Consider the following 55,426-nt stretch of genomic DNA (forward strand, 5'->3'; position numbering starts at 1 on the left):
CGGTGCCCTCGGTGCTGGTCGCGCCGCCCTTCGCCTCGGCGGCGGAGGCGCGGCGCAGGGTGGCGGATCCGGTGGCCACTCCCCAGCCGGCGTCTCCGCCGTCGAAGGCCTCGACCACCGAGGTCGCGTCGGGGTCGTCGGCCGCGGCCAGGGTCAGCAGGAACGGGACGCCGGTCGTCGTCGCGGCGCCGAGGGAGCCGTCGGCCGAGTCGTCCTGGCGGAGCACCGCGCGCACGTCGCCGGTCATCGCGGCTCCGGAGTCGTCGCGTCCGTCCCAGTCGACGGCGACGGGGCCCGCCGCGGCGGCCGTGCCGGTGAGGGTGCGCGAGAGGCCGGCGGCGTCCGCGAGCCGCAGCTCCCAGTCGCCGGCCGCGCCGGCGTCGAACGAGAGCGCGGCGCTCTGCCCGGCGGCGAGATAGGTCGACGCGGCGACGGGGAGGGTCCAGCCGGTGGTGTCCGCGCGCAGGTCGTCGAGGGCGAAGGTGCCCGCGGGCGGCTGCTCGCCGTTGCGGACCACGAGGACGCCGGCGACGGTGAGCGGCGCGTCCATGACTCCGTTGCCGTTGCCGTCGCCGCCGTCGCGGGCCGCCGGCTCCGCGGTCAGGTCCACGGTGAGCGTCTGCCACTGGGTCGAGCGCATCGCGTCGACGCGGTGGACGAAGGTCTCGCCGCTCGTGTCGCGGATCCGCAGGTAGACCGTGTTGTACGAGCCGTCGCCGCGGAGGTCGACGGTCAGGGCCGAGGTGGGCGCGGGGAGCACGGGCGCCTCCAGCGGCTCGAAGCCGAGCTCGGCGAGCCCTCCGGTCACGTCGTACGAGACCTCGAGCGACGAGTCGCCCTCCGTGCTGTCGTCCGAGACGGCCGTGGAGGCCGTGCCGGTCACGGCCGTGAGCGCGGGCGAGCCGCTCTCGAAGCCCGTGACGGGAGTGGTGCCGGGAGCCGCGGCCAGCGCGGTGCTCGGCACCGTGAGCAGGCCCGCGACGAGAGCGGCGGTGACGAGGAGGACGGTTCGGGCACGGGACATGGGGCACTCCGCTGGGCGTCGGATCGAGGATCGAACGCTCGCCTGGGGGTGGTGGCGAGCCGGTCGCATCGACGACCTGCGCGTCACGCTAGGACCGGCTGAGGGGCTCCGAGGGGGCGCGGAGGAAAGCTCGATTCAGCCGCACTCGAAGAGGGGTGGCGGGCCGGGGCGGATCCCCTCGGGCGATATCACGAGGGCCGATCCGCGCGCCAGCCCTCGCAGAGAGGGCAGGCGGGGTGCTGAGGGGAACGCTATCGGGTGCGGCGCCGGAACGCACGCATTCCTTCGTGCGAGTGCTCTCAGGTCCAGTCGAGGGCGGAGCGCTCGGCCCAGTAGCCGGCCGGATCCACGGCGAGCGCCGGGAGGTCCGCGAGCTCCAGGGGCCGCGCGCGCAGGTTGGCCCGCAGCTGCTCCGGAGTCGCCGCGCCGCTCAGCACGACGTCGGCCCAGGGCTGCGCGAGGGCGGCCCCCAGGGCGACGGCGTCCGGCGCGGCACCGGCGTGCTCGATCGGGTGCGCGACGAGTCTCCCGTTGGCGAGGGCCTCCTTGACCACCACCAGCCAGCCGTCGTCGTGCGCCGCGGCGAGCGCCGGGCCCGCGGACTGCTCGAGCGGGTTCCAGGTGCTCTGGACCGCGCTGAACGGCGACTCCGGGATCGCGCGGGCGAGCTCGATCACGCGCGCCTGCTCGGGGCCGCTCGTCGAGAGGCCGACGCGCACTCCGGAGCCCGCGAGGCCGCGCAGGCGGTCCAGCAGCGGGCGGTCGGTGAGGGCCGGGCTCTCGGAAGTGATCGAGTGGACGAGGTAGGAGTCGGGCGCCGAGCCGAGCGCGTCGAGCGTGAGCGGCCACTGCCGGTCGAGCATCGCGACCGAGTGCTCCTTGCGCTCGTGGACCGGCGCGTCCATCGCCCACCCGCCGACGTACTCGTAGCCCCACTTCGACTCGATCGTGAGCTCCGCCCGCCGCTCCGGATGCCGGGCGAGCCAGCCGCCGAGGAACTCCTCCGCCCGTCCGTAGGAGCGCGCGGCGTCGAGGAAGCGGACGCCGGCGTCCCACGCCGCGTCGAGCAGCAGGTGCGTGCGCTCGCGCAGCGCGTCGACGCTCCGCTCGGCGGCGGGGCCGAGGTCGTCGTCGCGCCCGGCCGTGATGTACGCCGGCCGGCCCACGGCCGCCAGCCCGATCCCGAAGCGCTGCATCCCGCCCACGGTACGCCCGTCCCGGAGCCGCGGCAGCCGCTAGCGTCGAGCGGTGACCTCCGCCCTCGACCGCAGCATCCTCCGGCTCGCCGTCCCGGCGCTGGGCTCGCTGGTCGCCGAACCGCTGTTCCTGCTCACCGACTCCGCCCTGGTGGGCCACCTCGGCGCCGTCCCGCTCGCCGGGCTCGCGCTGGGCGGCACGGTGCTGCAGACCATCGTCGGCCTGATGGTCTTCCTCGCGTACAGCACCACTCCGCGGGTCGGCCGGGCCCTCGGCGAGGGCGACGAGCGGAGGGCCGTGGCGGCCGGGATCGACGGCGGCTGGCTGGCCCTGCTCCTGGGCGCGGGCATCGCGGTGGCGGGCGCGCTGGCCGCTCCGGCCGTCGTGGCGCTCTTCGGCGCGGAGCCGGCGGTGGCCGAGGCGGGCGTGCGGTACCTGGCGGTGAGCATGGCCGGGATCCCCGCCATGCTCGGCGTCTTCGCGCTCACCGGGCTCCTCCGCGGCTTCCAGGACACCCGCACTCCGCTGGTGATCGCAGCCGGCGGATCCGCCCTCAACGCCGCTCTCAACGCCGTGCTGATCTACCCGGCCGGCCTGGGGATAACCGGCTCCGCGCTGGGGACGGTGATCGCGCAGTGGGCCATGCTCGCGGCCTACGCGGGAGTCGCGCTGCGGCTCGCCCGGCGGGTCGGCGCACCGCTGCGCCCGCACCTCGCAGGCCTGGCCTCCTCCGCGGGATCCGGCGGCTGGATGCTGCTGCGCACCGCGAGCCTCCGCGCGGCGATCCTGCTCGCGGTCGCGACCGCCACCTCGCTCGGGGCGGAGGAGCTGGGCGCCTTCCAGGTGGCGATGACGCTGTTCTCGACGGTCGCCTTCGCCCTCGACGCGGTGGCGATCGCCGCGCAGGCGCTGCTCGGCCGCCTCCTCGGCGCGGGCGACGCCGCGCAGGCGCGTGCGGTCACGAAACGCTGCGTGACCTGGGGAATCGGCGCCGGCGTGGTGCTCGGAGCCCTGGTCACCGGCCTGAGTGGTGTCCTGCCGTACGTCTTCTCCAGCGACCAGGAGGTGCTGCGGCTGCTGCCCGCGGCGATCGCGGTCGTGGGCCTCACCGCCCCGCTGGGCGGCTACGTCTTCGTGCTCGACGGCGTGCTGATCGGTGCCGGCGACGGCCGCTACCTGGCGTTCAGCGGCCTGTCGAACCTCGCCGTCTTCGTCCCGCTCGCCCTGCTCGCGCCCGCCGCGCCCGCCGAATGGCGCCTCCTCGCGCTCTGGCTCGCCTTCGCCGTGGGCTTCCTCGGCGCCCGCGCGATCACCCTCGGCCTCCGGGTCCGCAGCGACGTCTGGCTCCGCTGACCCTGCCCTCCCCCCTGTGGAGAAGCCTGTGGACAACTCCGCTCAGCGCGGCGGAGCGCTCGTGTTCCCGCGGTGGAAGACGGCGTGGAAGCAGACCGCCTCCGCCTCCTCGTCGGCGAGGAGAGCGACCGCCGCCCGACCCGCCGCGCGGCCCTTCTCGACCGCCGGCTGCGCCATCGTCGTCAGGTCGTACTCGGCCGCCAGCCCGGGCACCTGGACGCCGTCGAAGCCGACCACCGAGAGGTCCTCGGGCACGCGCAGCCCGCGCTCCTCGGCCGCGAGGATCACGCCCGCGGCGAGCAGGTCGCTCTGCGCGACGACCGCGGTCGGCCGCTCCGCTCCCTCGAGCAGAGTGCGCCCCGCGGCGACCCCCTCGTCGACCGAGCTGGCGGCGGCCGCGACGACCGACGCCTCCGGGAAGACGTCCTGCACGCCCAGAAGGCGGTCGACCGGAGTGATGCTGGGGCTCGCGCGCCAGCCGGCCGGGATCGCGCCGCGGCGGCGGTCCTTCGCGAACGGGAGCGAGACCACCGCGACCCGCTCGTGGCCGAGGTCGCGGAGGTGCTCGGCCAGAGTGCGGCTGGCCTCGCGGTTGTCGAGCGAGATCACGGCGCCGCCCAGCTCCGAGAGGCCCTCGACCACGACGACCGGCACTCCCCGGCGGCGGAGCACGGCGACGGAGTCGTCGACCGACGGGCTGCAGCCGACCAGGATCATCGCGTCGACCGGGGCGGTCGCCAGCAGGCCCGCGCCGTCGCCCGTCTCGGTGAGCAGCAGGATCCCGGCGTCGACCCCGCCGAGCACGTCGGCGATCCCGTCGAGCATGGCGATCTTGATCGGGTCGCGGAACGCGTGCAGCATCCGCTCGTCCACGACGACCCCGACGATCCCCGAGCGGCCGCGGCGGAGCGAGCGCGCCCGCGGGTCGGGGCCGGCGTAGTCGAGCTCGGACGCCGCGCGCAGCACCCGCTCCTTCGTGGCCTCCGAGACGGGGCCGGAGCCACTGAAGACCAGCGAGGCGGTGGAGGGCGACACTCCGGCCCGGCTCGCGACGCGGGCGAGCGTCGGCCGGGGGCTCTTGCGGGGTTCCACGTTCCTCCTCGTGGGGGCGGCGCGCTCGTCGTCGGTTGACCGTCCCCGGGGTTCCGGATAGCTTAGACCGGCTCGCTTCGAATCGATTCGACCGTGCCTCTCGATCCGGTGTCCGGATCCCGCCCGCACCAGGAGAACCGCCATGACCTCGACGTCCGCGCTCACGCGCCCGCAGCTGGTCGCCTGGCGCAACGCCGTCTTCACGATCTTCGTCCTCAGCGGGATCTCGATCGCCACCTGGGTCTCGCGCACCCCCGCCATCCGCGACGAGCTCCAGCTCTCGACCGCCGGAGTGGGCCTGCTGATCCTCTCGATGTCGATCGGCGCGATCGTCGGACTCGCGTTCTCGACGCCGGTCATGGGCGCGATCGGCGCCCGGCGCGGCATGGCGCTCGGCCTCACCGTCTCGGCGGCGGGCCTCGCGGTGCTGGGCGTCTCGGCCGACGTCATCGGCGTCCTCCCCGCCGCCTTCGCCGGCATGGCGATGCTCGGCTTCGGCAACGGAGCGGTCGACGTGATGATGAACGTCGAGGGAGCGGCCAACGAGAAGGCCTTCGGCAAGACGCTCCTGCCGCTGTTCCACGCCTTCTTCAGCCTCGGCACCGTGGCCGGCGCGCTGATCGGCGCGGGCGCCTCCGCCCTCGCCGTCCCCGTCGCCGTCCACCTCGGCGCGATCGCCGTGGTGATCGCCGTGACCGCGGTGATCGCGATCCGCTTCGTCCCGGTCCGCGAGGAGCTCGACACCTCCGGCGCGGCGACCACGGTGAAGCCGCCGGTCCGCGAGCGCGTCGCCGCCTCCCTCGGCGTCTGGCGCGACGGCCGCCTCGTCCTCATCGGCCTGATCATGCTGGGCATGGCCTTCGCCGAGGGCTCCGCGAACGACTGGCTGACTCTCGCGATGGTCGACGGCCACGGCACCGACAAGACCACCGCCGCCGTCGTGTTCGGCGTGTTCGTCGCCGCCATGACCGTCGGACGCGTGATCGGCGGGCCCGTGCTCGACCGCTTCGGCCGCGTCCCGGTGCTGCGCGCCTCCGCCGGGCTGGCGATCGTCGGCATCCTGCTGTTCATCCTCGCCCCGGTCGACGCGCTCGTCGTCGTCGGCGCGGTCGCCTGGGGCCTGGGCTGCTCGCTCGGCTTCCCGGTGGGCATGTCTGCCGCGGCGGAGGGACCGCACTCGGCCGCCCGCGTCAGCGCGGTGGCGATGCTCGGCTACGTCGCGTTCCTGGTCGGACCGCCGGCGATCGGCTTCCTCGGCGAGCACTACGGCCTGCTGAACGCCCTCTTCCTGGTGCTGGCCCTGGTGGTCGTGGCCGGGCTCGCCTCCCCCGCCGCCCGCAGCCGGCGGAGCTGACCGCCGCGCTCCACCCGCCTCCGCAAGCCCCCGTGGGGCCGAGGCGCCCCGGCGCGCCTCCCCCTAGGCTTCCCAGCACGACGGCGGAGGGGGAGCGGATGCGGTATCGAGCGCGCGACGGCGCCCTGCTCCACGTCGACGAGCACGGAGCCGGTCAGGGGCGGCCCCTGGTGGTCGTTCCCGGCGAGCCGGAGCGCCACCCCTCCTACCTCGGCTCGTTCGCCTCGATCGCCTGCACGCGCCGCGTCCTCGTGCTGCACCCGCGCGGAGTGGGCGGCTCCGCGGAGCTGCCTCCCGCTCCCCCGGCCACGACGGCCGCCGACGTGGAGGACCTGCGCCGCCACCTCGGCGTCGACGAGCTCGATCTGGCCGCGCACGACTCCGGATGCCGCGCCGTTCTGCTCGCCGCTGTGGACGCGCCCGAGCGCGTCGCCCACCTGCTCCTGATCGCCCCGGGCACCGCCTGGCTCGGGATCGACGACCGGGCTCCCGGCCCCCGCGCGGAGCACACGGCTCCCGCGGGCTCCCACGGCACCGCGGCGATCCGCGATGCTCTGCAGCGCCTCGACTGCCCCGCGGTCGTCCTCGGCGGTGAGGACGACCCGGTGACCGGCGTCGCCGCCCTCGAGGCGCTCACCGCGCTCCTGCCGCAGGCGAGCCTGGCCGTCATCGAGTCGAGCGGCCACCACCCGTGGGCGGAGGCGCCGGCCGAGTTCGCCGTCGCGCTGCGCGCCGCGCTCTCGGTGCCGCCGCCCGCTCCTCCGCTCGGCCGCCGGCCTCCCGTCGCCGCGCGCTGAGCCGGGAGCCCGCCGGAGCCGCGCCGTCTATCCTCGACGGGTGCGTCTCGTCATCGCGCGCTGCTCCGTCGACTACACCGGCCGTCTCAGCGCCCACCTCCCGCTCGCCACCCGCCTCCTGCTCGTCAAGGCCGACGGGAGCGTCCTCATCCACTCCGACGGCGGCTCCTACAAGCCGCTGAACTGGATGAGCCCGCCCTGCACGCTGATCACGGGCGAGCCCGACGAGGAGGCGCGTGCCGCGGGAGTCGCACAGCAGTGGACCGTCGCGCACCGCAAGACCGGCGACGCTCTCGTCGTCTCGATCCACGAGGTGCTGCACGATTCGGCGCACGAGCTCGGCGTCGATCCGGGACTCGTGAAGGACGGAGTGGAGTCGCATCTCCAGCGCCTTCTCGCCGAGCAGATCGGCCTCCTCGGAGAGGGGCACACTCTCGTGCGGCGCGAGTACATGACCGCGATCGGCCCGGTCGACATCCTCGCCCGCGATTCCTCGGGAGCCGCCGTCGCCGTCGAGATCAAGCGCCGCGGCGAGATCGACGGAGTGGAGCAGCTCACCCGCTATCTCGAGCTGATGAATCGCGATCCGCATCTCTTCCCGGTGACGGGAGTCTTCGCGGCTCAGGAGATCAAGCCGCAGGCGCGGACCCTCGCCGAGGACCGCGGAATCCGCTGCGTCGTGCTCGACTACGAGGCCATGCGCGGCACCGACGACTCGCACACGCGCCTGTTCTGACGGGCTCGGCGACAGGCACGGCGAAGGCCCCCGCGATCGGATCACGGGGGCCTTCCGCTCACCGGGCGCGAGGCCCGGGAGCGCGGCGTCTCACCGGGCCGGGGCCCGGCGGCCGCTACTTGTGGGCGGCCTGGTAGGCGGCCTGGACCTCGGAGGGGATGCGTCCGCGGTCGGAGACGGGGTGGCCGTTGGCGTTCGCCCACTCGCGGATGGCCTTGAGCTGCTTGGGGTCGCTCTTGGAGGCGGTGGCGACGCTCGTGGCGGCCGCGGGGCGCGAGCCGACGCGGCGGGCGCTCGAGACGAACTTCTCGAGGGCCGAGTGGAGCTCGGCGATGTTGTCGGGGCCGAGATCGATCTCGTAGTTGGCGCCCTCGATGCTGAAGCGGACGGTACCGCCGTCACCGGAATCGATAGGGGTTCCGTCGATATCGTCGACAAGCGTGATCTTCTGAGCCACTTTTCCTCCTGGAGTTCGTGGGACCGGACTGTCTCGACCCGGACCGGGAGAGACATTACCCCTTTTCACAATCGTGTGCGCCATGAATGGCGCCATTCGTCGCTTTCTCGCGCCATGTCGAGGGGACATGTTCAGGATAAGCGGAGGCAATCACGACGGAATCGAGCTCTTCGCCATCAGCCGTCGAATAGAGGACACGGTGTCCGTACGCGGCCGTAACGATTCCGGACACCGATCGCGCGCATTCCCGGGAACCGGTCCCGGCGATTCCGATCACGCCCCGGTCTTCGTTAGCGTGGAGTCATGGCACGACGAGGCGGACCCCCTGCACGCCCGGCGCGACCCGGTCCGTACCGCAATGCCCGGGCCCGGGACGCACTGGAGGCGCTCGTCGCCGCTCCCACCGCCGAGGCCGTCGACCGGCTGCTCGAGGCCTGCCTCGACGGCTCCCTCGTGGTCGACGTCACGGGATCCCGGCCCGGAGGCGTGCCGCACGTCCGCACCGTCGCGACGACCACCGGCGAGCAGGTCCTGCCGCTGTTCACCTCCACGGACGAGGTGCGCACCGCGGTCCCCCGGCAGCAGCATCCGCGGGTGCAGATGCTGGTCCTCCCCGGGCGCGAGGCCTTCGCGCTGATCCGCACCGCCGACTTCGTCGCCGTGCAGCTCGACCCCGGCTCGATCGCCCAGGTCGTCACCCGTTCGTTCGTCGAACGGGCTCTGGACGCCGAACGGCCGTAGAGTGTGGCCCCCGGCGGGGCAGCGCCGGCGTCACCCCGTCCTCCGAGGTCAGGAGCCCGCCATGTCCGACACGACCCTCGCCGCCACCGGCCTCGACGCGCGCGCCGGCACCTGGTCCTGCATCCTGTTCGACCTCGACGGCACGATCACCGACTCGGCCCCCGGGATCACCGGGACGCTCGTCGAGACCTTCGTCGAGCTGGGCCGCCCCGTGCCCGCTCCGGCCGAGCTGCTGGCCTACGTCGGCCCTCCGCTGCTCGAGGCGTTCCGCGAGCTCGGCGGGATGACCGTCGAGGAGGCGCAGGCCGCGCTCGTGGTCTACCGCCGCCGCTACAACGCGGGCGGGCTCTTCGACTCCTCGGTCTACCCGGGGCTGCCCGAGGTGCTGGCGCGCATCGCCGAGGCCGGCGTGCCGCTCTCGCTCGCGACCTCCAAGCCGGAGTCGGCCGCCACGCGCATCCTCGAGCACTACGGGCTGGCGCAGTACTTCACCGTGATCTGCGGCGCCTCCGAGGACGAGGTCCGCAGCGCCAAGGCCGACGTCGTGGAGGAGGCGCTGCGCCGGCTCCGCGAGCTCGGCGTCGACCTCTCGGCGCCGGTGATGGTCGGCGACCGCGAGCACGACGTGCAGGGCGCCGCCGCCCACGGCGTGCCGACGATCATGGTCGAGTGGGGCTACGGATCGCCGCTCGAGGCGGTCGGGACGATCGCGCTGGTGTCCGGTGCCGAGGAGCTCGCGGACCTCCTGCTCCCGTGACCTGCGTACGATGAGGGCATGACTGGTCTGGGCGTCGTCCTCTCGTTCGTGCTGTTCCTCGGCGGGATCCTCGTTCTCGGCAACTCGTTCCTGCTGCCCGACATCGCCGGATTCCTCTTCGTCGGCGGCATCCTGATGATCTCGGGATCGCTCGCGGTCGCGTTCCACGTCCTGCCGAAGTCGCAGTAGCCGGGTCGCGACCGGCCGGGCGGCCGCCCCGCGGCCCGCCGCTCCACTCAGCCCAGCGTGCTCGAGTCGAGGTTGACGACGGCGTCGATGTACACGGCCTCGCCGGCCCCGGCGATCCTCGGGTTCATCCGGAGCAGCTGCTGCACCGGGATCCCGAAGCGCTGCGCGATGTCGAAGAACGTGTCGCCCTGCACCACGGTGTAGCTCACGATGTCGCCCTCGCCGTCGCGGGTCGGCTCGCCGTTCGCCCCGGGGACCGCGCCGTTGTCGACGGCGAAGGCCGTCTCGGGGATGTCCGGTGTCGCGTTCGGCGTGAAGGTGACCGTCGCCTCGGGGACCGGCGCGAAGACCGTGGCCGTCGACTGCGGGAGCGCCGCCGTGACGGTCGGGTCCGGCACCGGGGTCGGCGTCGCCGTGGCGAACACGGTGACCGTGACCGTGGGAGCCGGAGCGGGCGCCGAGCACCCCGCGAGCGCGAGCACCCCGGCCAGTGCCGTCGCTCCGATGACCGTCCTGCGCATGTCCCCCGCCCTCCGCGCGCCCCGCGGCGCCTGCTCCACCCTAGGAGACGCACGCGGCTGCGGCCGCGTCAGGACGGGGGCTCGGTGAGCAGGCGCAGCCCGCCGCCGCTGTTCGCCGCGTCCATCAGGAGCTCGACCCAGGTCGGGTTGATCGTGGGCTGGCGGCTCCCCGCGAAGTGGAACTGCAGGGCGATGTTGGGGTTCATCCAGAAGGAGTGGCGGCCGCGCGCCCCCTCGGGCATGGAGTCGAGGGTGAGGCTGAAGCGCTCGTCGCGGCGGAATTTCGCGTAGATCACGATCTGGAGGTGGGCCAGGGTCCGGTCCTCGATCTCGATGACGGCGGGAGGAGTGCCGTAGAGGAATTGACCCATGCCGCCAGACTATAGGCCCCTCGGCTTATTACTAGTCCGTCTAGCTATTTCGCTGCGGAGGGTTCCGCTCGGCCCGCGTCATCCGTATCGTGCCCGTCGCCGTGCTCCGCGTCGATCTCGTCGACGGCCGCGCTCATCCGGCGGAGGAAGTTGACGACGACCTCGGCCTCGGGGGCGTCCAGGTCCTCGGCGATCGCGAGCATCCGGCGGTGCATCTCCTGGAGCGTCGCGCGCACCTCGTCGTCGCTGTCGACCGTCGCCTCCACGACGATCCCGCGTCGGTCGGTCGGGTTGGGCTTGCGCACGAGGTGGCCGCTGCGGACCAGGCGGTCGATGAGGACCGTGGTCGACGCGGAGGAGATGGAGAGGTGCGACGCCAGGTCCTTGCCGGTCACCAGCTCGCCCTTGCGCTGCTGGCGGAGCAGGTACTGGATGGCGATCAGGTCCGTCTCGCCCATCGCCATCCGCTCGCGCGTGCGGCGGCGCATCGAGACCTCGGAGACGCGGTACGTGCGCATGGCGCTCAGCACCTCGACAGCGCGGCGGGTGGACGACTCGTCCGGGTACCAGTACCCGGCGCCGCTCCGCAGGCTCGTGTCGCTCATCAGAACATTCTAGACCGGCTGATCACCAGACCGTCTAGCGAGTCGCCCGCGCCTACGCTGGACCGGTGACCGCCACCCTCGTCGCCAAGGGCCTCTCCGGAGGCTATGCGCACCGCACCCTGTTCGACGGACTCGACCTGACGGTCGCCCCCGGGGACGTGGTGGGCGTCGTGGGGGCGAACGGAGCCGGCAAGTCGACACTCCTGCGCATCCTCGCCGGCGAGACGGCCCCGCTCGAGGGCTCCGTCGTGCTCTCGCCGGGCGACGCGTTCGTCGGCTGGCTGCCGCAGGAGCACGAGCGCCGCGAGGGCGAGACCGTCGCCGGGTACATCGCACGCCGCACCGGCTGCGCCGAGGCCTCCGCCGAGCTCGACGCCGCCGCCTCCGCGCTGGCCGACCCCGATCCCGACGGCTCGATCGCCGACCGCTACGCCCTCGCGCTCGACCGCTGGCTCGCGAGCGGAGCAGCCGATCTCGACGAGCGCACCCCGGTCGTCCTGGCCGACCTGGGCCTGTCGCTCGGCGCCGCGGCGGCCTCCTCGACGATGACCTCCCTCTCCGGCGGGCAGGCGGCGCGGGTGGGCCTCGCGGCGCTGCTGCTCTCGCGCTTCGACGTAGTGCTGCTCGACGAGCCGACCAACGACCTCGACCTCGACGGCCTGGAGCGCCTGGAGGCCTTCGTCCGCGGACTCCGCGGCGGCGCGGTGCTCGTCAGCCACGACCGCGAGTTCCTCGCCCGCAGCGTCATCCGCGTGCTCGAGCTCGACCTCGCGCAGGGCACCAACCGGGTCTACGGAGGCGGCTACGACGCCTTCCTGGAGGAGCGCGAGACCGCGCGCCGCCAGCGCCGCGAGAAGTACGAGGACTTCGCCGAGCAGAAGGCCGACCTGGTCTCCCGCGCCCGCACCCAGCGGGAGTGGTCGAGCCAGGGCGTGCGCAACGCGATGAAGAAGGCCCCCGACAACGACAAGATCCGCCGCAAGGCCTCGGCGGAGTCGAGCGAGAAGCAGGCGCAGAAGGTGCGCCAGATGGAGAGCCGGATCGCGAGGCTCGAGGAGGTCGAGGAGCCGCGCAAGGAGTGGCAGCTCGCCTTCACGATCGGCAGCGCCCCGCGCTCGAGCTCGGTCGTCTCGACGCTGAACGGCGCGGTCGCCCGCCGTGGCTCCTTCACGCTCGGGCCGGTGTCGCTCCAGGTCGACGCGGGCGACCGGATCGGCATCACCGGGCCCAACGGCGCCGGCAAGTCGACGCTGCTGTCGCTCCTCCTCGGCCGCGCAGAGCCGGAGGAGGGCGGCGCCTCACTCGGCGCGAGCGTCGCGATCGGCGAGATCGACCAGGCCCGCGGGATGCTCGCCGCCGAGGTGCCGCTCGCGGACGCGTTCGAGGCGCTGGTGCCCGAGTGGCCGACGGCCGAGGTGCGCACGCTCCTGGCGAAGTTCGCGCTGAAGGCCGACCACGTCGGCCGCCGCGTCGGCGAGCTCTCGCCGGGCGAGCGGACGCGGGCCGCCCTGGCGCTCCTGCAGGCCCGCGGCACGAACCTGCTGGTGCTGGACGAGCCGACGAACCACCTCGACCTCGTCGCCATCGAGCAGCTGGAGGAGGCGCTCGAGGCGTACGAGGGCACGCTGCTGCTGGTCACCCACGACCGGCGGATGCTCGAGACGGTGCAGCTGACGCGGCACTGGCACGTCGAGGCGGGCGTCGTCACCGAGGCGTGACGCCCGCCGCGGCGTCAGTCGCCGGAGGCGCGGGCCGCCTCGTCCTCGCGCCAGCCGGCCTCCTTCTGCACGTACTCGTTGTCGGCGAAGTCCGCGAAGTCGCTCTCGTCGGTGATCCGGCGCACTTCGAGACGGTTGCCGGGCACCAGGGGGCAGCGCAGCGCCCACTCGCGGGCCTGCTCCTTGGAGTCGACCCCGATGATCCAGAAGCCGTTGAAGAGCGACTCGGTCGGGCCGTAGGCGCCGTCGACGACGGTCGGCGGCTCGGAGGAGAAGTCGACCACGAAGCCGGAGGAGGCGATGTCGTCGGCCAGGCCGTCGCCCGAGAGCAGCACGCCCGCCTCGATCATGGCCTCGTTGTACTGACCCATCCGGGTGATGATCTCGTCGAACGGGATCGCGGCGTAGGCCTCCTTCGCCGCATCGGTCGCGCGCATGATCAGCATGTACTTCATCGGGTCTCCCTGGGGGTCGGTGCGCGGGGGCGCTGGGCCCACTCTGGCCCATCCGGGGCACCGGCGGAACGGCGGATCCCGAGCGTCTCCGCCGCGGGGGCGAGCGCGGAGCGGCGGACCTTGCCCGCGTCGCTCCGGACGGGCTCGTGCACGATCCGGAGAGCCCGGAGGCGCCGCTCGGCGCCCAGCTCGGCGTTCGCCCGAGCGAGCAGGCCGGCCGGGTCCGCGTCCGCCTCGCCCACGTCGACGACCGCCTCCACCGCCTGCCCCAGCTCCGCGTCCGGCACGCCGAAGGCGACCGCCCCGCGGACTCCGGGCAGTGCCTCCAGCACCCGCTCGACCTCCGCCGGCCAGACGCTCACTCCGCCCCGGAGGATCAGGTCGTCGGCGCGGTCGACCACCCAGAGCCACCCGTCCCCGTCGACGCGGCCGACGTCGCCGAGGGTGTCCCAGCCCTCCTCCGTCCGCCGCGAGCCGGCGCCGAGGTAGCGGTAGGCGGGGGCCTCCCCGCGGTGCAGCCAGATGCGGCCGAGCTCGCCGGTCGGAGCCTCCGTGCCGTCCTCCCGCAGAATGCGGAGCGTCGTCCCGCCGATCGGCCGCCCGACACTGCCCGGACGCTCCAGCCACTCCCGCCCCGTGATCATCGTCAGCCCGTTCGACTCGCTGCCCGCGTAGACCTCGACCACCCGCTCCGGCCCGAGCCAGCCGATCAGCGCCCGCTTGTCGGCGGGCGCGCAGGGCGCTCCGAGGTGCAGCACCGTCGCGAGTGAGGACACGTCCGTCCTCGACCGCTCGGGCGCGGCCAGCAGGCGGCGGATCGTGGTCGGGACGAGCAGGGTCCAGGTCACGCGGTGCTCCTCGATCGCCGCGAGGACCCGGGCGGCGTCGAATCGCGGCAGCAGCACCAGGCGCTGCCCGGTCATCAGCCCGCGGAAGGCGTAGGTGAAGGTCGCCGAGTGCATCAGCGGACCGCTCACCAGCTGCACGCCCTCGCGCGGCAGGAACGGCGCGACCGGCGCCTCCGGGTCCAGCAGCGCCGGGCCCGCGGCGAGCACCACCTTCGGCCGCCCGGTGCTGCCGGAGGAGGTGGGCGCCTTCCAGGACGAGGCCCACCGGTCCTCGAGCGGGCCGGCCGGCACCTCCGGCCCGGGCCGCCAGTCGCCCGCGCGCCACGGGACGGCGGCGGAGCAGGAGGGTGCGCCGATGACGAGTGCCGGCCGCGCGATCCGCTCCACCTCGGCGCGCTCCGCCGCCGACAGCCCGGTCGAGACCGGCTGCGGCACGGCGCCCGCCTTCCAGATCGCCGCGCAGACGACGAGCGCGTCCAGCGAGTTCGGGAGCGAGACGGTGACGAGGTCGTCGGTCCGGACGCCGAGCTCGCGGTAGGCGCGGGCGAGGCGGGCGCTCTCGCGGTCCAGCTCCCCCGCCGTCAGCGCGCCCTCGTCCGCCACGGCGACGATCCGGTCGGGATCGCCGTCGGCGAGGCCGGTGACGATGCGCGAGATCGACCGGCGGGTCACCGGCGGCGTCCGATCGTGTCCACGCTGCAGGACGGAGTCATCCGGGGGCGCCCGCTCTCGCGGATCCCGGCCCGTCCGGAGGAGTTCCTCCCGAGTCCTGGACCGAGCCGTCGAGCACGCGCTCGTAGAACCGCAGGTGCGCGGCCGCGACGTCGTCCCAGGAGTGCGAGGCGGCCAGGGCCCGGCCGTCCGGCGAGGGCAGCGTCAGGGCCTCCTCCAGTGCGTCGGCGAAGGAAGCGGGGTCCCGCCCGTAGCGGACCGCGTCCCCGAACACCTCGCGGATCACCGGCAGCTCCCGCGCCACGACCGGCACCCCCGCGGCGAGCGCCTCCATCGCCGCCAGCCCGAACCCCTCCTTCACCGAGACGAAGCCCAGCGCGGAGGCGCCGGCGACGAGCGGAGCGAGCCTCTCCTCCGCAACGGTGCCGAGGATCACCGGGGCGACCCCGAGCTCGAGAGCCCTCCGGTCGAAGGCGGCCCGGTACTCGCGGTAGTCGAACAGGGTCTCGCCGCCGCCGAGCACCAGCGCGACGTCGTGGCCGCGCTCGCGCAGCAGAGCCCACGCCTCGAGCAGCTCGATGCTGCCCTTCCGCGGCTCGATGCCGCCGAGGGCGAGGAGGTACGGGCCGAGCTCGGCGCGCCAGGCCCCGGTGAGCGGATCGTCGACGGCGGCCGCGAACCGCGCCGCGTCGACACCGTTCGGGATCACGTCGGGCAGCAGCCCCCAGCCCGCGCGCACCTCCTCGGCGACCGCGGCGGACACGCACAGCCGGGCCCGGGGGAGCCGGACGGCGCGATCGTGGCAGGCCCGCAGCTCCGGGGTGGTGAAGTCGTCCAGGTGGTGGATCGTGCGGATCGGCGCGAGTCCAGCGGCGAGTGCCGCATTGGCCGAGATGCAGTCCTGCGCGTGGACGACCGCGGCGTCCTCACCCCGCAGGGCCTCGGCCATCGCCGCGATGGACCGCACGATGCGGGCGCCGACCGGCTCGCCCTCGCGGTGCGGGAAGGGCACCACCCGCACGCTCACGGACGGATCGACGGGGCGGAAGAAGGAGGCGTCGCCGCCTCGGGCGAGGGTGTGCACCGTGACGTCGTGTCCGGCGCGCGCGAGCGCCTCAGCGAGGGCGAGGGTGTGCACCACCCCGCCGCGCGGCCGGGTGGAGTAGGTCAGCAGGCGGATCCGCATCTCAGCTCCGGTAGGCGTGCTCCGCGCGGTCGCGGAGGTGGTGCATCGTGCGGCGGGCGCGGGCGACGGAGCCGGCGACGTCGGCGGAGGCGAGCGCGAGCCCGCCCTTCGCCCAGGTCTTCGCGACGATCTCTCCCGCCGGGTCCACGACCTTCGCCTGCCCGAGGAACCGCAGGCCGCCGAGCACGCCGGTCTGGTTCGAGGAGACGAGGTAGACCTGGTTCTCGGCGGCGCGGGCGCAGTCGTAGAGATCGAACAGGTGGGCCTGGCGGTCGTTGCGGATCCGGTCGGAGCGGTCGGTCACGCTCGCGGGCCACGCGCTGAGGCAGGCCAGCACCTCCGCGCCGTCCAGGGCCAGCGAGCGCGAGGACTCCGGGAAGGTCTTGTCGAAGTCGATCAGCATCCCCATCCTCCCGATCGGCGAGTCGAAGGCGGCGAAGCCGCTGCCCGGCAGGTACGCCTCGGACTCGCCCAGCGGCAGGTGGACCTTGCGGTGCGTGCCGATCACGCGCCCGCCGTGCACGCAGACCGCTGTGTCGTAGCGGAGCTCGCGCCCGCCCTCGAGCGCCCGCTCCGCGATCCCGAAGCACACGGTGAGATCGCCCGCCAGCTCGGCCACGCGGGCGACCTCCGGCCCGTCGAGCTCGAGGCTCGGCGGCAGGTCCGGCCCGGGGTGCTGGAGGTCGAGCAGGTAGCCGCCGAGGGTCGCGTCCGGGAGCACCAGCAAATCGACCGAGCGCTCGCGCGCGTGGGCGATGATGCCGGCGAGCTTGGCGAGGGTGCGGTCGATGTCGCGACCGAAGTGCGCTGCGACCGCACCCATCACCGTCTCCGTCATGCGAGGAGGCTATCCGGCGAGATCCGGCTCGCGCTCCCGCGTGAAGCGCCCCGCCTCGCGCACGCGCCGGACCTCCTCCGCCAGGTGCCCCGCGTCGCGGGCGATCGCCTCGAAGCGGCCGGACCCCCAGGTGTGCAGCCACGGCAGCCCGAGGAACGACAGGCCCGGCACGCTCGTCACTCCGCGCTGGTGGGTGGGGTGGCCGGCGCCGTCGAACACGCCGATCTCGACCCAGCGGTAGTCGGAGCGGAACCCGACCGCCCAGACGACGCTGCCGATGTCCGCGAGGTCGAGCCCGGTCGCCTCGGACTCCGGCCGCCAGACCGGACGGTAGCGGGCCTCCTCGGGAGCGTCGATGCCGTGCGCCGCGATGTAGCGGTCGATGTCGTCCTTGATCGACTCCGCGACCGAGTCCGCGTAGTCGAGCGACGCCTCCGCCGTGGGGGCGAAGCGCAGCCGCGACCCCTCCACCTCGGCCAGCCGGCCGTAGAGGTGCATCCCGTCGCGGGCGAAGGTGCGCAGGTCGATGTCCCGCCCGCCCCCGCGCCCCGTCACGTAGTGGTTGGTCGACTCCCGCTTGGTGAGCCCGCCGACCTGCGCGTGGACGGGCACGTCGTACACGCCCATGTCCTGGAGCCAGGCGACGCAGTCGCGGCCCCGGTAGAAGCGCGCCACCCGCGGCGCGCTGCCGAGGGCGAGGTGGACGTCGCGCCCGGCGAGGAAGAGGTCCTCGGCGATCTGCGCGCCCGACTGCCCGGAGCCGACGACGAGCACGCCGCCGGGCGGGAGCGCCTGCGGCGAGCGGTAGTCGGCGGAGTGGAGCTGCAGCACGTCCGCCGGCAGCCGCGCGGCGACGGCGGGGAGGACCGGGCGGTGGTAGCCGCCGGTCGCCACGACGACCTGGTCGGCCGTGATCGAGCCCGCGCTCGTGACCAGCTCGAACCCTCCCCCGGCGCGCTCGCGGAGTCGGCTCACCTCCACGCCCTCCACCACGGGGGCGTCGAAGCTCTGCGCGTAGCGGCGGACCCACGCGTGCACCTCGTCGCGCGTCATGAAGCCGTCCGGGTCCGGCCCGTCGTAGGCGTACCCGGGGAGGCGGCACTGCCAGTTCGGCGTGACGAGGGTGAAGGCGTCCCAGCGGCGGTCGACCCAGTCGTGGCCGATGCTCGCGCGCTCGAGCACCAGGTGCTCGATGCCGTCGTCGACCAGGTGCCGGCTGATCGAGAGCCCGGCCTGCCCGCCTCCGACCACCGCGACCTCGACGTGGCGCCCGGGCTCGATCACGGCGCTCACGGCCGCACCCGCTGCCCGGCCGGGGCCGGCGGCTCCATCGCGAGCACCCTGACCGTGCCGCCCTCGAAGCGCTGCGCCGTGCGGAGGATGTCGGACTCCTGCTGCATCGCGGAGGTGCAGGCGAACCCGAACCGCTCCCGCACCCGGTCCGACGCGATGCGCAGCGCCTCGCTCGAACGGGCGACGAAGTCCTCGATCGAGTAGGCGGTCCCGGTCCCGAGGAACTCGTGCACGACCAGGCTCGGCGAGTAGCAGCGCTCCTCCGAGCCGTCCGGCCAGCGGACGTGGAAGGTCATCTCAGGCATGGACGAGTCCTCCGTTCCAGACGCGGTCGATGTCGTAGGCGTCGGGCCGACGGTCGCGCAGGTGGAACATCCCGCCGCGCATCGCCTCGAACGTGCCGCGCACGTCGATGTCGGCGACGGCCGTGCCTGCTCCGAGCAGCGTCGTCGCGAGCACGTTGCCGCCGGGATCGACGACCTTCGCGTTCCCGACGTAGCGGAGCGAGCCGAAGGTCCCCGACTGGTTCGAGGCGAGCCAGAACACCTGGTTGTCGAGGGCGCGGGCGATGTCGAACTGGTTGAACCGGTAGGTCCAGCGGTCCTCCTGCAGGTTCTCGGCCGTCGCCGTCCGAGCGGCCGGCCACGCCGAGAGCGAGGCGATGATCTCGGCGCCGTCCAGCGCCATCGACCGGGCCGCCTCGGGGAACGCCTTGTCGTAGCAGATCTGCAGGCCCACCCGGCCGACCGGCGTCTCGAAGGTGCCGTAGCCCGGGCCCGGCGAGTACGAGAGGTGCTCGCCCAGCGGCTGGTGCACCTTGCGGTAGCTGCCGTACACCTGCCCGCCGTCCAGCAGCGCGGCCGCGTTGTAGCGGGTCTGGCCGTCGTCGTCGAGCTCGCAGAAGCCGATCGCCACCATCAGGTCGCCGACGATCTCCTGCACCCGCCGCAGCTCCGGCCCGTCCAGGCGCACCGCCGGCGGGAGGGAGCGGCGGGTGGTGGCGACCGTGTCGCCGTGGTTGCCGAGTGAGGAGAGGTAGCCGCCGATCGCGGCCTCGGGGAGCACGAGGAAGCGCACTCCCCTCTCGCGGGCCTCCTCCGCCAGAGAGGCGATGAGGGCGTAGTTCTGCTCCAGGTCGCGGGTGAAGTTCGCCGCGACCGATCCGACGAGGGTCATCGCGATCGCCTACAGGTTGTAGGTGGAGTTGATGATCGCGCCCTTGCGGGCGTAGTGGATGAGCGCGTCCTGCACGTCGAGCGGGTGGCAGGGGATGCAGCCCTCGATCAGGTCCTCCTCGCGGAGGCCGTGCAGCGCCATGCCGAACCGGCAGACGAAGACGCGGTTGCCCTCCTGGATGAAGGTCTCGATCGCGTTGTTGAGGTTCTGCTCGCCGGGGAATCCGGAGTCGCCGACCGTCGGGAAGCCGCGGGTGGCCATCGCGTTGATGGTGCCGGGCCCGTAGAAGTAGAGCGCGGACTCGTAGCCCTTGCGCGCCGCGCGGGTGGCCTGGAGCACCGCGACGAAGCTGACCGAGGACTCGTGGGCGATGCCGTGCACGAGGGTCAGGTACGACTCCCCCGGCTCGGCCTGGTAGTCGGGGAAGACCTTGGTGGAGCCGTAGAGGTTGCTGCCCTTCGGGAGCGCCGGGTGGGCGATCTCGGAGCGCGACTTCTCGATGTTGGCGCTGACCTGGTCTTCGATCTCCTGGGAGACGGACATGGTTCCTCCTGGTGTCGGTCCGCCGAAGCGGCGTGCGAGTGCATGGCTCCGGCGGGATGCGCTGAGACGACGCGGGAAGACGTCCGCCGGGGTGGAGCAGTGGTGCGGAGTGGAACGCGTCCAGTCAACGGCCGGGATGTTTCGGAGTGGTTTCCACCGGAAGAAGCTCCCGTGACGGCGCATCCGTAACGAGACCGCGTTCCTCCCGTCACGAGGGCGAAACACGATGCGCCTTGACTGGGGAGCGAGACGACCGCACCGACATCCCGGCCGCCGCTGTGCGCGGCCCGTCCGGCCCGCACCGCGGTGCCACGAAGGAGTCCTCGTGACCGATCTCCGCAGTCCCTCCCCCGCGTCCTCGCCACCGGCGACGGGCGGGGCGCACTCCGGCCCGCACTCGACCGGGATCCGCCGCACCGGCCCCTCCGCCCTCCGCACCCGCGTCGACATCGCCCTGCAGGGCATCCGCGTCGAGGCACCGGTGCACCGCGAGGCCGGCGCCGGCCCGAGCGACGACGGGCACGTGATGCTCGGCGGCCTGGGCGCCGCGATCCCGGTGAACCCCGACAGCCCCTACGTGGTGAGCGGGAACCGCCTCCTGCTCGAGGGCGCCGACATCGGCCTGGACGTGACTCCCGTCCGCCGCCCGCGCTTCTACGATCTCGACACCGCCGACGGCGTCTCCTACGAGAAGATCGCCCGGCTGCACGGCCGCGACATCCTCGCGACCACTGTCGTGCAGACCTGCATGCGCTACGACGAGGCGGAGCGCTGCCGCTTCTGCGCGATCGAGGCCTCGCTCGAGGCCGGCGCGACCATCGCGGTCAAGACCCCGGCCCAGCTCGCCGAGGTCGCGGAGGCGGCGGTCCGCCTCGACGGCGTGCGCCAGATGGTGATGACCACCGGCACTTCCAAGGGCCGCGACCGCGGAGCGGCCCACCTCGCGCGCTGCGTCCGCGCGGTGCTCGCGGCGGTCCCCGGGCTGCCGATCCAGGTGCAGTGCGAGCCGCCGTCCGACGTCTCGGCGCTGCAGGCGCTGAAGGACGCGGGCGCCGTCTCGATCGGCATCCACGTGGAGTCGATGGACGACGCGGTGCGGCAGCGCTGGACCCCGGGCAAGGCGCGGGTGAGCCTGGACGAGTACCGCTGGGCGTGGCGCGAGGCGGTGCGGATCTTCGGCCGCAACCAGGTCTCGACCTACCTCCTGGTGGGCCTGGGCGAGGACCCGGACGAGCTGGTCGCGAGCGCCCGCGAGCTGATCGGGATGGGGGTCTACCCCTTCGTGGTGCCCTTCCGTCCGCTGCGCGGGACCCTCGCGACCGAGGTCGACCACGTGCTCCCGCCGGCCGGGTCGCTCCTGGAGCGGGTCAGCGCCGAGGTCGCCGCGCTCCTGATCGAGGCCGGGATGCTGAGCAGCGGTCAGAGCGCGGGCTGCGCGGCGTGCGGGGCGTGCGGCGTCCTGAAGACGGCCGGCGCCTGATGGTGGAGCTCTCGATCCTCGAGGGCGTGCGCGTCGCCCCTCCGTTCACGGTGGTGCGCGCGGAGGAGCGCGAGCTCGCCGCGCACCGGGCCCTGCGGCGCGAGGTCTTCGTCGCCGAGCAGGGGATGTTCGCGGGCGACGACCACGACGACTCCGACGACGATCCGCGCTCGGTGGCGCTCGTCGCGGTGGCTCCGGACGGCGCGGTGGTCGGCGGGGTCCGTCTCGCGCCGGTCGGCGGCGGACGCGACCTGGGCTGGTGGACCGGCAGCCGCCTGGTGGTGGCGCGCGAGGCGCGGGGCGGCTCCGGGATCGGCGCCGCCCTCGTGCGCGCGGCCTGCGCAGAGGCGGAGGCGCGCGGGGTGCTCCGCTTCGAGGCCTCGGTGCAGCTGCGCAACGAGGTGCTGTTCCGGCGGCTCGGCTGGCGGAGGATCGGCACGAGCACCGTCGCCGGAATCGAGCACGCCCGGATGCGCTGGCCGATCGACCGGCTCGACCGGGCGGCGACCGCGGCCAAGGCGGCCCTCGGCGCCCTGCTGGCTCCGCTGGCGGCCGACGGCGGCCTCGGCGGGGCGGGCTTCGTCGGCGACGACGGAGCACCGGTGCCGGGCAGCGACCTGGTCGCCGTCTGCGACGCGATCGTCCCGTCCATGGTGGAGCGGCACCCGGAGTGGGCGGGGTGGTGCTCCGTGCTGGTCAACGTCAACGATCTGACCGCGATGGGCGCGACCGGGATCGGGCTGATGGACGCGATCGGCGCTCGCGACGCCGCCGCCGCCGCGCGCATCGTCAGCGGTCTGCGGGCCGCGTCCGCCGCCTGGGGCGTCCCCGTGCTCGGCGGGCACACCCAGCTCGGAGTGCCGGCGGCACTGAGCGTGACCGGTCTCGGCCGTGCCGCGCAGCCGGTGCCGGGCGCCGCCGCTCCGGGCGACGAGCTCTCGCTGACGGCCGACCTCGGCGGCGGCTGGCGGCCCGGCTTCGCGGGCGCCCAGTGGGACTCGACCTCGTCGCGGCGCGCGGAGGAGCTCCGGGCGATGGCCGCCTCCGTCGGACTCGCGCGGCCGAGGGCTGCGAAGGACGTGAGCATGGCCGGGCTGGTGGGGACGGTCGGCATGCTCGCCGAAGCCAGCGGAGGAGGAGCGGTGCTCGACCTCGCGGCGGTCCCCGTCCCCGAGGCGGCCGGCACCGCCGACTGGCTCGGCTGCTTCCCCGGCTTCGCGATGATCACCGCCGACCGGCGGGGGGAGTCGCGGATGGGCACGCCCTGGACCGCGACGGCCGTGGTGGGCGGCGTCGTCACGGAGCCGGGCGTGCGGCTGCGCTGGCCGGACGGCGAGGAGACGACGGCGATCGCCGGTGCGGTGACGGGGCTCGGCGCAGCGGGCTGACGGGGCGGGTCGGGCCGAGCCGGTCGCGTCGGGTCGGCGGTGCATCCTCCTCGCGGCGGCCCTGCGCCGCAACCCCCGCGCCGAGCCTCCGCGATCGGCGGAGACTGGCGACGGCCCGCCGCTCGACGGGCGCTCATCGACGGAAGGAACGACCCCATGGTGGATCTCGGAGGACTCGCGGACAAGGCGAAGAACGCCGCGAACAGCGACAAGGGCGAGGAGCTGACCGACAAGGGACTCGACAAGGCGGGCGACGCCGCCGACTCCGCGACCGGCGGGAAGTTCGCCGGCCAGGTCGACAAGGCCCAGGAGGCCGGCGACCAGCACGTCGGCAACGACTGACCCCGCGGGGCGGCCCTCCCACGCTGTCGCGGAGGGCCGCCCGTCCGTCAGTCCCGGTCGCCGAGCCCGCGCAGCAGCGCCCGCACCACGGTGACGGAGCGGTCGGCCGCGTCGTCGACGTGCGCCTCGAACTCGCCGGGGGCGCAGAGGTCCGAGATCCCGCGGACCGAGACGAACGGCAGCCCGTGCACGTGCGCCGTCTGCGCGAGTGCGACCGACTCCATGTCGGTGGCGAGCGCGCCGGGGAAGTCGCTCCGCACGCGGTCCACGTGGGCGCTGGAGACGAAGACGTCGCTCGAGACGATCAGGCCGCGGCGCACCGGCGGCCCCTCGGGCAGGTCGAGCTCCGCGGCGAGCGCCGCGTCGTCCCCGGAGTAGCGGGCGGGCATTCCCGGGACCTGCCCGAGCGCGTAGCCGAACGCCCGCGCATCGGCGTCGGTCTGCACGTGCTCGGCGCCGATCACGACCTCGCCCACGCGGACGTCGGCGCCCAGGCCGCCGGCGGTCCCCGCGCTCACCACGAGCGGCCGCTCGCCGGCCTCCCGCAGGATCGCCGCGGTGAGACCGCCGGACGCGTTGACGAGACCGATGCCGGTGCGGACGAGCAGCACCGCCCGGGAGTCGAGCTCGAGCTCCCACTGCAGCGCGTTGCCGACGGCGCGGGGCTCGGAGGCGCTGGTCGCGGCGGCGAGGAACGGCACGGCCTCCTCGTCCATCGCGACCAGGACGATCGCCGTGCTCACGCGGTGACCGTCTCCCACTCCGAGCGGTGCGCGAGGAACGTGCGCGCCGCCTCCTGCGCCCCCTCGAGGGAGTGGTTGGCGCCCCAGCCGCACTGGGTCTCGTTGGCCGCCGGGACCTCGTCGGCCTCGGTGATGTCCTGGAGCGTCGCCTCGACGAGGCCGAGCACCTCGGAGAGCTCGGGCTCGCCCGAGAGGAGCAGGTAGAAGCCGGTCTGGCAGCCCATCGGCGAGAAGTCGATCACGCGGTCGGAGTGGTTGCGGGACTTCTCGGCGAACAGGTGCTCGAGCGAGTGCACGGTGGGCATCTCGAGGTGCCCGCGGTTGGGCTGCGTGAAGCGCACGTCGTACTTGACGAGGTGGTCGCCTCCGGGCAGCGTCTTCGCGTCGGCGAGGCGCACGTACGGCGCGGCGACGGTGCGGTGGTCGAGGTTGAACGACTCGACGTTCATGCGCGGCTGATCCACGGTGGTCTCCTTCGCTGGGGGTCCCTCCATTGTCCTCCGCTGCGCGGAGCGGAGGCGGACCCGGCGGATCCCGCTACTTCTTCTCGCGCGGAGCGTTCGGGTGAGAGGGCGGGTAGTAGACCCCTGAGGGCGAGGTCGGAGGGACGGCCGGGGCGGAGCGCCCCCAGACGGGCCGACGGCCCCTGGCGACCGATCCGAACTTCCAGACGATCTTCTCGGTCACGTCGCGCTCCTCCTGTCGGTTCCCGCCTCGGGGGCGGTGCGCCACTCCACGAGGGAGTGGTCCGGCAGCGAGATCCAGACTCCAGCCGTGTCCTCGATCCGCTCCCCGAGAGTCCCATCCTCGCGGACGGTGAACTGCTCTTCGATGTACATGTCGCGAGATCGCGTCGAGGTCGACACGAAGCTGTCGGACGAGAACCAGCCCCCGACCCGGCGCCCATCCGGCAGCTCAGCGCACACCCAGCTGTCCACTCGCCCCGCCGCCACCTTGTCCCCTGCGGTCGGCACGCTCTCGTAGGCCGTCGCCCGCCCCGCCGGGACCCGCACCCAGCCGAGCCCCCGCCTCCGGAGCACCGGCCACGGCGGCCGCCACCACCGCAGCCGCACGTGCAGCGCCGAGCCGAGCGACGCCGGCACCAGCACTCCGAGCACGAGGATCCACCAGCCCACGGCCCTCGGCTCCTGCAGCACCGCCGCACGGGGATCGGCCGCCAGGCGCATCAGCTCCTCGCCCGCCACGACGAGGTACGCCGCGTCGAGCGCGATGCTCACCAGGACCGCCTCGAACAGGCGCGCGGAGACCGTGTGGTCCGTCCAGCGGAACCCCGCCGCCCAGACCCGCACGGAGGCGTAGAGCACCCCGGGCAGCACCAGCGCGACGAGCGCCATCACTCCGAGCACGCTGTCCGGGACGACCATCGCCACCACCTCCTCCGTCGACGGGTCGAGCCTGTCGTCGCGCCCGGCGCGGCGGGGAACCGGACCCCGGATCGGTGGAGGACGGGCCGCTCCGACGCCTGGGGAGGAGCCTCGGCCGCTCCGATGCCTGGGAAGGAGCCTCGGCCGCGCCCATGCCTGGGGAGGAGCCTCGGCCGCTCCTCAGAACAGGTCCGCGAAGCCCATCGCGACGAGGTTCGCGTGCGAGGTCCGCAGGCAGTCGAGCGCGCTCCGCCCGTAGCGCTCGTCCTGCTCGACGAGGAGGTGCTCGACGCCGAGCGCGAGGCTCGTCCCGATGATCCCGGGGAAGTCGAGGTTGCCCTCCCCCACCTCGGCGAACTGCACGTTCGAGGTGAAGGCGTGCACGGACCACCCGCCGGACACGTCGGCGGGCGGCCCGACCCGGTAGTCCTTCAGGTGCACCAGGGCGATGCGCTCCCCGTACCGGCGCAGCGTCGTCACGGGATCGAGCCCGCCCCGCTGCACCCAGTGCACGTCGAGCTCGAGCCCCAGCAGCGGAGCCCGCTCGGCGACGACGTCGAGCAGGAGCCGGCCGCCGTGCCGCGCGAACTCCAGGTGGTGATTGTGGAGCAGCAGCCGCAGCCCGTCGTCGCGGAGCCTCGCCGCGGCGGCCTGGCAGCGGTCGGCGAAGTCGAGCAGAGCGGTCGGCGAGGCCGCCGCGGAGGCGGGCAGCATGCCGATCCGGACCGTGTGCGCGCCGAGCGCGCGGGCGTCGGCGACGATCCCGGCGAGCCCGCCCTCGAGCGCCGCACCCGGGGAGTCCCCCGGAGCCAGGCCCGCCGAGATCGCCGCGATCTCCACGCCGAGCTCGTCCCGCGCCCGCTGCAGCTCGGCCACCGTCGCCGCCGTCAGCGGGATCTGCGAGATCTCCACCGACCGGTAGCCGATCGCGCGGACCTCCCGGAGCGTCGCGAAGGCGCCCGCCGAGGCGAACGCCTCCTTCAGCATCATCGCCTGCACGCCGATCCTGGTCATGGCAGTCCTCCCCGTCGCGGTGGGGCCGACGTCGACGCGGCCCGGAACGCCACCGACGGTAGAGGCGCGCCTCCGATCTTGTCAATCGGTTGCCAATACACGTATGGTCGTGGCACGGCGGCGCTCCTGTCCGCCGGTTCCCGACGACGAGAACGAGGCACGCACCGTGACCACCGCATCCGCGACCACCGCATCCGCGACCCCCGCACCCTGGACCCTCTCCGGCTTCGGCGACGAGATCGACCCGGACCCGGACGTCCAGGTCGCCGTCCTCCGAGCACTCGGCGCGCACAGCATCGAGGTGCGCAGCGCCTGGGGCGTGAACGTCGTCGACCTCGACGACGAGCGCCTCGCCCGCCTCGCCGCGGTGCTCGAGCGCGGCGGCCAGTCCGTCTCGGCCGTCGCCTCGCCCATCGGCAAGGTCGACGTCGCCCTCGACCCCGAGCTCGAGGTGGCGCGCCTCGACCGCGTCATCCGCGTCGCACACGCCCTCGGCACGCCGAGCATCCGCGTCTTCTCGTTCTACCGGGGCGAGGGAGTCCCGGTCGACAGCATCCGCGACGACGTCCTGCTGCGCATGCGCAGGCTCGCCGACCGTGCCGAGCGCGAGGGCGTGGTGCTCCTGCACGAGAACGAGAAGGAGATCTACGGCGACGTCCCCGAGCGGATCCTCGACCTGGTCGAGTCCGTCGGCTCGCCCGCCCTGCGCCTCGCCTGGGACAACGCGAACTTCGTGCAGTGCGGGGTGCGCCCCTTCGACGACGGGTGGGCGGCGCTGCGGCCCTACGTCGACTACCTGCAGGTGAAGGACGCGGCGGCCGCCACCGGCACCGTGGTGCCCGCCGGCGAGGGCGACGGACAGCTGCGCGAGACCCTCACCGCCCTGCGCGACGACGGCTGGACGGGCGTCGCCTCGCTGGAGCCGCACCTCGCGATCACGGACGCCCTCGGCGGATTCTCCGGCCCCGAGGCGTTCGGAGTGGCCGCTCGGGCCTTCCGGGCGCTCGCCTCCTCGCTCGGGATCGACCTGCGATGACCGTCCGCGCGGCGGTGATCGGCTGCGGCGACATCTCCTCCGTCCACCTCGCGGCGATCGGCACGGCGCCCGGCGCGGAGCTGGTGGCGGTCTGCGACACCGACCCGGGCCGGCTCGCCGCGGCCGCCGAGAGGCACGCGGTGCCGGGCTTCCCCGAGGCGGTCCGGATGCTCGACTCCGTCCGCCCCGACGTCGTGCACGTCTGCACTCCGCACAGCACGCACGCCGCGCTGGCGGTCGCGGCCCTCGAGCGCGGCGTCGCGGTGCTCCTCGAGAAGCCGCTCGCCTCCTCCGTCGCGGAGGGGGAGCAGGTGATCGCCGCGGCCGAGCGGGGCGGGGCGCGCATCGGCGTCTGCTTCCAGAACCGCTACAACCCGCCCGCGCAGCGCCTCCGCGAGCTGCTGGCGTCCGGCTCCCTGGGCGCGGTGACGGGTGCGGTCGCGACCGTGCTCTGGCACCGCACCCCCGGCTACTACCTCGACCGCCCCTGGCGCGGGACGTGGGCCGAAGGCGGCGGCGGGATGCTGATGAATCAGGCGATCCACACCGTCGACCTCCTGCAGTGGCTCGTCGGCGAGGTGGTCGCGGTGAGCGGCTCCGCCTCCACGCGCCTGCTGCCGATCGAGGTCGAGGACACCGCCGACCTGGTGCTCACCCACGCCTCCGGTGCGCGCAGCGTCCTCTACGCGACCGTGGCCAACGCGTGGGACGAGCCGGTCGAGCTCCGCCTGCGCACCGAGCGCGCCACCGTCTCGCTGCGCGGTGCCCTCACCGTCCGGCACGACGACGGATCCGTCGAGGTCGTCCCGGACACGGAGCGCCGATCCGGCGGGCGCTCGTACTGGGGCGCCTCGCACGAGCTGCTCGTGCACGACTTCTACGCCCGCCTCGGCGAGGACGAGCCCTTCTGGATCTCGCCCCGCGAGGCGGCGAGGTCGCTCGCGATCGTCCAGGCCGCCTACGCTCCGAGCGCACCCGGGCGGACACCCCACTCCACCTCGAACGAAGGACTGCTCCCATGACCACCGTCCGCCTCGGCATCATCGGATTCGGCGCCCAGGGCTCCTCCTACGCCCGCTTCCTCGCCGACGGCCGGGTGCGCGACGTCGTCGTCACCGCCGTCGCCGACGTCGACCCCGCCCGGGAGGCGGCGGCCGCCGCGCTCGCGCCCGGAGCGTCCTTCCACGCCGACCACCGCTCCCTCCTCGCGAGCGGAGAGGTCGACGCCGTCGTCGTCTGCACTCCGCACTACCTCCACCCCGGGATCGGCATCGATGCGCTCGAGCACGGGCTGCACGTGCTGGTCGACAAGCCGGCGGGCGTCTACGCCGCGCAGGTGGCGGAGCTGAACGAGGCCGCCGCCGCCCGCCCCGGGCAGCGCTTCGCGATCATGTTCAACCAGCGGGCGAACCCGCTGTACCGCCGGCTCAAGGAGATCATCGACGAGGGCGGGATCGGCCGGATCCTGCGCTCGAACTGGATCATCACGACCTGGTGGCGACCCCAGGCCTACTACGACCAGAGCGACTGGCGCGCGACCTGGGGAGGCGAGGGCGGAGGCGTCCTGGTCAACCAGGCGCCCCACCAGCTCGACCTGTGGCAGTGGCTGTGCGGAGCGCCGGAGTCGGTGGTCGCGAAGGCCGGCTACGGGCGGTGCCGCGACATCGCGGTGGAGGACGAGGTGACGGTGCTCGCCGACTTCGGCGGGGGCACGACCGGAGTGCTGGTCACCACGACGCACGACCCGATCGGCACCGACCGCCTCGAGATCGTCGGCGACCGCGGCCGGATCGTCGTCGACGACTCCCGGGTCGCGACGATCACCCGTCTGAGCGCCCCTGAGCGCGAGCTCAGCGCCGCCCTCAGCGCCGAGGACGTGGGCCTCCTGCTCACCGGCCGCTACGACACCGCGGATCTCTCCACCACGGAGCGGATCGAGTCGGGCTCCGTCTGGGGCGAGCAGCACGCGGCCGTCCTGCAGGACTTCGCGGACAGCATCGTGCACGGCACGCCGCTGCTCGCGCCCGGGGCGGAGGGGATCCTCGGGGTCCGGCTCGCCAACGCGATCCACTACTCGAGCTGGACGGGACGCGAGGTGCCGCTCGACCTCGACGAGGGCGTGTTCCTGGCGGCGCTCAACGAGCGCATCCGCGAGGAGGGGGCGTTCCCGGAGCGGGGCTGACGCGGCGGAGCTGCGCGGAACCGCGCTGGACGGGACCGGAGCGGCGGGCGGCCGGCCGGACACGACGGCCTCCCGGAGCGCGGCCCCTCCCCTCCGGCCCGACCCGGACGAGAGGGACGGCCCGGGCGGGCTTCTCGCCCCTGTGGCACCATGGGCGGCGGACGGCGCCCCGTCCGCCGCCGTGCCCCTCGAGAGAAGACCGCGATCGTGCCCAGCGAAGACGCGCCCACCGGCCCCTCCGCCCCGAGACGCCGCGGCCGCTCCGCGACGACGATCTACGACGTCGCCCGGCTCGCCGGCGTCGCCCCCTCCACCGTCTCCCGCGGGCTGAGCACGCCCGGACGGCTGAACGCCGCGACCGAGCAGCGGATCCGCGCCGCCGCGAAGGAGCTCGGCTACCGGCTCAACCCGATGGCGCGCGCGCTGCCGACGGGCCGTACCTCGACCCTCGGGCTGCTGGTGGCCGACATCACCAACCCGGCCTTCTTCCCCGCCGTGCGCGGAGCGGAGCGGGCGGCGTCGCTCCGCGGCTTCACGATGATCCTCGCCGAGTCGCAGGAGTCCGGGGAGCGCGAGGCCGAGGCGGCCGACCGCATCGCCGCCTCCACCGACGGGCTCGTCCTCGTCAGCACCCGCCTCAGCGACGAGGAGATCATCGCGCTGGCCGGGCGCATCCCCGTCGTCGTCCTCAACAGAGTGGTCCCCGGCGTCGCGGGGATCGTGCCCGACCTCGGTCCCGGGATCGACGCCGCGCTCGACCACCTCGCTGCCCTCGGCCACCGCTCCCTCGCCTTCATCGCCGGTCCGCCCGACTCGTGGATGAGCGCCGCACGGTGGGACCTCCTCCTCGAGCGCGCCCCGCAGCGGGGCATGACGGTCGTCGAGATCGGGCCGGGCGTCTCGACCCTCGACGGCGGGAGGGGCGTCCTCGCCCGGGTGACGGCCTCCGGCGTCGGCGCGGTGATCGCCTACAACGACCTGGTGGCGATCGGCCTGATGCGCGCAGCTCAGGAGTCGGGCGTCGCGATCCCGGAGCAGCTCAGCATCATCGGCTTCGACGACATCTTCGGGAGCGACTTCACCTCGCCGCCGCTGTCGACCATCAGCGCGCCGCTGGGCCGGATGGGCGAGCGGGCGGTCCGCCGGGTGCTCGGCGACGAGGAGCCTCCGGAACGGACCGACGACCTGCCGACGGAGTTCGTGCCGCGGGCCTCGACGGGGCCGCGCCGCGACGCCTGACCCCGGTCCACGCCCCGCGCGCCACGCTCTGCGACAGCCTTGGCAATCGGTTGACACCGTCGGCCACCCATACTTGGATGGCCCCGTGCCGACGAAGCTGCTGAACGATCCCGACCGACTCCTGCCGATCGACCCGACGACCCGGGCGATCGCCCGCGACCTCCACGCGAGCGTCGCCGACCTGCCGATCCTCTCCCCGCACGGGCACGTGGATCCGCGCCTCCTGCTCGAGGACCGCCCCTTCGCCGACGCGGCCGAGCTCTTCCTCCGGTACGACCACTACGTCACCCGGCTGCTCCACTCCGCCGGGATCGACCTCGGCGACCTCGGCATCCCGGGAGGCGAGCGCCTCGCCGGGCCGGAGGAGGTGTGGCGCACGTTCTGCGCGCACTGGCGGATCTTCGCGGGCACCGCGTCGGGCTACTGGCTCCAGTCGATCCTCGCCGAGCAGTTCGGCGTCACCGAGCAGCCCGACGCCGCGAACGCCGACGCCCTCTTCGCGACGATCGGGGCCCGGCTGGCGTCCGACGCCTTCCGCCCGCGGGCGCTCTTCGAGCGGTTCGGGATCGAGGTCCTGGCGACGACCGACGACCCGCTGGACGACCTGGCCGTCCACCGGGCGCTGGCCGAGGATCCGGCGTTCCCGGGCCGCGTGCTGCCGACCTTCCGCCCCGACGCCTACCTCGATCCCTCCACCCCCGGCTGGCCCGAGCGCGTCGCCGCCCTGGCCGCCGCCACCGGCACGAAGGAGTCGAGCCTCCCCGGATTCCTCGAGGCCCTCCGCGCCCGGCGCCGGCACTTCCTCGACCACGGCGCCGTCTCCGCCGACCACGGCGTGCTGGAGCCGCTGACCGTCGACCTCGACCCCGTCGAGGCGCAGTCCCTCTTCGCCCGCGCCCGCGCCGGCACGATCGACGCCGAGGGCAGCCGCGTCCTGGCCGCCCACCTGCTGCTGCAGTCCGCCCGCATGAGCGTCGACGACGGCCTGGTGATGACCGTCCACGCCGGCGTGCTGCGCAACCACGACCGGCCGACCTTCGAGCGCTTCGGTCCGGACACCGGCCACGACATCCCCGTCGCGACCCGGTTCGCCGAGCCCCTCCGGCCGCTGCTGCAGGAGCTCGGCAATGCGCCGGGCTTCCACCTGGTCCTCTTCGGGATCGACGAGAGCACCCACTCGCGCGAGCTCGCTCCCCTCGCCGGCTACTACCCGTCCGTGTTCCTCGGAGCGCCGTGGTGGTTCCTCGACGCGCCCGACGCGGTGCTGCGCTTCCGCGCCGCCGTGACCGAGACCGCCGGCTTCTCGCGCAGCTCCGGCTTCATCGACGACACCCGCGCGTTCCTCTCCATCCCGGCCCGTCACGACATGGCGCGGAGGCTGGACGCCGCGTTCCTCGCGCGCCTGGTCGCCGAGGGGCGGATCGACTCCGAGACGGCGAGCGCCGTCATCCTGGACCTCGTCGACGCCCAGCCGCGGAAGGTCTTCAAGCTGTGAGCGGGCACGGCGGAGGAGGTGCTCTCGACCGCGCGTCCGCGGGCCTGCCGGCGGCTCCCGTCCGCATCGTCCACCTCGGCCTCGGCGCCTTCCACCGAGCGCACCAGGCCTGGTACACGCACGCCGTCGACGACGAACACGAGTGGGGCATCGCCGCGTTCACCGGCCGGAGCCCCCGGGCGGCCGAGGAGCTCGCCGCGCAGGGCGGCCTGTTCACCCTGATCGAGCGCGGACCGGAGGGCGACTCGGCGACGATCGTGGGCAGCATCGTCGAGGCGGTCGACGGCGCGGACGTCGCGCGTCTCATCGAGCTCGTCGCGGCCCCGGCGACGGCGATCGTCACGCTGACGATCACGGAGGCCGGGTACCGTCTCGCCGCGGACGGCGGCCCCGACCTGGACGACCCCGTCGTCCGGAGCGACCTCGCCGCCCTCCGATCGGGAGGGGCGCCGGTCACCGCGCTCGGCCGCCTCCTGCTCGGCCTCGCCGCCCGGCGCGACGCCGGCTCCGGCCCGCTCGCCGTCGTCCCCTGCGACAACCTCTCCGGCAACGGCCCCCTGGTGCGCGGCGGACTGCTCCTGCTCGCCGAGCGGCTCGACCCGTCGCTCGCCGACTGGATCGACCGCACCGTCTCGTTCGTGTCGACCTCCGTCGACCGGATCACCCCGGCCACCACCGCAGCGGACGTCGCGGCGGCGGCTCGGCTGATCGGCTCCGCCGACGCCGCGGCCGTCGTGACCGAGCCGTTCCGCGACTGGGTCCTCTGCGGCCGCTTCCCGGCCGGCCGACCCGCCTGGGAGCGCGCCGGAGCCCGTTTCGTGGACGACATCGAGCCCTTCGAGCGGCGCAAGCTGCGACTCCTCAACGGGGCGCACACGCTCCTCGCCGCCACCGGCCGCCGGAAGGGCCTCGCCACCGTCGCGGAGGCGATCGCCGACCCCGCCTGCCGGAGCGCCGTCGAGGCGTTCTGGGCGGAGGCGGCGGCCGGCCTCCCCGCCGGTCTCGACGCCGACGCCTACTGCGCCGCCCTCCTCGAGCGCTTCGGCAACCCCCGGATCGAGCACCGCCTCGAGCAGATCGGCGCCGACGCGACCGCCAAGCTCCGCATCCGGATCGCGCCCGTGCTCCTCGCCGAGCGAGCGGCCGGACGCGACGGGGCCGCCTCCCTCCGCGCCGTCGCCGACGGGATCGCGCTGCTGCTGCGGGGAGACCGGCTGCCCGACGCGCAGCGCCCCGGCCTCGACCGCGCCCTCGGCTCCGCCCGGCCCGTGGAGGCGCTGCTGCGACTCGTCGACCCGCGCCTCGCCGACGACCCGGCCCTCGTCGCCGCGGTCGCCGCTCAGGCGGCCTAGACCTCCCCTCGCCTCTCCACACGGCGCCTCCCGGCGCCGTCGGCAACCGTTTGCCACCCTTCGCACCGTCTCGACGCGGCGCGGATCCCCGACGGGTCCGCGCCCGGGTAAAGGAGCCCGCATGACCCCCCGCACCACCACCGCGCCCGGAGCGCCCGCCACGCAGAAGCTCTCGAAGCTGAGCATCGTCGGCTACGGAGCCGGCGACACGGCGAACAACCTCGCCTTCACCACCGCCACGATGTTCCTGCTCGTCTACTACACCGACGTCGCCGGGATCTCCGCGGCCGCGGCGGGCACGCTGCTGCTCGTCGTGCGGATCTTCGACGCGTTCGCCGACGTCTTCGCCGGCCGGGTCGTGGACCGCACCTACAGCAAGCGCTTCGGCAAGTTCCGTCCGTTCCTGATGTTCGGGTCGGTCCCCCTCCTCCTGCTCTCGGCCGCGACCTTCTCCGTCCCGCAGATCGGCGAGAGCGGCACGCTCCTCTACGCCTACCTCAGCTACGCCGCGCTCGGCCTCGCCTATAGCCTCGTCAACATCCCTTACGGCTCGCTCGCCGGAGCGATGACGCAGGTCGGCACCGAGCGCGCGAAGCTCGCCAGCGCCCGCGCCATCGGCGGCGCGATCGTGGGGGCCGGGCTCGGCACCTTCATGGCCCCGCTGGTCGTCCCCGGCGCGGATCTGCAGTCGCTCTTCTCGATCGTCACGCTGAGCTTCGTCGTCGTCGGATCCGCCCTCTACCTCTTCACCGTGCTGACCGCCAAGGAGCGCGTCCAGCGCGACGTCGCGCACGTCACGTTCCGGCAGAGCATGACGACCCTCCGCTCGAACCGGCCGCTGCTCTTCCTCTGCCTCAGCTCGTTCCTGTTCCTCACCGGGACGCTCGCGCTCCAGACCGTGCAGCTCTACTACCTGCGCGACGTGCTCGGATCGGTGAGCCTCTACGCCGCGATGTCGCTGATCCAGCTCGCCCTGACCTTCGGCCTGGCCGCCCTCGTCCCGACGATCGTGCGGCGGTTCGGCAAGCGCAACGCCTACATGGCCGGAGTCGCGGTCATGATCAGCGGCGGAACGGTCGTCTTCCTCGCTCCGGGCGACGCGGTGGCGGTCGGCTTCGGCGGACTGGTCCTCGCCTACGTCGGCATCCAGCTCGTCAACATGCTCGTCTGGGCCATCGAGGCGGACACCGTCGAGTACGGGGAGTGGAAGACCGGCATCCGCTCCGAGGGCACCATCTACGCCCTGTTCTCCTTCACCCGCAAGACCGGTCAGGCGGTCGGAGGCGCCCTCGCCGCGTACGCACTGGCCTGGGGCGGCTACGTGGCCGGTGCCGCGGAGCAGAGCGAGCACGCCGAGTGGGGCATCCGCGCCGCGGCCGGCCTCATCCCGGCCTTCGCCGCCCTGCTCGCGGTGCTGATCATGGCGTTCTACCCGCTGACCGACCGCCGGCACGCGCAGATCGTCGCCGAGATCGCCGAGCGCCGCGAGGCCACCGGCCAGGCCGCGCCCGTGGCGCCCGGCCTCTCGACCGCCGCGTTCTCGATGGACCGCGCTCCCGGCCGGAACCCCTGACCCGATCCACACCACGAAAGGCACCCCATGAAGATCGACAAGGCCGAGGTCGTCGTCACCAGCCCCGACCGCAACTTCGTCACCCTCAAGCTCACGACCGACGACGGGCTGACCGGCCTCGGCGACGCGACCCTCAACGGCCGCGAGCTCGCCGTGGTCTCCTATCTCGCCGACCATGTCGTGCCGCTGCTCCTCGGCCGCGACGCCTCGCGCATCGAGGACACGTGGCAGTTCCTCTACCGGTCGTCCTACTGGCGCCGCGGACCGGTCACGATGGCGGCGATCGCGGCGGTCGACACCGCCCTCTGGGACATCAAGGGCAAGGCCGCCGGTATGCCGCTCTACCAGCTGCTCGGAGGCGCGTCCCGCACCGGCCTGCTCGCCTACGGCCACGCGTCCGGGCGAACGGACGCCGAGCTGTTCGACAGCATCCGCGAGCACCAGGAGCAGGGGTACCGCGCGATCCGCGTGCAGACAGCGGTGCCGGGGCTGCAGTCGATCTACGGCATCGCCTCCAACGCGGTCCTCGAGGGCAACGAGGGCGTGCGCTACGACCACGAGCCGGCCCAGCGCGGCGGCCTCCCGACCGAGGAGGACTGGGACACGCGCGCCTACCTGCGCCACGTCCCCCGCGTCTTCGAGGCCGTCCGCAACGAGTTCGGGCCGGGGCTCCCGCTCCTGCACGACGGCCACCACCGGATGACCCCGATCCAGGCAGCGGCCCTCGGCAAGTCCCTCGAGCCGTACGACCTCTTCTGGCTCGAGGACTGCACGCCCGCCGAGAACCAGGAGGCCCTGCGCCTCGTCCGGCAGCACACCACCACGCCGCTGGCCATCGGCGAGGTCTTCAACACCGTGTGGGACTACCAGCTCCTCATCCGCGAGCAGCTGATCGACTACATCCGCAGCGCGGTGACGCACACCGGAGGCGTCTCCCATCTCCGGCGGATCCTCGACCACGCCGCGCAGTACCAGATCAAGTCGGGGATGCACGGCCCGACCGACGTCTCCCCGGTGGGCATGGCGGCCGCGATGCACCTGGGCCTGGCGATCCACAACTTCGGGATCCAGGAGTACATGAAGCACGGCGAGCGGACCGACAGCGTCTTCCAACAGTCGTTCACCTGGAGCGAGGGGCGTCTGCACCCGGGCGACGCTCCCGGCCTGGGCGTCGAGCTCGACGTCGACGAGGCCGGGAAGTACCCCTACGTCCGCGCCTACCTGCCCTTCAACCGCCTCGCCGACGGCACCGTCCACGACTGGTGACCTGCGGCCGCCCCTCCTCCGCCGAGGGAACCCCGGACCGTCGAGGGAGCCACGACCAGCGGGCTCCCTCGACGGTCCAGGGTTCCCTCGGTGGGCGAGGAGGGGCGGGGGTCAGGAGGGGCGGCGGGTCAGGGCACGAAACGGTAGCCCATGCCGGCCTCGGTCAGCAGGTGGCGCGGATGCGCGGGGTCGGGCTCGAGCTTCTTGCGCAGCTGCGCGAGGTAGAGGCGGAGATAGCCGGTGTCGGTGACGTGCGCGGGTCCCCAGATCTCGGCCAGCAGCGAGCGGCGGGTGACCAGCTTGCCCGCGTTGCGGATCAGGATCTCGAGCACCTGCCACTCCGTCGGGGTGAGCCGCACGGAGGCGCCGTCCCGCGTCGCGCTCTTGGCCACCAGGTCCACGGTGACCTCGCCGATCACGACCAGCGGCTCGCCGTCGGCCGGCTGCACCCGCCGCGAGAGGGCCCGGATGCGCGCGAGCACCTCGTCCATCGAGAACGGCTTGGTCACGTAGTCGTCGGCGCCCGCGTCGAGCGCGCCCACCTTGTCGGCCGCGCCCGTCCTCCCCGACACCACCAGGATCGGCGCGCTCGTCCAGCCGCGCAGCCCGTGGATGACCTCGACCCCGTCGAGCCGGGGCATGCCGAGGTCGATCATGTAGAGGTCCGGATGCTCGTCCACCGCGCGGTTGATCGCCTCGGTGCCGTCACCGGCCGTCACCACGTCGTATCCGCGGGCGGTGAGCGTGATGCGCAGGGCGCGCAGGATCTGCGGGTCGTCGTCGGCGATCAGGATCTTCATGCGGCTCCTCCGGAGTCCTCGTGCGGTGCGGCGGCCGACCCGCCGCCGTGCGGGGCTGCAGGAGCAGCAGCAGCAGCAGGAGCGACGCCAGCAGGAGCAGCAGGAGCAACGCGAGCAGCAGGAGCGCCGGCAGCAGTCTCCGACGCCAGCGGCAGCGTCACCACCATCGTCAGCCCGCCCCCCGGAGTGTCCTCCGTCTCGAGCGTGCCGCCCATCCCCTCCGTGAACCCCTTCGAGAGCGCGAGGCCCAGGCCCAGTCCGGTGAGGTTGTCGTCGTCGCCGAGCCGCTGGAACGGCACGAAGATCTCGGCCCTCCGCTCCTCCGGCACCCCGGGGCCGTGGTCGACGATCCGCAGCTGCGCGCTGCCGCCGAAGGCGCTGGCGGCCACGCGCACCCGGGTCCCGGAGGGTGCGTAGCGGACGGCGTTCGCGAGCAGGTTGACCACGACGCGCTGCAGCAGCACGGCGTCGGCGAGCAGCGCCGGGCCCTCCGGATCGAGGTCGAGGTCGACCTCGCCGGGACCGAGCCCGAGCTCGTCGAGCGCGGGGAGCACCACGTCGGCGGCGTCGAGCGGAGCGAGCGCCACAGCGAGCGCTCCCGCCTCCAGCCGCGTCACGTCCAGCAGGTCGGTGACCAGTGCGGCGAGCACGGTGAGGCTCTCGTCGGCGGTGGCGAGCAGCTCCTCCCGGTCGCGCTCGCTCCAGACCACGTCGGGCGAGCGCAGCCCGCTGACCGCCGCGGTGGCCGCGGCGAGGGGCCGGCGCAGATCGTGGCTGACCGCCGACAGCAGGGCGCTGCGCACCCGGTCGGTCTCGGCCAGCGGAGCGAGGGAGCTGGCCGTCTCGCTGAGGGCCGCGTTCTCGAGCACCGAGTCCAGTTGCGCGGCGACCACCTGCAGCAGCCGCCGCTCGCTCCCCTCCAGCTCGCGGCCGTGCAGCTCGAGCACCGCGCCCTCGCCCACCGCGATGCGCGCGGGATCCCCTTCCGGCTGCGGCTCGCCGTCCGCGGCGACGACCTCGCCGTCGCGCAGCAGCCGCACGCCGGTCAGCCCGAACGCCTCGCGCGAGCGCTCGAGGATCGCCTGCAGCGCCCCCTGCCCGCGGATCACGCCGCCCGCGATCGTCGCCAGCAGCTCCGACTCCGCCCCCGACCGCTTGGCGGCCCGCGCCCGCCGGGCCGCGCGGTCGACCACGGCGCTGACCAGCGCTGCGTTCAGCACGTAGAGCACCAGCGCCAGCGCGTGCAGAGGCTCGTCGACGGTGATCGTGTAGAGCGGATCGACGAAGAAGAAGTCGAGGGTCAGCCCCGAGAGCACGGCCGCGAACAGCGCCGGCCAGAGCCCGCCGACCAGCGCGACCACCACCACCAGCAGCTGGTACGAGAGCACGTCGCTCGTGATCGACTCGTCGCTGCGGAGGCTCGAGAGCAGCCAGGTCACCAGCGGGCCGCCCACGAGGGCGAGGGCCAGTCCCAGGAGGCGGCGCCGCAGCGTCAGGGCCCCGTCGAGCCTCGGCAGCACCGCGGTGCGCCCGGCGGCGGAGTGGCTGACGATGTGCACGTCGATGTTGCCGGACTCGCGGATCACCGTCGACGCCGTGCCGGGCGTGAGCGCCGAGGCGAGGCGGCTCCGCCTGCTCACTCCGATCACCAGCTGGGTCGCGTTCACCGAGCGGGCGAACTCGACCAGCGTCCGCGGCACGTCCTCGCCGACCACCTGGTGGTAGCTGCCGCCGAGCTTCTCCACCAGCGCCCGCTGCGCCTCGAGCACGTGCGGCCGCGGGGTGCGGAGACCGTCGGGGGTCACCACGTGCACGGCGAGCAGGTCGCCCCCGGAGGCGCGGGCCGCGATCCGCGCGCCGCGCCGCAGCAGGGTCTCGCCCTCCGGCCCGCCGGTGAGGGTCACGACCACGCGCTCGCGCGCCTCCCAGGTGCTGTCGATGCCGTGCTCGACGCGGTAGTCGCGCAGCGCGCTGTCGACCTCGTCGGCGAGCCAGAGCAGCGCGAGCTCGCGCAGGGCGGTCAGGTTGCCGAGCCGGAAGTAGTTGGACAGGGCCGCGTCGATCCGCTCGGGCGGGTAGACGCGGCCGTCGGCGAGGCGGTCGCGCAGTGCCTGGGGCGCCAGGTCGACGACCTCGATCTGGTCGGCGGCGCGGAGGACCGCGTCCGGGATCGTCTCGCGCTGCGGCGCTCCGGTGATCGCGTGCACGACGTCGTTGAGCGACTCGATGTGCTGGATGTTCACGGTCGAGAAGACGGTGATGCCGGCGTCGAGGAGCGTCCGCACGTCCTCCCAGCGCTTCTCGTGCCGGGAGCCGGGGGCGTTGGTGTGCGCGAGCTCGTCGACCAGCGCGACGTCCGGCCGGCGGGCGAGCACCGCGTCGAGGTCCATCTCGTCGAGCAGCACACCGCGGTGCTCGACGGCCCGCCTCGGCACGACCTCGAGCCCCTCGACCATCGCGGCGGTGGCGGAGCGGCCGTGCGTCTCGACCACGGCCACCACGACGTCGCGGCCCTCGGCGGCGAGCCGGCGGCCCTCCTCGAGCATCGTGTAGGTCTTGCCCACTCCGGGCGCGGCTCCGAGGAGCACGCGCAGGCGGCCCTTCGTCATGCTCCCGGCCTCCCCTCGTGCTCGCGGCTCCGGGGCGTCCCGGGCTCGCGGGGCCGGCGTCGATCCGCTCGATCGGACGGTCCCGACGAGCCGATCGCGATTCTACGAGCCGGAGGCGCCACCGGAGCGGTCACAGCCGCGCGAGAGCGGCGTTGAGCTCGAGCACGTCCACCGTCGGCTCGCCGAGGTACCCGAGCTCGCGGCCCGCGGTGTGCTCGTCGACCAGCGCGCGCACGGCGCCTACGTCGAGCCCGCGGGCGGCGGCGACGCGGGGCGCCTGCAGCTGCGCGTAGGCGGGGCTGATCGCGGGGTCGAGCCCGGAGGCGGAGGCGGTCAGCGCGTCGGCCGGCACCGCGGCCGGATCGACGCCCTCGAACGCGGCGATCGCGGCCCGGCGCTCCTCGACGGACGCGACCAGGTCGGCGTTCTCGGGGCCGAGGTTGCTGCCGGTCGAGGCCGCGGCGTCGTATCCCGCGGCGGAGGGACGCGACTGGAACCACTCCGGCAGAGGCGCTCCGTCGGCGTCGGTGAACGACTGGCCGATCAGCGACGAGCCGATCACCGCGCCGTCCTGGCGCAGCAGCGAGCCGTTCGCCTGGGCGGGCAGGGCGAGCTGCCCGATCCCGAGCACCGCGAGCGGGTACGCCGCTCCCAGCAGCACGGTGAGCACGATCATCGCGCGCAGCGCGACACCGTAGGGACGGAACATGGTCTCTTCTCTCTGTCTTCGGTGGTCGGGACGGGCGGGTCAGAAGCCGGGGATCGCGGCGACGATCAGGTCGACGAGCTTGATCCCGAGGAACGGAGCGATCACTCCGCCCAGCCCGTAGACCAGGAGGTTGCGGCTGAGGATGCGCGAGGCGGCGACCGGGCGGTAGGCCACTCCCCGCAGCGCGAGCGGGATCAGCACGACGATCACCAGAGCGTTGAACACGATCGCCGAGAGGATCGCCGAGGCCGGCGAGTGCAGCTGCATCACGTTCAGCACCGCGAGCCCGGGGAAGACCCCCGCGAACATCGCCGGGATGATCGCGAAGTACTTCGCCACGTCGTTCGCGATCGAGAACGTGGTGAGCGCCCCGCGGGTGATCAGCAGCTGCTTCCCGATCCGCACGATGTCGATGAGCTTGGTGGGGTCGGAGTCGAGGTCGACCATGTTGCCCGCCTCCTTCGCCGCGGAGGTGCCGGTGTTCATCGCCACGCCCACGTCGGCCTGCGCGAGGGCCGGAGCGTCGTTGGTGCCGTCGCCGGTCATCGCGACCAGCGCGCCGCCCTCCTGCTCGCGCCGGATCAGGGCGAGCTTGTCCTCGGGGGTCGCCTCGGCGAGGTAGTCGTCGACTCCCGCCTCCGCCGCGATCGCCTTCGCGGTCAGCGGGTTGTCGCCCGTGATCATCACGGTGCGGATGCCCATCGCGCGCAGCTCCGAGAAGCGCTCGGCGAGCCCGTCCTTCACCACGTCCTTCAGGTGCACGACGCCGAGCAGACGGGCGCCGTGGGCGTCCTTCACCGCGACGACGAGGGGCGTGCCGCCGCTCTCCGAGACGCCGTCGACGAGCACCGTGAGGCGCGCTGCGACCGCGGAGGGGAGCGGCCCCTCCTCCTCCACCCAGGCGCGCACGGCCGAGCCGGCGCCCTTGCGGATGGAGGAGCCGTCGGGGAGGTCGAGCCCGCTCATCCGGGTCTGCGCGGTGAACGGCACCACGGCGGCCTGAGCGGGCTCGACGGCGGGGCGGCCCGAGTCGCCCGCGAGGTCGACGATCGACTTCCCCTCGGGCGTCGGGTCGCTGAGCGAGGAGGAGGCGGCCGCGTCGACGAGCGCGGCCTGCGCCACCCCGTCGAGCGGGAGGAACGCCACCGCGCGGCGGTTGCCGTAGGTGATCGTCCCCGTCTTGTCGAGCAGGAGCGTCGTGACGTCGCCCGCCGCCTCCACGGCCCGACCGGACATCGCGAGCACATTGCGCTGCACGAGCCGGTCCATGCCGGCGATGCCGATGGCCGAGAGGAGGGCGCCGATGGTGGTCGGGATGAGGCAGACGAGCAGGGCGACCAGCACAGGGACGCTCACGGAGGCTCCCGCGAACGAGGCGATCGGGTTCAGGGTCAGCACGACCACGACGAACACGATCGAGAGGCTCGCCAGGAGGATGTCGAGCGCGATCTCGTTCGGCGTCTTCTGCCGCGACGCGCCCTCGACCAGGCCGATCATCCGGTCGACGAAGGTCTCGCCCGGCCTGGAGGTGATGCGCACCACGATCCGGTCGGAGAGCACTCGCGTGCCGCCCGTCACCGCGCTGCGGTCGCCCCCGCTCTCGCGGACGACCGGGGCCGACTCGCCCGTGATCGCCGACTCGTCGATGGAGGCGATGCCCCAGACGATGTCGCCGTCGCCGGGCACGAGGTCGCCCGCCTCCGCCACGACCACGTCCCCCAGCTGCAGTTCGGCCGAGGAGACCTCGACCAGGCGGGCCGACAGGGCGGAGGGGTCCGCCGGGTCGTAGTCGGCCACGCACCGGGCCGGAGTGCTGGTGCGGGTGGCGCGCAGGCTCTCGGCCTGCGCCTTGCCGCGGCCCTCGGCCACCGACTCCGCGAGGTTCGCGAACACCACGGTGAGCCAGAGCCAGATCGCGATGCCGGCCGTGAAGGTGACGGGCACCGTCGATCCGCCCGACTCCTCCGGCCCGCCGAGGAACGGCTCGGCGATCGCCAGCAGCGTGGTCAGCACGGCGCCGACCTCGACGATGAACATGACGGGGCTGCGCCACATCAGGCGCGGATCGAGCTTGCGCAGCGCTCCGGGGAGCGCGGCGGCGAGCTGGCGCGGCCCGAGGGCGGCGCGGGTGGGGCGCGCGGGTTCCGCGGGGGCCTCGGTCAGTGCAGTGGTCATCGGAGTCGCAGTCCTTCCGCCAGGGGGCCCAGCGCGAGTACGGGGAAGTAGGTGAGCGCGGTCACGACGACCGTGACGCCCACGAGGAGGCCGACGAACTGCGGCCGGTGGGTGGGCAGCGTGCCGGCGCTGGAGGGCACCGGCGACTGCGCCGCGAGCGAGCCGGCCAGGGCGAGCACCAGCAGGATCGGGAGGAAGCGGCCGAGGAGCATCGCGACGCCGAGCGCCGTGTTCAGCCAGGGCGTGTTCGCCGTCAGCCCCGCGAACGCCGAGCCGTTGTTGTTGGCCGCGGAGGTGAAGGCGTAGAGCACCTCCGAGAGCCCGTGCAGCCCGGGGTTCAGGATCGACGTGCTCTCCACGTCCTCCCGCACCGCCGGGATCGCGAAGCTCAGGGCCGTGCCGGCCAGCACGAGCGTCGGCGTCACGAGGATGTAGAGGCTCGCGAGCTTGATCTCGCGCGGGCCGAGCTTCTTGCCCAGGTACTCGGGCGTCCGGCCGACCAGCAGCCCGCCGACGAACACGGCCAGCACCGCGAGCACGAGCATCCCGTAGAGGCCCGAGCCGACGCCGCCGGGGGCGACCTCGCCGAGCATCATGTTGAGCATCGGCAGCATGCCGCCGAGCGCGGTGAAGGAGTCGTGCATCGCGTTGACGGCGCCGGTCGAGGTGAGGGTCGAGGCGGTCGCGTAGAGGGCGGAGCCGGCGATGCCGAAGCGCGTCTCCTTGCCCTCCATCGCCGCTCCGGCGGCCTGCGCCGCGGATCCGCCGCCGGCCGCCTCCAGTGCGGTGAGGGCTGCGAGCGACACGACGAAGATCGTCGCCATCGCCGCGAGGATCGCGCGCCCCTGCCGCACGTCGCCGACCATCCGGCCGAAGGTGCGCGGCAGCGAGAACGGGATCGCGAGGATCAGCACGATCTGCAGCAGCGACACCCACGCCGAGGGGTTCTCGAACGGGTGCGCGGAGTTGGCGTTGAAGTAGCCGCCGCCGTTGGTGCCGAGCAGCTTGATCGCCTCCTGCGAGGCCACCGCGCCGCCCGGGATGCTCTGCTCGCCGCCGGTGAGCGTGGTCACCGTCAGCGGGCCGTTCAGGTTCTGGATCACGCCGCCCGCGATCATCACGACCGCGGCCACCACCGCGAGGGGCAGCAGGAGGCGCAGAGTGCCGCGCACGAGGTCGACCCAGAAGTTGCCGAGCGTGCCCGAGGAGCGGCGCGCGAATCCGCGGATCAGCGCCACCGCCACCGCGAGGCCCACGGCCGCCGAGACGAAGTTCTGCACGGCGAGGCCGCCGAGCTGCACCGCGAAGCCGAGGGTCGCCTCCGGCGAGTAGGACTGCCAGTTGGTGTTGGTGACGAACGAGACGGCGGTGTTGAACGCGAGCCCCTCGGGCACCGCGGGCAGCCCGAGGGAGCCGGGCAGGACCGCTTGGAGGCGCTGCATCCCGTAGAGCAGGAGCACGCCGACGAGCGAGAAGGCCAGCACGGCGCGGAGGTAGGCGCGCCAGCTCTGCTCGCCCGCGGAGTCGACGCCGATGAGGCGGTAGACGCCGCGCTCGATCGCGAGGTCGTGCGTGGAGGTGTAGACGCGGAACATGTGGTCGCCGAGGGGGCGGTGGAGGAGGGCGACGGCCAGGCCGACGGTCGCGACCTGGAGGACGGCGAGGAGCGGATCCATCAGAAGCGCTCCGGTCGGATCAGGGCCGCGAGGAGGTAGACGACGGCGGCGAGCGCCAGCACGGCCGCGAGGGCGTCGAAGACGATCACCGGCCCGCCTCCTTCTCGCGGGTCCCGCGGGTCGCCGAGGGGGGCGGTCCGCCCAGCCGCTCGACCCCCTTCGCGGCGAGAGCGATGAGCGAGAAGAGGGCGAGCACGCCGAGGAGGTAGGCGAGGTCGAGCACGGAGGACTCCATCCGGGGAGCGGACGACGCCCGGGACCGGACGCCTGCCGGGAAGCGGCACAGGATGTGATGCAACACCCCCCGGGAGCCGCTCAGAGCCGTCCTCACGGTTCCCCTACGGCCCCGCCCCGAGTCCTCGCGATTCCTTGACGCAACGGCTGCCGGCGCGCCGTCGAGGCGACTCGAGACGCCCGCCCGGCAGCACTGAGAGCGTTCTCCCCCAGCAACGGCGCGGATCAGCGGACCGAAGATCACATTTAGGCATCGCCTGGACAAATTCGCGACTCGCGCTTTACTCCCTCCGATCGAAGGAATATGTTCTCTCCGTGGACAAAGCCCCTCGGGGCTCTCCCGCTCTCCTGGGCGACGACACGACGGCGTGCTCCACACGTGCACGCCTCGCGCCGTCCTCTCCCTCGGACACTGCTTTCAGAGAGGAATGCACTCCATGAAGTTCTCCCGCGGCATCACCACGCTGGCCGCCGCCGGCATCATCTCCCTCGGCCTCGCGGCCTGTTCCGCGAGCCCCGCCAACTCCGGAGGCGCCGCTGCCGGCGCCGGCGCGGAAGGCGACTGCTCCGTCGGCATCTCGATGCCGACCCGCAGCCTCGAGCGCTGGATCAACGACGGCGAAGGCCTGCAGAAGCAGCTCGAGGGCGAGGACTGCACCGTCGACCTCCAGTACGCCGACAACAAGACCGATCAGCAGATCTCGCAGATCCAGAACCAGATCGCCGGCGGCTCCAAGATCCTGGTCATCGCCGCGATCGACGGCGAGGCGCTCGCGCCCGTCCTCGCCGAGGCGAAGAAGCAGAACGCCACCGTCATCGCCTACGACCGTCTCATCAACGGCACCGCGGACGTCGACTACTACGCGACCTTCGACAACTACAAGGTCGGCCAGCTCCAGGGCCAGTACATCGAGTCGACCCTCGACCTGAAGAACGCCGCGGGCCCCTTCACCCTCGAGCCCTTCGCCGGCAGCCCCGACGACAACAACGCGAAGTTCTTCTTCTCCGGCGCGTGGGACGTCCTGCAGCCCTACATCGAGAGCGGGAAGCTCACCGTCCCCTCGGGCAAGTCGCCCGCCTCGGACGACGACTGGGCCTCGATCGGCATCCAGGGCTGGGCCTCCGACAAGGCGCAGTCCGAGATGGACAACCGCCTCTCCTCCTTCTACACCGGCGGCCAGAAGGTCGACGTCGTGCTCTCCCCCAACGACAGCCTGGCCATCGGCATCGAGGCCTCGCTGAAGTCGGCCGGCTACACCCCCGGCGCCGACTACCCGGTCATCACCGGCCAGGACGCCGACAAGGCCAACGTCAAGGCGATCCTCGCCGACGAGCAGTCCATGACGGTCTGGAAGGACACCCGCACCCTCGGCGACCGCGTCTTCCAGATGGTGCAGTCGATCGTCGCGGGCGAGGAGCCCGAGGTCAACGACACCGAGACCTACGACAACGGCGAGAAGGTCGTCCCGTCCTACCTGCTGGAGCCGCAGGTCGTCACGAAGGACGACGTGCAGTCGGTCCTCGTCGACTCCGGCTTCCTCAAGGCCGGCGACGTCGGACTCTGATCCGTCGGGCGGGGGCGGGGAGGAGCGGTCCTCCCCGCCCCCGCCTCCCCGTCCGCACACCACTCCCCCCCCCCCAACGAAGTGAGGCCCTGTTGGCCAGTCCCATCCTCATCATGCGCGACATCGTCAAGGAGTTCGGCGGCGGCGTCCGCGCTCTCGACGGCGTCTCGCTCTCGGTCCAGCCCGGCGAGGTCCACGCCATCTGCGGCGAGAACGGCGCCGGCAAGTCGACCCTGATGAAAGTCCTCTCCGGCGTCTACCCGTACGGCAGCTTCGAGGGCACCATCGAGTTCGAGGGCGAGGAGGCGCAGTACCGGTCGATCAACGACAGCGAGGCCGACGGCATCGTGATCATCCACCAGGAGCTCGCCCTCAGCCCCTACCTCTCCATCGCCGAGAACATCTTCCTCGGCAACGAGAAGTCGACCCGCGGCGTCATCAACTGGAACGCGACCAACGCGGAGGCGGCGAAGCTGCTCGCCCGCGTCGGCCTCGCCGAGAGCCCCGCGACCAAGATCCTCGAGCTCGGCGTCGGCAAGCAGCAGCTCGTCGAGATCGCCAAGGCCCTCGCCAAGGAGGTGAAGCTCCTCATCCTCGACGAGCCCACCGCCGCCCTCAACGACGAGGACAGCGACCACCTGCTGGGCCTGATCGACCAGCTCCGCAAGCAGGGCATCACCTGCATCATCATCAGCCACAAGCTGAAGGAGATCCGCGCCATCGCGGACACCGTCACGATCATCCGCGACGGCCGCACCATCGAGAGCTTCCCGATGGCCGGCGAGGAGGCGTCCGAGAGCCGGATCATCCGCGCGATGGTCGGCCGCGACCTCAACAGCATGTTCCCGCCGCGCGACCCGCAGATCGGCGAGGAGAAGCTGCGCGTCGAGAACTGGACGGTCCACCACCCGGTCGACATCGACCGCGTGGTCGTCGACGACGCCTCCTTCACCGTCCGCGCCGGCGAGATCGTCGGCTTCGCGGGCCTGATGGGCGCCGGCCGCACCGAGCTCGCGATGAGCATCTTCGGGAGGAGCTACGGCACCGGCATCTCCGGCCGTGTCTTCAAGGACGGCAAGGAGATCCAGACCCGCACCGTCGACGAGGCGATCCGCAACGGCCTCGCCTACGCGACCGAGGACCGCAAGCGCTACGGGCTCAACCTCATCGGCGACATCACCGTCAACGTCTCGGCCGCCGCGCTCTCGCGCCTGGCCCGGCTCGGCGTGATCGACAAGCACCGCGAGTACAAGGTCGCCGACTCGTACCGCTCGAAGATGAACATCAAGGCGCCGACCGTCTCGGCCGTCACGGGGAAGCTCTCCGGCGGCAACCAGCAGAAGGTCGTCCTCTCGAAGTGGATCTTCTCCGGTCCCGACGTGCTGATCCTCGACGAGCCCACCCGCGGCATCGACGTGGGAGCCAAGTACGAGATCTACGGGATCATCAACGAGCTCGCGGCCCAGGGCAAGGCGGTCGTCGTCATCTCGTCCGAGCTGCCCGAGCTGATCGGCCTCGCCGACCGCATCTACACCATCTCCGAGGGACGGATCACGGGCGAGATCGATCGCGCCGACGCCACCCAGGAGCACCTCATGCACTACATGACCGCCGGAAAGGAACAGGCCCGATGAGCGCCACGACCACCACAGCTCCGGCAGGGACACCCGCCGACACGCCCTCCACCCCGCCCAAGCGCTCGCGCCGGCTGACCATCAACCTCCGGCAGTACGGCATCCTCGCCGCGCTGGCCATCATCATCCTGCTCTTCCAGGTGCTGACCGGCGGGCGCCTGCTCCTGCCCGGCAACGTCAACAACCTGATCCAGCAGAACGCCTACGTGCTGATCCTCGCGATCGGCATGGTGATGGTGATCATCGCCGGCCACATCGACCTCTCGGTCGGCTCGGTCGTGGCGATGGTCGGCGCCATCTCGGCGATCGCGATGAACAACTGGGGCCTGCCCTGGTGGGCGGCCGTCATCGTCGCCCTCGTCACCGGCGCCGCCGTCGGAGCCTGGCAGGGCTTCTGGGTCGCCTTCGTCGGCATACCGGCGTTCATCGTGACCCTCGCGGGCATGCTGATCTTCCGCGGCTTCACCCTCGTCCTCCTCACCGGCGGAACGATCAACGGCCTCCCCACCGAGTTCACCGCGATCGGCGCCGGCTGGCTGCCGGGCGTCCTCGGAGGCATCGCCGGGCGCGACGCGCTCACCCTGGTCCTCGGCCTGATCGTCTGCGTCGTGCTCGTGGCCCAGCAGCTCCGCAGCCGCGCGACTCTCCGCCGCCTCGAGCTGCCCCGCGAGCCCATCGGCTCGCTGGTCGCGAAGTCGGCCATCGCCGTCATCGCGATCATGGCTCTGGCCTGGCTGCTCGCCGGCTACAGCGGGACCCCGATCATCCTGATCGTGCTCGCCGTGCTGATCCTCGCCTACAGCTTCGTGCTCGGCCGGACGGTCTTCGGCCGCCACATCTACGCGATGGGCGGCAACCTGTTCGCCGCGATGATGTCCGGCGTCAAGACGAAGTGGGTCAACTTCTTCATCTTCGTCAACATGGGCGCACTGGCCGGAGTCGCGGGCATCGTCAGCACCGCCCGTGCCGGCGGTGCGGTCGCCTCGGCCGGACAGAACTACGAGCTGGACGCGATCGCCGCGGTCTTCATCGGCGGCGCCGCCGTCCAGGGAGGCGTGGGCACCGTCGTCGGAGCCGTCATCGGCGGACTCGTGATGGGCGTGCTCAACATGGGCCTGTCCATCCTCTCGGTCGACGCGGCCTGGCAGATGGCGATCAAGGGCTTCGTGCTCCTGCTCGCGGTGGCGTTCGACATCTTCAACAAGCGCCGCGCCGGCGGCCGCTAGCGAGACCGCAACCTCCAGCGAGACGTTCGGAACCTCGCAGGGTGGCGGGCGCGCAGCACGCGGCTCCGGGCAGCGAGCGGAGGGGCGGGCGGGCCGGCTCCGGCCGCTGAGCGAAGTCGGGGGGACGCTCGCGGTCCTTTCTTCTACAGTTCTCGGGCGCGGCTTTCCTTCGGGAGGCCGCGCCCGAGTGCATCCGAGACCCGTCCGGGTCCAGCGACAGACAGGCGCGATCATGGCAGGAGCAGTCGGAGCCTCCAGCAACGCGCTGCTGCGCCGCACGAACCTGGCGAGTCTCGCGACGCTGGTGCACCGCTCCGGGCCCACCAGCCGCGCCGAGCTCGGCCGCCTCACCGGGCTGAACCGCTCCGCCGTCGCGAACCTCGTCGGCGAGCTGAGCGAGCTCGGCTGGGTCTCGGAGGAGACCACCGCGCCCGACGGCCGCATCGGCCGCCCCAGCGCCACCGTCGTCCCCGGCGACCGGTTCGCCGCCGTCGGCGTCCACCTCGACACCGACGCGATCATCGTCGGCCTGGTCGGCCTGCACGGCGAGCTGCTGCGCCGCGTCCGCTTCGACACCCCGAAGCCCGCGAGCCCCGCCACGGTGGTCCGCGTCGTCACCGGGATCGTCGAGGGCTTCCGGTCCGAGCGGGAGTCGCTGCGCACGCTGGTCGGCGCGGGCGTCGCCGTCCCCGGCCTGGTCCAGGCCGACTCCGGCTTCGTCCACCGCGCCCCGCACCTGGGCTGGCGCGACGTCGACCTCGCCACCCAGCTGAGCCGGGCCCTCGACCTCCCGGTCGCCGTCGGCAACGACGCGACCCTCGGCGCCATCGGCGAGTCCCTCTTCGGAGCCGCGCACGGCGTGGCCGACGTCGTCTACGTCACCGGCGGCGCCGGCGGCATCGGCGGAGGAGTCATCATCGGCGGCGTCCCGCTCCAGGGCTCCTCGGGGTTCGCGGCCGAGCTGGGCCACACCCTCGTCGTCACGAACGGCCGCCTCTGCGGCTGCGGCCGGCGCGGCTGCCTCGAGGCCGAGGTCCGGATGCGCTCCCTCCTCGACGTCCTCGGCGCCCGCGTCCTCGACCAGGACGAGCTCGACATCGCCCTGGGCACCTCCCGCGACCCCGCCGTCCTGGGCGAGGTCGCCCGCCAGGTCGACCTGCTCTCGGAGGGCCTGTCCACCTACATCAACCTCTTCAACCCCACCGCGGTCGTGCTCGGCGGCTTCCTCGGCTCGCTGCTCACCGTCGACCGCGAGCGCCTCGCCGCCCGCGTCTCCGCCCGCGCCCTGAGCGACCTCGCGCGCGGCGTGCGGATCGAGCGCGCGGCTCTGCGCTCCAGGCTGGAACTCGTCGGTGCCGCGGAGCTACCCTGGCGGCGGGCGCTGGCGGATCCCGCCGCCGTCACCGGGGGCGCGCAGCCGCCGGGTGGGAGCAGCAGCCGCGAGGACGCCCTGGGCGCCCGCGCCTGACCCCGGCACTCGAGTGCCGGCACCGCGTCGAGGAGGACGAGCATGGCCGACTGGAACGACACGATCATCGAGGAGTTCCGCGCGAACGGCGGGACCGTGACCACGGGCGGCTTCGGGAGGAGCCTCGTGCTGGTGCACCACCGCGGCGCCCGCTCCGGGGAGGAGCGCGTGACTCCGCTGATGGCGCTGCACCCCTCCGACGACGTCTGGCTGCTCGCCGCGTCCGCGGCGGGCGCGCCGAAGCACCCCGCCTGGTTCCACAACCTGGTCGCCCACCCGGACCTGGCGATCGAGACCCCCGACGACGGCACGGTCGACGTCCGGGCCCGCGTCCTCACCGGGGAGGAGCGCGACGCCGGCTGGGCCCGCTTCACCACCGCCTCCGCCGGCTTCCTCGACTACGAGAAGCGCACCACCCGCACGATCCCCGTCGTGGAGCTCACTCGCCGCTGACCGCGGGCTCCGGTGCGATCTGCAGGAGATCCGCGTCTTCCGTCCCCGATCGATCGGAGGAGAGCGCTCCCGCGCGGATCCCCTGCACATCGCACCGACCCCGGCAGGCCGGACGGCAGGCGGCCTCGCCCCCGACACGACGAAGCCCCCGACCGGACATCCGATCGGGGGCTCGTCATCTGGTGCGCGAGGGGGGAGTTGAACCCCCACGCCCTTTCGGGCACACGGACCTGAACCGTGCGCGTCTGCCTATTCCGCCACTCGCGCTCACCAGCGGCACCGAAGCGCCGACGAGAAATCGTAGCATCCCCCGGCCCCGGAGCCGAACCGGCACCCGCCGCCCCGGGCCGTCGCTCCCCCGGGAGCGGGCACCGGGCCGCCGCGGAGAGAGCGCGCACACGGCTCTCCGGCCGCGAAACCACTGCGGAGGATCGCGCATCCAGACCATCCCAGTAACATGCCCGTAGCCGTGCGCGGCGCAGACCAAGACGAGGAAGCGGCGACGGGCGCGCAGACATCTCGATCCGTGCGCGACCGCCGAGAAGGCGAAGAACCGGAAGATCGGAAGACTGTGGGCATACTGGACAACTTCGAGAAGGGACTCGAGCGCGTCGTCAACGGCGCGTTCGCGCGGACCTTCAAGTCGGGTCTGCAGCCGGTCGAGCTCGCCTCCGCCCTCCGCCGGGAGCTCGACACCAGCGCCGCCGTGGTCAGCCGCGACCGCATCCTCGTCCCCAACAGCCTCGTCCTGCGGATGTCCGCGACCGACCTCGACCGGATGCAGCGCCTCGGCGCCACGCTGATCGACGAGCTCACCACGGTCGCCACCGAGCACGCCACCAAGCAGGGGTTCCGCTTCCCCGGCCCGATCGACATCTCGCTCGCCGTCGATCCGGCGCTCAGCGACGGCATGGTCGAGGTCGACTCCCGCAGCGTGAAGGGCACCGTCGCCTACACGCCCGTCCTCGACATCGACGGCCGACGCCACCCGATCACCAGGGCGCGCACCGTCATCGGCCGCGGCAGCGACGCCGACATCACCGTCGACGACTCGGGCACGTCCCGCAAGCACGTGGAGATCCTCTGGGACGGCTCCCGCGCCCAGGTGCACGACCTCGGGTCCACGAACGGCTCCACCCTCGACGGCCGGCCCGTCACGCAGGCGCCCCTGGCCCCCGAGCAGACCATCACGATCGGGCGCACCTCGATCGTCTACCGCGTCGTGCAGGGCTCCGCGCCCGCACGCTCCGACCGCCCGTCGTCCGGCAGGGCAGCCGGACGCGGCTCCGAGGGATTCTGGGACGACCGGCTATGAGCGAGCTCACTCTCTTCCTCCTGCGCATCGCGTTCCTCGCGCTGCTGTGGTTCTTCGTGTTCGGCATCGTCTACGCGCTGCGCTCCGACCTGTTCGGGCAGCGCGTGCGCAAGCTGCCGCCCGGCGCGCAGGCCGCGTCGCCCGAGGCCCCGTTCGTGACGGCGGCCCAGCCCGTGGTCGCCGCGGCCGCCCCGGCTCCCGCGCCCGCGCAGCCCGCCTCCCCGTCGGCCCCCTCGGCCCGGAGGAGCCGCGAGGCCGCCGCCGAGCGCGCCGAGCAGGGAGGCGCGGCCACGGTCCACACGGCGCAGCGCCTCGTGATCACCTCGGGCCCCAAGCGGGGCACCGAGCTCGAGCTGACCGGCGACCCGCTGACGATCGGCCGCTCCGCCGAGTCGACGCTGGTCATCCGCGACGACTACACCTCGACCCACCACGCGCGCCTGCTCCTCTGGAACGACGAGTGGATGATCCAGGACCTCGACTCCACCAACGGCACCTTCCTCGACGGCCGCCGTGTCGGCGCGCCCACCAAGGTGCCGCTGGACACGCCCGTGAAGGTCGGCACCACCACCTTCGAACTGCGGCGGTCGTAGCGCGTGGCCCCCACTCCGGAGAGCGGCTCCGGCCACGGCGCGGTGCGCGAGAGCGCCGCCGTCTCGCACGTCGGCAGGATCCGCTCCAACAACCAGGACTCCGGCTACGCGGGCCGGCAGCTCTTCGTCGTCGCCGACGGCATGGGCGGCCACGCGGGCGGCGACGTCGCCTCCTCCATCGCGATCAAGCGCATCGCGGAGGCCGACCGCGTCTACGCCTCCACCTACGAGGCCGAGGACGAGCTCAAGCGCACCCTGCTCGCGGCCAACACCCTGCTGGCCGACGCCGTGGTCGACCACCCCGAGCTCACCGGCATGGGCACCACCGTCAGCGCGATCGCCCGCGTCGGCGAGTCCGTGGCGATCGCGCACATCGGCGACTCCCGCATCTACGTCCTCCGCGACGGCAGGCTCGAGCAGGTCACGACCGACCACACCTTCGTGCAGCGCCTGGTCGACTCCGGCCGCATCACGGAGGAGGAGGCGATGACGCACCCGCGCCGCTCCGTCCTGATGCGGGTCCTCGGCGACGTGCACACCAATCCCGAGATCGACACGCTGACGCTCGAGACCGAGCCGCACGACCGCTGGCTGATCTGCTCCGACGGCCTCTCCGGCGTCGTCCCGCACGACGAGATCCTCAAGGAGCTCAGCCGCGACGAGACCGCGCAGCAGGTGGCCGACCGCCTGATCCGCGACAGCCTCTCGCACGGCGCCCCCGACAACGTCACCGTCGTCGTCCTCGACATCCCCGGGGCGGGCGACACCGCGCGGATCCTCGCCCCCGTGGAGGAGCCGGTGGTCGTCGGATCCGCCGCCGCGCCCACGCCCTTCAGCACCGACGACTCCCAGAACCGCGTCCGGATCCCCGGCCTCCGCCTGCACCCCCGCGCTCCCGCCGCGCAGGGCCCCACCCACTTCGAGCCCGCGTCCGAGGACTACCTCGACGAGCTGATCGAGGAGGACCGCCGCCGGCACCTGCGCCGCCGCGTCACCTGGCTCGTCGGCCTGTCCCTCGTGCTCATCATCGGCTTCCTCGGGATCCTCTTCGCCTACGACTGGACGCAGTCGCGCTTCTACGTCGGCACCGACGGGGACACCGTGATCATCTATCAGGGCATCCAGCAGTCGGTCGGCCCGCTCTCGCTCTCGGAGGTGAAGGAGGACACGGGCATCCCGCTCGACTCCCTCCGCGCCTACGACGTGGAGCAGCTGGAGCAGACGATCAGCGCCGACTCCTACGCCGGCGCGGTCGACATCGTCGAGCGCCTCACGGACGCGAACGGAGCACCATGACGGACGCCGCCACGGCCACGGCCCGCCCCGCCCCCGAGCGGCAGGGCTTCTTCCGCCAGAAGCTGCGCAATCTCGAGCTCCTGCTCCTGATCGGCGCCTGCCTGATCGACGCCGGCGCGATCGTGCTCGTGCAGCTCGGCGCCCTAGGCTCGATCGACACCACGCTGGTCTCGCTGGGCGCCGGCCTCTCGGCGCTCGTGCTCGCCGTGCACGTCGTGCTGCGGTTCGCGGCTCCGGCCGCCGACCCCTTCCTCCTCCCGATCGCCACCGTGCTGAACGGCCTGGGCGTCGCCGAGATCTACCGGATCGACATCGCCGACGGCGCGACCGGCTGGGAGTCGGTGGCGGTGCGGCAGATCTTCTGGAGCGCCCTGGCCGTCGTGGCGGCGATCGTGGTGCTGCTGGTCATCCGCAACCACCGCGTGCTGTTCCGCTACACCTACGTCGCCGGGTTCGCGGCGATCGTGCTGCTCCTGCTGCCGCTCCTGCCCTTCATCGGCCGCGAGGTCAGCGGTGCGCGCGTCTGGATCGGGATCGGCGACGTGGCGAGCTTCCAGCCCGGAGAGATCGCCAAGATCGCCCTCGCGATCTTCTTCGCCGGCTACCTCGTGCGCAACCGCGACTCCCTCTCGATGGTGGGCCGCACCGTCCTCGGGATGCGCTTCCCGCGCCTGCGCGACCTCGGCCCGATTCTGGTGGTCTGGGCCGTCACGATGGGCGTCATCGTCTTCCAGCGCGACCTCGGGACGGCGCTGCTCTACTTCGGCCTGTTCCTGGTCATGCTCTACGTCGCGACCGGCCGCACCAGCTGGGTCCTCATCGGCGTCGGCCTGTTCCTCGGCGGTGCGCTCCTGGCGAGCCAGACGCTCGACTACGTCGGCAACCGCTTCGCGAACTGGCTCGAGCCCTTCAGCGCCGAGCGCTACGGGGCGGATCCGGGCGGCAGCTACCAGCTCGTGCAGGGCCTCTTCGGCCTCGCGCACGGCGGGCTCCTCGGCACGGGCCTCGGCCAGGGGATGCCGGACCTCACGCCGGTCCCGCAGTCCGACTACATCATCGCCAGCCTCGGCGAGGAGCTGGGTCTCGCCGGGCTGTTCGCGATCTTCGGCCTCTACCTCCTGCTGGTCTCGCGCGGGTTCCGCATCGGCTTCGCCGGGCAGGACGACTTCGGGCGCCTCCTGGGAGTCGGCCTCTCGTTCGTGATCGCCCTGCAGTGCTTCATCGTCATCGGAGGCGTCACCCGCGTCATCCCGCT

The 55,426-nt window shown here is 73.3% G+C and carries 55 protein-coding genes and 1 tRNA gene (2 of these 56 only partly in view); 28 read left to right on the top strand and 28 right to left on the bottom strand.

Features of this window, described 5'->3' with window-relative positions:
- Both C5D44_RS07305 and C5D44_RS07310 read right to left on the bottom strand, forming a co-directional pair.
- A protein-coding gene (locus tag C5D44_RS07305; RefSeq protein WP_104281279.1) for a FlgD immunoglobulin-like domain containing protein crosses the window boundary here: on the bottom strand, window positions 1–1,024 show its 5' portion. 4,289 nt of this gene lie to the left of the window's left edge; only the first 1,024 of its 5,313 coding nucleotides appear in the window; it begins with the start codon at window positions 1,022–1,024; the stop codon falls past the left edge of the window.
- A 299-nt stretch (window positions 1,025–1,323) separates the two neighbouring features.
- Entirely contained in the window at window positions 1,324–2,220 is an 897-nt protein-coding gene (locus tag C5D44_RS07310; protein ID WP_104281312.1) for an aldo/keto reductase, read from the bottom strand.
- Between the two features lie 52 nt (window positions 2,221–2,272).
- Here C5D44_RS07310 and C5D44_RS07315 point away from each other — a divergent pair, with 52 nt between their 5' ends.
- The gene (locus C5D44_RS07315; protein WP_104281280.1) at window positions 2,273–3,574 is read left to right on the top strand and encodes an MATE family efflux transporter; all 1,302 of its coding nucleotides are present in this window, start codon (window positions 2,273–2,275) and stop codon (window positions 3,572–3,574) included.
- A 42-nt stretch (window positions 3,575–3,616) separates the two neighbouring features.
- Here the strand turns inward: C5D44_RS07315 and C5D44_RS07320 are convergent, their stop codons facing one another.
- Entirely contained in the window at window positions 3,617–4,666 is a 1,050-nt protein-coding gene (locus tag C5D44_RS07320; protein WP_258065025.1) for a LacI family DNA-binding transcriptional regulator, read from the bottom strand.
- 142 nt (window positions 4,667–4,808) lie between these two features.
- On the opposite strand from C5D44_RS07320, the gene C5D44_RS07325 reads away from it, so the two are divergent.
- From C5D44_RS07325 to nucS, 3 genes are all read left to right on the top strand, one after another.
- On the top strand, window positions 4,809–6,020 hold the full coding sequence (locus C5D44_RS07325) for an MFS transporter (protein WP_104225755.1): 1,212 nt from the start codon (window positions 4,809–4,811) through the stop codon (window positions 6,018–6,020).
- Between the two features lie 98 nt (window positions 6,021–6,118).
- Window positions 6,119–6,817 (top strand): alpha/beta fold hydrolase, encoded by a 699-nt coding sequence (locus C5D44_RS07330; RefSeq protein WP_104275532.1) that lies wholly within the window; start codon window positions 6,119–6,121, stop codon window positions 6,815–6,817.
- Between the two features lie 40 nt (window positions 6,818–6,857).
- Window positions 6,858–7,553 (top strand): endonuclease NucS, encoded by a 696-nt coding sequence (gene nucS, locus C5D44_RS07335; RefSeq protein ID WP_104275531.1) that lies wholly within the window; start codon window positions 6,858–6,860, stop codon window positions 7,551–7,553.
- Between the two features lie 115 nt (window positions 7,554–7,668).
- On the opposite strand, the gene C5D44_RS07340 is transcribed toward nucS, so the two are convergent.
- Window positions 7,669–8,010, bottom strand: coding sequence for an Lsr2 family protein (locus C5D44_RS07340; protein ID WP_181110125.1), 342 nt, complete (start codon window positions 8,008–8,010; stop codon window positions 7,669–7,671).
- Between the two features lie 303 nt (window positions 8,011–8,313).
- On the opposite strand from C5D44_RS07340, the gene C5D44_RS07345 reads away from it, so the two are divergent.
- From C5D44_RS07345 to C5D44_RS18005, 3 genes are all read left to right on the top strand, one after another.
- Entirely contained in the window at window positions 8,314–8,751 is a 438-nt protein-coding gene (locus C5D44_RS07345; RefSeq protein ID WP_104275530.1) for an SseB family protein, read from the top strand.
- Window positions 8,752–8,812: 61 nt separating this feature from the next.
- A complete protein-coding gene (locus C5D44_RS07350; RefSeq protein ID WP_104222626.1) occupies window positions 8,813–9,508 on the top strand; it encodes an HAD hydrolase-like protein in 696 nt (231 codons plus the stop codon).
- 18 nt (window positions 9,509–9,526) lie between these two features.
- On the top strand, window positions 9,527–9,697 hold the full coding sequence (locus C5D44_RS18005; RefSeq protein ID WP_159911733.1) for a hypothetical protein: 171 nt from the start codon (window positions 9,527–9,529) through the stop codon (window positions 9,695–9,697).
- Between the two features lie 47 nt (window positions 9,698–9,744).
- Here the strand turns inward: C5D44_RS18005 and C5D44_RS07355 are convergent, their stop codons facing one another.
- From C5D44_RS07355 to C5D44_RS07365, 3 genes are all read right to left on the bottom strand, one after another.
- On the bottom strand, window positions 9,745–10,218 hold the full coding sequence (locus C5D44_RS07355; RefSeq protein ID WP_104281281.1) for a LysM domain-containing protein: 474 nt from the start codon (window positions 10,216–10,218) through the stop codon (window positions 9,745–9,747).
- 68 nt (window positions 10,219–10,286) lie between these two features.
- The gene (locus C5D44_RS07360; RefSeq protein WP_068250131.1) at window positions 10,287–10,589 is read right to left on the bottom strand and encodes a hypothetical protein; all 303 of its coding nucleotides are present in this window, start codon (window positions 10,587–10,589) and stop codon (window positions 10,287–10,289) included.
- Between the two features lie 44 nt (window positions 10,590–10,633).
- Window positions 10,634–11,194 (bottom strand): MarR family winged helix-turn-helix transcriptional regulator, encoded by a 561-nt coding sequence (locus tag C5D44_RS07365; protein ID WP_104275527.1) that lies wholly within the window; start codon window positions 11,192–11,194, stop codon window positions 10,634–10,636.
- Between the two features lie 65 nt (window positions 11,195–11,259).
- Between C5D44_RS07365 and C5D44_RS07370 the strand changes: the two genes are divergently transcribed.
- Window positions 11,260–12,912: an ABC-F family ATP-binding cassette domain-containing protein gene (locus C5D44_RS07370; RefSeq protein ID WP_104281282.1), complete on the top strand. Its 1,653-nt coding sequence runs from the start codon at window positions 11,260–11,262 to the stop codon at window positions 12,910–12,912.
- A 14-nt stretch (window positions 12,913–12,926) separates the two neighbouring features.
- Here the strand turns inward: C5D44_RS07370 and C5D44_RS07375 are convergent, their stop codons facing one another.
- From C5D44_RS07375 to C5D44_RS07410, 8 genes are read right to left on the bottom strand one after another with little or no spacing between them, the layout of a single operon-like run.
- Window positions 12,927–13,367 (bottom strand): YciI family protein, encoded by a 441-nt coding sequence (locus C5D44_RS07375; protein ID WP_104281283.1) that lies wholly within the window; start codon window positions 13,365–13,367, stop codon window positions 12,927–12,929.
- Complete coding sequence (locus C5D44_RS07380; protein ID WP_104281284.1) at window positions 13,364–14,887, bottom strand: AMP-binding protein; 1,524 nt, start codon at window positions 14,885–14,887, stop codon at window positions 13,364–13,366. Before C5D44_RS07380 ends, C5D44_RS07375 begins: the two co-directional genes overlap by 4 nt.
- A 37-nt stretch (window positions 14,888–14,924) precedes the next feature.
- Window positions 14,925–16,073, bottom strand: coding sequence for an MSMEG_0565 family glycosyltransferase (locus C5D44_RS07385; RefSeq protein WP_104281285.1), 1,149 nt, complete (start codon window positions 16,071–16,073; stop codon window positions 14,925–14,927).
- 1 nt (window position 16,074) lies between these two features.
- Complete coding sequence (locus tag C5D44_RS07390; RefSeq protein WP_104275522.1) at window positions 16,075–16,911, bottom strand: carbon-nitrogen hydrolase family protein; 837 nt, start codon at window positions 16,909–16,911, stop codon at window positions 16,075–16,077.
- Window positions 16,912–16,920: 9 nt separating this feature from the next.
- Entirely contained in the window at window positions 16,921–18,204 is a 1,284-nt protein-coding gene (locus C5D44_RS07395) for an MSMEG_0569 family flavin-dependent oxidoreductase (protein WP_219815329.1), read from the bottom strand.
- The gene (locus tag C5D44_RS07400) at window positions 18,201–18,509 is read right to left on the bottom strand and encodes an MSMEG_0570 family nitrogen starvation response protein (protein ID WP_104281286.1); all 309 of its coding nucleotides are present in this window, start codon (window positions 18,507–18,509) and stop codon (window positions 18,201–18,203) included. Before C5D44_RS07400 ends, C5D44_RS07395 begins: the two co-directional genes overlap by 4 nt.
- On the bottom strand, window positions 18,502–19,380 hold the full coding sequence (locus C5D44_RS07405) for a carbon-nitrogen hydrolase family protein (protein WP_104275520.1): 879 nt from the start codon (window positions 19,378–19,380) through the stop codon (window positions 18,502–18,504). Before C5D44_RS07405 ends, C5D44_RS07400 begins: the two co-directional genes overlap by 8 nt.
- A 9-nt stretch (window positions 19,381–19,389) precedes the next feature.
- A complete protein-coding gene (locus tag C5D44_RS07410; protein ID WP_104275519.1) occupies window positions 19,390–19,923 on the bottom strand; it encodes an MSMEG_0572/Sll0783 family nitrogen starvation response protein in 534 nt (177 codons plus the stop codon).
- A 325-nt stretch (window positions 19,924–20,248) separates the two neighbouring features.
- Between C5D44_RS07410 and C5D44_RS07415 the strand changes: the two genes are divergently transcribed.
- From C5D44_RS07415 to C5D44_RS07425, 3 genes are all read left to right on the top strand, one after another.
- The gene (locus C5D44_RS07415; RefSeq protein WP_258065024.1) at window positions 20,249–21,403 is read left to right on the top strand and encodes an MSMEG_0568 family radical SAM protein; all 1,155 of its coding nucleotides are present in this window, start codon (window positions 20,249–20,251) and stop codon (window positions 21,401–21,403) included.
- Window positions 21,403–22,791, top strand: a complete 1,389-nt coding sequence (locus tag C5D44_RS07420) for an MSMEG_0567/sll0787 family protein (protein ID WP_104281288.1) — start codon at window positions 21,403–21,405, stop codon at window positions 22,789–22,791. Before C5D44_RS07415 ends, C5D44_RS07420 begins: the two co-directional genes overlap by 1 nt.
- Before the next feature lie 156 nt (window positions 22,792–22,947).
- Window positions 22,948–23,133 carry an antitoxin gene (locus C5D44_RS07425; protein WP_104275516.1) on the top strand — a complete coding sequence of 62 codons (186 nt, stop codon included), beginning with the start codon at window positions 22,948–22,950 and terminating at the stop codon, window positions 23,131–23,133.
- A 47-nt stretch (window positions 23,134–23,180) separates the two neighbouring features.
- On the opposite strand, the gene mtnN is transcribed toward C5D44_RS07425, so the two are convergent.
- The 5 genes from mtnN to C5D44_RS07445 all read right to left on the bottom strand — a co-directional run bounded on the left by mtnN (window position 23,181) and on the right by C5D44_RS07445 (window position 26,275).
- Window positions 23,181–23,876, bottom strand: coding sequence for a 5'-methylthioadenosine/S-adenosylhomocysteine nucleosidase (gene mtnN, locus C5D44_RS07430; protein WP_258067197.1), 696 nt, complete (start codon window positions 23,874–23,876; stop codon window positions 23,181–23,183).
- Window positions 23,873–24,325 carry an S-ribosylhomocysteine lyase gene (locus C5D44_RS07435; protein ID WP_104222722.1) on the bottom strand — a complete coding sequence of 151 codons (453 nt, stop codon included), beginning with the start codon at window positions 24,323–24,325 and terminating at the stop codon, window positions 23,873–23,875. The genes mtnN and C5D44_RS07435 overlap by 4 nt, the downstream gene beginning before the upstream one ends.
- 88 nt (window positions 24,326–24,413) lie before the next feature.
- Window positions 24,414–24,563: a hypothetical protein gene (locus C5D44_RS18010; RefSeq protein WP_159911707.1), complete on the bottom strand. Its 150-nt coding sequence runs from the start codon at window positions 24,561–24,563 to the stop codon at window positions 24,414–24,416.
- Window positions 24,560–25,261 (bottom strand): DUF6338 family protein, encoded by a 702-nt coding sequence (locus C5D44_RS07440; RefSeq protein WP_104281289.1) that lies wholly within the window; start codon window positions 25,259–25,261, stop codon window positions 24,560–24,562. The genes C5D44_RS18010 and C5D44_RS07440 overlap by 4 nt, the downstream gene beginning before the upstream one ends.
- 180 nt (window positions 25,262–25,441) lie before the next feature.
- A complete protein-coding gene (locus C5D44_RS07445) occupies window positions 25,442–26,275 on the bottom strand; it encodes a sugar phosphate isomerase/epimerase (protein ID WP_258067194.1) in 834 nt (277 codons plus the stop codon).
- A 166-nt stretch (window positions 26,276–26,441) separates the two neighbouring features.
- Between C5D44_RS07445 and C5D44_RS07450 the strand changes: the two genes are divergently transcribed.
- The 8 genes from C5D44_RS07450 (at window position 26,442) to manD (ending at window position 36,418) form a co-directional block, all read left to right on the top strand.
- On the top strand, window positions 26,442–27,311 hold the full coding sequence (locus tag C5D44_RS07450) for a sugar phosphate isomerase/epimerase (protein ID WP_258067904.1): 870 nt from the start codon (window positions 26,442–26,444) through the stop codon (window positions 27,309–27,311).
- A complete protein-coding gene (locus C5D44_RS07455) occupies window positions 27,308–28,333 on the top strand; it encodes a Gfo/Idh/MocA family protein (RefSeq protein WP_104281291.1) in 1,026 nt (341 codons plus the stop codon). Before C5D44_RS07450 ends, C5D44_RS07455 begins: the two co-directional genes overlap by 4 nt.
- Entirely contained in the window at window positions 28,330–29,493 is a 1,164-nt protein-coding gene (locus C5D44_RS07460) for a Gfo/Idh/MocA family protein (RefSeq protein WP_104275511.1), read from the top strand. Before C5D44_RS07455 ends, C5D44_RS07460 begins: the two co-directional genes overlap by 4 nt.
- Before the next feature lie 207 nt (window positions 29,494–29,700).
- A complete protein-coding gene (locus C5D44_RS07465; protein WP_181118467.1) occupies window positions 29,701–30,732 on the top strand; it encodes a LacI family DNA-binding transcriptional regulator in 1,032 nt (343 codons plus the stop codon).
- 85 nt (window positions 30,733–30,817) lie between these two features.
- Window positions 30,818–32,227, top strand: a complete 1,410-nt coding sequence (gene uxaC, locus C5D44_RS07470; RefSeq protein WP_104281293.1) for a glucuronate isomerase — start codon at window positions 30,818–30,820, stop codon at window positions 32,225–32,227.
- Complete coding sequence (locus C5D44_RS07475; RefSeq protein WP_258067905.1) at window positions 32,224–33,579, top strand: mannitol dehydrogenase family protein; 1,356 nt, start codon at window positions 32,224–32,226, stop codon at window positions 33,577–33,579. Before uxaC ends, C5D44_RS07475 begins: the two co-directional genes overlap by 4 nt.
- Window positions 33,580–33,700: 121 nt before the next feature.
- Window positions 33,701–35,152 carry a glucuronide transporter gene (gene uidB, locus C5D44_RS07480; protein ID WP_104281294.1) on the top strand — a complete coding sequence of 484 codons (1,452 nt, stop codon included), beginning with the start codon at window positions 33,701–33,703 and terminating at the stop codon, window positions 35,150–35,152.
- 27 nt (window positions 35,153–35,179) lie between these two features.
- Complete coding sequence (gene manD, locus C5D44_RS07485) at window positions 35,180–36,418, top strand: D-mannonate dehydratase ManD (protein ID WP_104275507.1); 1,239 nt, start codon at window positions 35,180–35,182, stop codon at window positions 36,416–36,418.
- A 128-nt stretch (window positions 36,419–36,546) separates the two neighbouring features.
- Here the strand turns inward: manD and C5D44_RS07490 are convergent, their stop codons facing one another.
- The 7 genes from C5D44_RS07490 to C5D44_RS18015 form a co-directional block, all read right to left on the bottom strand.
- Window positions 36,547–37,218, bottom strand: coding sequence for a response regulator (locus C5D44_RS07490; protein WP_104275506.1), 672 nt, complete (start codon window positions 37,216–37,218; stop codon window positions 36,547–36,549).
- Window positions 37,215–39,827, bottom strand: coding sequence for an ATP-binding protein (locus C5D44_RS07495; RefSeq protein WP_104281295.1), 2,613 nt, complete (start codon window positions 39,825–39,827; stop codon window positions 37,215–37,217). The genes C5D44_RS07490 and C5D44_RS07495 overlap by 4 nt, the downstream gene beginning before the upstream one ends.
- A gap of 130 nt (window positions 39,828–39,957) precedes the next feature.
- Window positions 39,958–40,536, bottom strand: coding sequence for a K(+)-transporting ATPase subunit C (kdpC, locus tag C5D44_RS07500; protein WP_104275504.1), 579 nt, complete (start codon window positions 40,534–40,536; stop codon window positions 39,958–39,960).
- Window positions 40,537–40,575: 39 nt separating this feature from the next.
- The gene (gene kdpB, locus C5D44_RS07505) at window positions 40,576–42,711 is read right to left on the bottom strand and encodes a potassium-transporting ATPase subunit KdpB (RefSeq protein WP_104281296.1); all 2,136 of its coding nucleotides are present in this window, start codon (window positions 42,709–42,711) and stop codon (window positions 40,576–40,578) included.
- Window positions 42,708–44,387, bottom strand: coding sequence for a potassium-transporting ATPase subunit KdpA (kdpA, locus tag C5D44_RS07510; RefSeq protein ID WP_104275502.1), 1,680 nt, complete (start codon window positions 44,385–44,387; stop codon window positions 42,708–42,710). The genes kdpB and kdpA overlap by 4 nt, the downstream gene beginning before the upstream one ends.
- On the bottom strand, window positions 44,387–44,476 hold the full coding sequence (kdpF, locus tag C5D44_RS07515; protein WP_104275501.1) for a K(+)-transporting ATPase subunit F: 90 nt from the start codon (window positions 44,474–44,476) through the stop codon (window positions 44,387–44,389). The genes kdpA and kdpF overlap by 1 nt, the downstream gene beginning before the upstream one ends.
- On the bottom strand, window positions 44,473–44,622 hold the full coding sequence (locus C5D44_RS18015; RefSeq protein ID WP_167299012.1) for a hypothetical protein: 150 nt from the start codon (window positions 44,620–44,622) through the stop codon (window positions 44,473–44,475). Before C5D44_RS18015 ends, kdpF begins: the two co-directional genes overlap by 4 nt.
- Window positions 44,623–45,058: 436 nt before the next feature.
- Here C5D44_RS18015 and chvE point away from each other — a divergent pair, with 436 nt between their 5' ends.
- The 5 genes from chvE (at window position 45,059) to C5D44_RS07540 (ending at window position 50,967) form a co-directional block, all read left to right on the top strand.
- Window positions 45,059–46,186, top strand: a complete 1,128-nt coding sequence (gene chvE, locus C5D44_RS07520; RefSeq protein WP_374954069.1) for a multiple monosaccharide ABC transporter substrate-binding protein — start codon at window positions 45,059–45,061, stop codon at window positions 46,184–46,186.
- 113 nt (window positions 46,187–46,299) lie between these two features.
- A complete protein-coding gene (gene mmsA / locus C5D44_RS07525) occupies window positions 46,300–47,820 on the top strand; it encodes a multiple monosaccharide ABC transporter ATP-binding protein (protein ID WP_104281298.1) in 1,521 nt (506 codons plus the stop codon).
- Complete coding sequence (mmsB, locus tag C5D44_RS07530) at window positions 47,817–49,046, top strand: multiple monosaccharide ABC transporter permease (RefSeq protein WP_104281299.1); 1,230 nt, start codon at window positions 47,817–47,819, stop codon at window positions 49,044–49,046. Before mmsA ends, mmsB begins: the two co-directional genes overlap by 4 nt.
- Before the next feature lie 232 nt (window positions 49,047–49,278).
- Window positions 49,279–50,514 carry an ROK family transcriptional regulator gene (locus tag C5D44_RS07535; protein WP_104281300.1) on the top strand — a complete coding sequence of 412 codons (1,236 nt, stop codon included), beginning with the start codon at window positions 49,279–49,281 and terminating at the stop codon, window positions 50,512–50,514.
- A 42-nt stretch (window positions 50,515–50,556) separates the two neighbouring features.
- Entirely contained in the window at window positions 50,557–50,967 is a 411-nt protein-coding gene (locus tag C5D44_RS07540; RefSeq protein WP_104281301.1) for a nitroreductase/quinone reductase family protein, read from the top strand.
- A 180-nt stretch (window positions 50,968–51,147) separates the two neighbouring features.
- Here the strand turns inward: C5D44_RS07540 and C5D44_RS07545 are convergent.
- Window positions 51,148–51,234, bottom strand: a tRNA-Leu gene (locus C5D44_RS07545).
- 304 nt (window positions 51,235–51,538) lie between these two features.
- Between C5D44_RS07545 and C5D44_RS07550 the strand changes: the two genes are divergently transcribed.
- The 4 genes in view from C5D44_RS07550 to C5D44_RS07565 are tightly spaced (at most 3 nt apart) and all read left to right on the top strand, a layout consistent with a single transcriptional unit that may run on beyond the window.
- Window positions 51,539–52,282 (top strand): DUF3662 and FHA domain-containing protein, encoded by a 744-nt coding sequence (locus C5D44_RS07550; protein WP_104275495.1) that lies wholly within the window; start codon window positions 51,539–51,541, stop codon window positions 52,280–52,282.
- The gene (locus tag C5D44_RS07555) at window positions 52,279–52,875 is read left to right on the top strand and encodes an FHA domain-containing protein (RefSeq protein WP_104225776.1); all 597 of its coding nucleotides are present in this window, start codon (window positions 52,279–52,281) and stop codon (window positions 52,873–52,875) included. The genes C5D44_RS07550 and C5D44_RS07555 overlap by 4 nt, the downstream gene beginning before the upstream one ends.
- A 3-nt stretch (window positions 52,876–52,878) precedes the next feature.
- Window positions 52,879–54,171 (top strand): Stp1/IreP family PP2C-type Ser/Thr phosphatase, encoded by a 1,293-nt coding sequence (locus C5D44_RS07560; RefSeq protein WP_258065230.1) that lies wholly within the window; start codon window positions 52,879–52,881, stop codon window positions 54,169–54,171.
- Window positions 54,168–55,426 carry the 5' portion of an FtsW/RodA/SpoVE family cell cycle protein gene (locus C5D44_RS07565; RefSeq protein ID WP_104281302.1) on the top strand. It continues 124 nt past the right edge of the window, so 1,259 of the gene's 1,383 nt are visible here — the first part of the coding sequence; its start codon is at window positions 54,168–54,170; its stop codon lies beyond the right edge, outside the window. Before C5D44_RS07560 ends, C5D44_RS07565 begins: the two co-directional genes overlap by 4 nt.

Source organism: Rathayibacter sp. AY1B5, assembly GCF_002932795.1.
In the GTDB taxonomy this organism is placed as follows: Bacteria; Actinomycetota; Actinomycetes; order Actinomycetales; family Microbacteriaceae; genus Rathayibacter.

Excerpts from the sequence above, each read along its gene's own strand:
- C5D44_RS07330 (WP_104275532.1), top strand. The coding sequence starts at position 6,119 with ATGCGGTATCGAGCGCGCGACGGCGCCCTGCTCCACGTCGACGAGCAC.
- C5D44_RS07425 (WP_104275516.1), top strand. The coding sequence starts at position 22,948 with ATGGTGGATCTCGGAGGACTCGCGGACAAGGCGAAGAACGCCGCGAAC.
- C5D44_RS07325 (WP_104225755.1), top strand. The coding sequence starts at position 4,809 with ATGACCTCGACGTCCGCGCTCACGCGCCCGCAGCTGGTCGCCTGGCGC.
- kdpC (WP_104275504.1), bottom strand. The coding sequence starts at position 40,536 with ATGTTCCGTCCCTACGGTGTCGCGCTGCGCGCGATGATCGTGCTCACC.
- C5D44_RS07405 (WP_104275520.1), bottom strand. The coding sequence starts at position 19,380 with ATGACCCTCGTCGGATCGGTCGCGGCGAACTTCACCCGCGACCTGGAG.
- C5D44_RS07345 (WP_104275530.1), top strand. The coding sequence starts at position 8,314 with ATGGCACGACGAGGCGGACCCCCTGCACGCCCGGCGCGACCCGGTCCG.
- C5D44_RS07540 (WP_104281301.1), top strand. The coding sequence starts at position 50,557 with ATGGCCGACTGGAACGACACGATCATCGAGGAGTTCCGCGCGAACGGC.
- C5D44_RS07495 (WP_104281295.1), bottom strand. The coding sequence starts at position 39,827 with ATGACGAAGGGCCGCCTGCGCGTGCTCCTCGGAGCCGCGCCCGGAGTG.
- C5D44_RS07350 (WP_104222626.1), top strand. The coding sequence starts at position 8,813 with ATGTCCGACACGACCCTCGCCGCCACCGGCCTCGACGCGCGCGCCGGC.
- C5D44_RS07385 (WP_104281285.1), bottom strand. The coding sequence starts at position 16,073 with ATGCGGATCCGCCTGCTGACCTACTCCACCCGGCCGCGCGGCGGGGTG.
- C5D44_RS07400 (WP_104281286.1), bottom strand. The coding sequence starts at position 18,509 with ATGCCTGAGATGACCTTCCACGTCCGCTGGCCGGACGGCTCGGAGGAG.
- C5D44_RS07490 (WP_104275506.1), bottom strand. The coding sequence starts at position 37,218 with ATGAAGATCCTGATCGCCGACGACGACCCGCAGATCCTGCGCGCCCTG.
- C5D44_RS07390 (WP_104275522.1), bottom strand. The coding sequence starts at position 16,911 with ATGACGGAGACGGTGATGGGTGCGGTCGCAGCGCACTTCGGTCGCGAC.
- kdpB (WP_104281296.1), bottom strand. The coding sequence starts at position 42,711 with ATGACCACTGCACTGACCGAGGCCCCCGCGGAACCCGCGCGCCCCACC.
- C5D44_RS07440 (WP_104281289.1), bottom strand. The coding sequence starts at position 25,261 with ATGGTCGTCCCGGACAGCGTGCTCGGAGTGATGGCGCTCGTCGCGCTG.
- C5D44_RS18015 (WP_167299012.1), bottom strand. The coding sequence starts at position 44,622 with ATGGAGTCCTCCGTGCTCGACCTCGCCTACCTCCTCGGCGTGCTCGCC.
- chvE (WP_374954069.1), top strand. The coding sequence starts at position 45,059 with ATGAAGTTCTCCCGCGGCATCACCACGCTGGCCGCCGCCGGCATCATC.
- C5D44_RS18005 (WP_159911733.1), top strand. The coding sequence starts at position 9,527 with ATGACTGGTCTGGGCGTCGTCCTCTCGTTCGTGCTGTTCCTCGGCGGG.
- manD (WP_104275507.1), top strand. The coding sequence starts at position 35,180 with ATGAAGATCGACAAGGCCGAGGTCGTCGTCACCAGCCCCGACCGCAAC.
- C5D44_RS07445 (WP_258067194.1), bottom strand. The coding sequence starts at position 26,275 with ATGACCAGGATCGGCGTGCAGGCGATGATGCTGAAGGAGGCGTTCGCC.
- C5D44_RS07435 (WP_104222722.1), bottom strand. The coding sequence starts at position 24,325 with ATGAACGTCGAGTCGTTCAACCTCGACCACCGCACCGTCGCCGCGCCG.
- C5D44_RS07420 (WP_104281288.1), top strand. The coding sequence starts at position 21,403 with ATGGTGGAGCTCTCGATCCTCGAGGGCGTGCGCGTCGCCCCTCCGTTC.
- C5D44_RS07375 (WP_104281283.1), bottom strand. The coding sequence starts at position 13,367 with ATGAAGTACATGCTGATCATGCGCGCGACCGATGCGGCGAAGGAGGCC.
- C5D44_RS07555 (WP_104225776.1), top strand. The coding sequence starts at position 52,279 with ATGAGCGAGCTCACTCTCTTCCTCCTGCGCATCGCGTTCCTCGCGCTG.
- C5D44_RS07410 (WP_104275519.1), bottom strand. The coding sequence starts at position 19,923 with ATGTCCGTCTCCCAGGAGATCGAAGACCAGGTCAGCGCCAACATCGAG.
- mmsA (WP_104281298.1), top strand. The coding sequence starts at position 46,300 with ATGCGCGACATCGTCAAGGAGTTCGGCGGCGGCGTCCGCGCTCTCGAC.
- kdpA (WP_104275502.1), bottom strand. The coding sequence starts at position 44,387 with ATGGATCCGCTCCTCGCCGTCCTCCAGGTCGCGACCGTCGGCCTGGCC.
- C5D44_RS07460 (WP_104275511.1), top strand. The coding sequence starts at position 28,330 with ATGACCACCGTCCGCCTCGGCATCATCGGATTCGGCGCCCAGGGCTCC.
- uidB (WP_104281294.1), top strand. The coding sequence starts at position 33,701 with ATGACCCCCCGCACCACCACCGCGCCCGGAGCGCCCGCCACGCAGAAG.
- C5D44_RS07535 (WP_104281300.1), top strand. The coding sequence starts at position 49,279 with ATGGCAGGAGCAGTCGGAGCCTCCAGCAACGCGCTGCTGCGCCGCACG.
- C5D44_RS07360 (WP_068250131.1), bottom strand. The coding sequence starts at position 10,589 with ATGGGTCAATTCCTCTACGGCACTCCTCCCGCCGTCATCGAGATCGAG.
- C5D44_RS07455 (WP_104281291.1), top strand. The coding sequence starts at position 27,308 with ATGACCGTCCGCGCGGCGGTGATCGGCTGCGGCGACATCTCCTCCGTC.
- C5D44_RS07365 (WP_104275527.1), bottom strand. The coding sequence starts at position 11,194 with ATGAGCGACACGAGCCTGCGGAGCGGCGCCGGGTACTGGTACCCGGAC.
- mmsB (WP_104281299.1), top strand. The coding sequence starts at position 47,817 with ATGAGCGCCACGACCACCACAGCTCCGGCAGGGACACCCGCCGACACG.
- C5D44_RS07310 (WP_104281312.1), bottom strand. The coding sequence starts at position 2,220 with ATGCAGCGCTTCGGGATCGGGCTGGCGGCCGTGGGCCGGCCGGCGTAC.
- C5D44_RS07355 (WP_104281281.1), bottom strand. The coding sequence starts at position 10,218 with ATGCGCAGGACGGTCATCGGAGCGACGGCACTGGCCGGGGTGCTCGCG.